Annotated in this window: 49 protein-coding genes and 2 pseudogenes (1 of these 51 cut by a window edge); 24 read left to right on the top strand and 27 right to left on the bottom strand. The window is 72.1% G+C overall.

Going from position 1 to position 57,421, the window contains the following annotated elements:
* Positions 1 to 1,803, top strand: partial view of an aconitate hydratase AcnA gene (gene acnA / locus MUY22_RS29270; protein WP_247049840.1) — the 3' portion only. The gene continues 756 nt to the left of window position 1, outside the view; only the last 1,803 of its 2,559 coding nucleotides appear in the window; its start codon lies beyond the left edge, outside the window; it ends in the stop codon at positions 1,801 to 1,803.
* Positions 1,804 to 1,867: 64 nt separating this feature from the next.
* Entirely contained in the window at positions 1,868 to 4,084 is a 2,217-nt protein-coding gene (locus MUY22_RS29265; protein WP_247049838.1) for an aminotransferase class III-fold pyridoxal phosphate-dependent enzyme, read from the top strand.
* On the opposite strand, the gene MUY22_RS29260 is transcribed toward MUY22_RS29265, so the two are convergent.
* The gene (locus MUY22_RS29260; protein WP_247049835.1) at positions 4,065 to 5,057 is read right to left on the bottom strand and encodes an SDR family NAD(P)-dependent oxidoreductase; all 993 of its coding nucleotides are present in this window, start codon (positions 5,055 to 5,057) and stop codon (positions 4,065 to 4,067) included. The genes MUY22_RS29265 and MUY22_RS29260 overlap by 20 nt on opposite strands.
* 5 nt (positions 5,058 to 5,062) lie before the next feature.
* On the bottom strand, positions 5,063 to 6,085 hold the full coding sequence (locus tag MUY22_RS29255; protein ID WP_247049834.1) for an NAD-dependent epimerase/dehydratase family protein: 1,023 nt from the start codon (positions 6,083 to 6,085) through the stop codon (positions 5,063 to 5,065).
* An 86-nt stretch (positions 6,086 to 6,171) separates the two neighbouring features.
* Here MUY22_RS29255 and MUY22_RS29250 point away from each other — a divergent pair, with 86 nt between their 5' ends.
* Positions 6,172 to 6,726: a TetR/AcrR family transcriptional regulator gene (locus tag MUY22_RS29250; protein ID WP_247049833.1), complete on the top strand. Its 555-nt coding sequence runs from the start codon at positions 6,172 to 6,174 to the stop codon at positions 6,724 to 6,726.
* A gap of 18 nt (positions 6,727 to 6,744) precedes the next feature.
* Here MUY22_RS29250 and MUY22_RS29245 read toward each other — a convergent pair whose 3' ends face one another.
* Positions 6,745 to 7,395, bottom strand: coding sequence for a hypothetical protein (locus MUY22_RS29245; RefSeq protein ID WP_247049831.1), 651 nt, complete (start codon positions 7,393 to 7,395; stop codon positions 6,745 to 6,747).
* Positions 7,392 to 8,624, bottom strand: coding sequence for a 2-isopropylmalate synthase (locus MUY22_RS29240; protein ID WP_247049829.1), 1,233 nt, complete (start codon positions 8,622 to 8,624; stop codon positions 7,392 to 7,394). The genes MUY22_RS29245 and MUY22_RS29240 overlap by 4 nt, the downstream gene beginning before the upstream one ends.
* Positions 8,625 to 8,941: 317 nt before the next feature.
* On the opposite strand from MUY22_RS29240, the gene MUY22_RS29235 reads away from it, so the two are divergent.
* From MUY22_RS29235 to MUY22_RS29210, 6 genes are all read left to right on the top strand, one after another.
* Positions 8,942 to 9,688: a GAF and ANTAR domain-containing protein gene (locus MUY22_RS29235; RefSeq protein WP_247049827.1), complete on the top strand. Its 747-nt coding sequence runs from the start codon at positions 8,942 to 8,944 to the stop codon at positions 9,686 to 9,688.
* Positions 9,685 to 9,879 (top strand): hypothetical protein, encoded by a 195-nt coding sequence (locus MUY22_RS29230; RefSeq protein WP_247049825.1) that lies wholly within the window; start codon positions 9,685 to 9,687, stop codon positions 9,877 to 9,879. Before MUY22_RS29235 ends, MUY22_RS29230 begins: the two co-directional genes overlap by 4 nt.
* Before the next feature lie 68 nt (positions 9,880 to 9,947).
* Positions 9,948 to 10,604, top strand: coding sequence for a hypothetical protein (locus MUY22_RS29225; protein ID WP_247049823.1), 657 nt, complete (start codon positions 9,948 to 9,950; stop codon positions 10,602 to 10,604).
* Between the two features lie 106 nt (positions 10,605 to 10,710).
* Complete coding sequence (locus MUY22_RS29220; RefSeq protein WP_247049821.1) at positions 10,711 to 11,283, top strand: TetR/AcrR family transcriptional regulator; 573 nt, start codon at positions 10,711 to 10,713, stop codon at positions 11,281 to 11,283.
* A 77-nt stretch (positions 11,284 to 11,360) separates the two neighbouring features.
* Positions 11,361 to 12,137, top strand: coding sequence for an SDR family NAD(P)-dependent oxidoreductase (locus tag MUY22_RS29215; RefSeq protein WP_247049819.1), 777 nt, complete (start codon positions 11,361 to 11,363; stop codon positions 12,135 to 12,137).
* A 65-nt stretch (positions 12,138 to 12,202) separates the two neighbouring features.
* Positions 12,203 to 12,724, top strand: a complete 522-nt coding sequence (locus MUY22_RS29210) for a hypothetical protein (protein WP_247049817.1) — start codon at positions 12,203 to 12,205, stop codon at positions 12,722 to 12,724.
* 138 nt (positions 12,725 to 12,862) lie between these two features.
* On the opposite strand, the gene MUY22_RS29205 is transcribed toward MUY22_RS29210, so the two are convergent.
* Positions 12,863 to 15,751 carry an AfsR/SARP family transcriptional regulator gene (locus tag MUY22_RS29205; protein ID WP_247049815.1) on the bottom strand — a complete coding sequence of 963 codons (2,889 nt, stop codon included), beginning with the start codon at positions 15,749 to 15,751 and terminating at the stop codon, positions 12,863 to 12,865.
* 419 nt (positions 15,752 to 16,170) lie between these two features.
* On the opposite strand from MUY22_RS29205, the gene MUY22_RS29200 reads away from it, so the two are divergent.
* From MUY22_RS29200 to MUY22_RS29190, 3 genes are all read left to right on the top strand, one after another.
* Positions 16,171 to 16,641 (top strand): peptidase inhibitor family I36 protein, encoded by a 471-nt coding sequence (locus MUY22_RS29200; RefSeq protein ID WP_247049814.1) that lies wholly within the window; start codon positions 16,171 to 16,173, stop codon positions 16,639 to 16,641.
* A gap of 233 nt (positions 16,642 to 16,874) precedes the next feature.
* The gene (locus MUY22_RS49780; protein WP_371827497.1) at positions 16,875 to 17,363 is read left to right on the top strand and encodes a tyrosine-type recombinase/integrase; all 489 of its coding nucleotides are present in this window, start codon (positions 16,875 to 16,877) and stop codon (positions 17,361 to 17,363) included.
* A gap of 81 nt (positions 17,364 to 17,444) precedes the next feature.
* Complete coding sequence (locus MUY22_RS29190; RefSeq protein WP_247049810.1) at positions 17,445 to 17,708, top strand: hypothetical protein; 264 nt, start codon at positions 17,445 to 17,447, stop codon at positions 17,706 to 17,708.
* 814 nt (positions 17,709 to 18,522) lie between these two features.
* On the opposite strand, the gene MUY22_RS29185 is transcribed toward MUY22_RS29190, so the two are convergent.
* The 8 genes and pseudogenes from MUY22_RS29185 to MUY22_RS29150 all read right to left on the bottom strand — a co-directional run bounded on the left by MUY22_RS29185 (position 18,523) and on the right by MUY22_RS29150 (position 24,099).
* A complete protein-coding gene (locus tag MUY22_RS29185) occupies positions 18,523 to 18,936 on the bottom strand; it encodes a hypothetical protein (RefSeq protein WP_247049808.1) in 414 nt (137 codons plus the stop codon).
* Positions 18,933 to 19,208: pseudogene (locus MUY22_RS29180) on the bottom strand (ATP-binding cassette domain-containing protein); the annotation flags it as partial. The gene MUY22_RS29185 and the pseudogene MUY22_RS29180, both read right to left, overlap by 4 nt.
* A 74-nt stretch (positions 19,209 to 19,282) precedes the next feature.
* Positions 19,283 to 19,556, bottom strand: a pseudogene (locus MUY22_RS29175) (PadR family transcriptional regulator); the annotation flags it as partial.
* The gene (locus MUY22_RS29170) at positions 19,555 to 19,791 is read right to left on the bottom strand and encodes a hypothetical protein (protein WP_247049806.1); all 237 of its coding nucleotides are present in this window, start codon (positions 19,789 to 19,791) and stop codon (positions 19,555 to 19,557) included. The gene MUY22_RS29170 and the pseudogene MUY22_RS29175, both read right to left, overlap by 2 nt.
* 171 nt (positions 19,792 to 19,962) lie before the next feature.
* Positions 19,963 to 20,739 carry an MHYT domain-containing protein gene (locus MUY22_RS29165; RefSeq protein WP_247049805.1) on the bottom strand — a complete coding sequence of 259 codons (777 nt, stop codon included), beginning with the start codon at positions 20,737 to 20,739 and terminating at the stop codon, positions 19,963 to 19,965.
* A 32-nt stretch (positions 20,740 to 20,771) separates the two neighbouring features.
* Complete coding sequence (locus MUY22_RS29160; RefSeq protein ID WP_247049803.1) at positions 20,772 to 21,161, bottom strand: DUF742 domain-containing protein; 390 nt, start codon at positions 21,159 to 21,161, stop codon at positions 20,772 to 20,774.
* Positions 21,158 to 21,664 carry a roadblock/LC7 domain-containing protein gene (locus MUY22_RS29155; protein WP_247064187.1) on the bottom strand — a complete coding sequence of 169 codons (507 nt, stop codon included), beginning with the start codon at positions 21,662 to 21,664 and terminating at the stop codon, positions 21,158 to 21,160. The genes MUY22_RS29160 and MUY22_RS29155 overlap by 4 nt, the downstream gene beginning before the upstream one ends.
* Before the next feature lie 5 nt (positions 21,665 to 21,669).
* Positions 21,670 to 24,099: an ATP-binding protein gene (locus MUY22_RS29150; protein WP_247049801.1), complete on the bottom strand. Its 2,430-nt coding sequence runs from the start codon at positions 24,097 to 24,099 to the stop codon at positions 21,670 to 21,672.
* Positions 24,100 to 24,708: 609 nt separating this feature from the next.
* On the opposite strand from MUY22_RS29150, the gene MUY22_RS29145 reads away from it, so the two are divergent.
* Positions 24,709 to 25,584, top strand: a complete 876-nt coding sequence (locus MUY22_RS29145; RefSeq protein WP_247049799.1) for an SAM-dependent methyltransferase — start codon at positions 24,709 to 24,711, stop codon at positions 25,582 to 25,584.
* A 168-nt stretch (positions 25,585 to 25,752) separates the two neighbouring features.
* Positions 25,753 to 27,432 (top strand): SIR2 family protein, encoded by a 1,680-nt coding sequence (locus tag MUY22_RS29140; protein ID WP_247049797.1) that lies wholly within the window; start codon positions 25,753 to 25,755, stop codon positions 27,430 to 27,432.
* A gap of 3 nt (positions 27,433 to 27,435) precedes the next feature.
* Here MUY22_RS29140 and MUY22_RS29135 read toward each other — a convergent pair whose 3' ends face one another.
* The 6 genes from MUY22_RS29135 to MUY22_RS29110 all read right to left on the bottom strand — a co-directional run bounded on the left by MUY22_RS29135 (position 27,436) and on the right by MUY22_RS29110 (position 34,652).
* On the bottom strand, positions 27,436 to 27,600 hold the full coding sequence (locus tag MUY22_RS29135; protein ID WP_247049795.1) for a hypothetical protein: 165 nt from the start codon (positions 27,598 to 27,600) through the stop codon (positions 27,436 to 27,438).
* A 236-nt stretch (positions 27,601 to 27,836) separates the two neighbouring features.
* Positions 27,837 to 28,661 carry a DUF3592 domain-containing protein gene (locus MUY22_RS29130; RefSeq protein ID WP_247049793.1) on the bottom strand — a complete coding sequence of 275 codons (825 nt, stop codon included), beginning with the start codon at positions 28,659 to 28,661 and terminating at the stop codon, positions 27,837 to 27,839.
* 9 nt (positions 28,662 to 28,670) lie between these two features.
* Positions 28,671 to 29,198: a hypothetical protein gene (locus MUY22_RS29125; protein WP_247049791.1), complete on the bottom strand. Its 528-nt coding sequence runs from the start codon at positions 29,196 to 29,198 to the stop codon at positions 28,671 to 28,673.
* 54 nt (positions 29,199 to 29,252) lie between these two features.
* A complete protein-coding gene (locus tag MUY22_RS29120) occupies positions 29,253 to 32,327 on the bottom strand; it encodes a hypothetical protein (RefSeq protein ID WP_247049789.1) in 3,075 nt (1,024 codons plus the stop codon).
* A 1-nt stretch (position 32,328) separates the two neighbouring features.
* Positions 32,329 to 33,345, bottom strand: coding sequence for a hypothetical protein (locus MUY22_RS29115; RefSeq protein WP_247049787.1), 1,017 nt, complete (start codon positions 33,343 to 33,345; stop codon positions 32,329 to 32,331).
* Complete coding sequence (locus MUY22_RS29110) at positions 33,342 to 34,652, bottom strand: hypothetical protein (RefSeq protein ID WP_247049786.1); 1,311 nt, start codon at positions 34,650 to 34,652, stop codon at positions 33,342 to 33,344. The genes MUY22_RS29115 and MUY22_RS29110 overlap by 4 nt, the downstream gene beginning before the upstream one ends.
* Positions 34,653 to 34,710: 58 nt before the next feature.
* On the opposite strand from MUY22_RS29110, the gene MUY22_RS29105 reads away from it, so the two are divergent.
* From MUY22_RS29105 to MUY22_RS29090, 4 genes are all read left to right on the top strand, one after another.
* A complete protein-coding gene (locus MUY22_RS29105) occupies positions 34,711 to 35,964 on the top strand; it encodes a low temperature requirement protein A (protein WP_247049784.1) in 1,254 nt (417 codons plus the stop codon).
* A gap of 1,241 nt (positions 35,965 to 37,205) precedes the next feature.
* On the top strand, positions 37,206 to 38,789 hold the full coding sequence (locus MUY22_RS29100; RefSeq protein ID WP_247049782.1) for an AMP-binding protein: 1,584 nt from the start codon (positions 37,206 to 37,208) through the stop codon (positions 38,787 to 38,789).
* Between the two features lie 459 nt (positions 38,790 to 39,248).
* Positions 39,249 to 40,346 (top strand): DnaJ domain-containing protein, encoded by a 1,098-nt coding sequence (locus MUY22_RS29095; protein WP_247049780.1) that lies wholly within the window; start codon positions 39,249 to 39,251, stop codon positions 40,344 to 40,346.
* Entirely contained in the window at positions 40,343 to 40,948 is a 606-nt protein-coding gene (locus MUY22_RS29090) for a LysE family transporter (RefSeq protein WP_247049777.1), read from the top strand. Before MUY22_RS29095 ends, MUY22_RS29090 begins: the two co-directional genes overlap by 4 nt.
* Positions 40,949 to 41,004: 56 nt before the next feature.
* On the opposite strand, the gene MUY22_RS29085 is transcribed toward MUY22_RS29090, so the two are convergent.
* Positions 41,005 to 43,464, bottom strand: coding sequence for a M14 family zinc carboxypeptidase (locus MUY22_RS29085; RefSeq protein WP_247064184.1), 2,460 nt, complete (start codon positions 43,462 to 43,464; stop codon positions 41,005 to 41,007).
* 210 nt (positions 43,465 to 43,674) lie between these two features.
* On the opposite strand from MUY22_RS29085, the gene MUY22_RS29080 reads away from it, so the two are divergent.
* Positions 43,675 to 44,322, top strand: coding sequence for a DUF998 domain-containing protein (locus MUY22_RS29080; protein ID WP_247049775.1), 648 nt, complete (start codon positions 43,675 to 43,677; stop codon positions 44,320 to 44,322).
* Between the two features lie 139 nt (positions 44,323 to 44,461).
* On the opposite strand, the gene MUY22_RS29075 is transcribed toward MUY22_RS29080, so the two are convergent.
* From MUY22_RS29075 to MUY22_RS29060, 4 genes are all read right to left on the bottom strand, one after another.
* Positions 44,462 to 45,115 carry a GTP pyrophosphokinase family protein gene (locus MUY22_RS29075; protein WP_247064183.1) on the bottom strand — a complete coding sequence of 218 codons (654 nt, stop codon included), beginning with the start codon at positions 45,113 to 45,115 and terminating at the stop codon, positions 44,462 to 44,464.
* A gap of 418 nt (positions 45,116 to 45,533) precedes the next feature.
* Complete coding sequence (locus MUY22_RS29070) at positions 45,534 to 46,406, bottom strand: LLM class F420-dependent oxidoreductase (RefSeq protein WP_247049773.1); 873 nt, start codon at positions 46,404 to 46,406, stop codon at positions 45,534 to 45,536.
* Between the two features lie 77 nt (positions 46,407 to 46,483).
* The gene (locus MUY22_RS29065; RefSeq protein WP_247049771.1) at positions 46,484 to 47,617 is read right to left on the bottom strand and encodes an adenosylhomocysteinase; all 1,134 of its coding nucleotides are present in this window, start codon (positions 47,615 to 47,617) and stop codon (positions 46,484 to 46,486) included.
* Between the two features lie 148 nt (positions 47,618 to 47,765).
* Complete coding sequence (locus MUY22_RS29060) at positions 47,766 to 49,082, bottom strand: alpha/beta hydrolase (protein ID WP_247049769.1); 1,317 nt, start codon at positions 49,080 to 49,082, stop codon at positions 47,766 to 47,768.
* Between the two features lie 155 nt (positions 49,083 to 49,237).
* Here MUY22_RS29060 and MUY22_RS29055 point away from each other — a divergent pair, with 155 nt between their 5' ends.
* Positions 49,238 to 49,459, top strand: a complete 222-nt coding sequence (locus tag MUY22_RS29055; protein ID WP_247049767.1) for a hypothetical protein — start codon at positions 49,238 to 49,240, stop codon at positions 49,457 to 49,459.
* Here the strand turns inward: MUY22_RS29055 and MUY22_RS29050 are convergent.
* Positions 49,450 to 50,457 carry a hypothetical protein gene (locus MUY22_RS29050; protein ID WP_247049765.1) on the bottom strand — a complete coding sequence of 336 codons (1,008 nt, stop codon included), beginning with the start codon at positions 50,455 to 50,457 and terminating at the stop codon, positions 49,450 to 49,452. The genes MUY22_RS29055 and MUY22_RS29050 overlap by 10 nt on opposite strands.
* Before the next feature lie 71 nt (positions 50,458 to 50,528).
* On the opposite strand from MUY22_RS29050, the gene MUY22_RS29045 reads away from it, so the two are divergent.
* Positions 50,529 to 51,125: a TetR/AcrR family transcriptional regulator gene (locus tag MUY22_RS29045; RefSeq protein WP_247049763.1), complete on the top strand. Its 597-nt coding sequence runs from the start codon at positions 50,529 to 50,531 to the stop codon at positions 51,123 to 51,125.
* Here MUY22_RS29045 and MUY22_RS29040 read toward each other — a convergent pair.
* Complete coding sequence (locus MUY22_RS29040; protein ID WP_247049761.1) at positions 51,086 to 51,880, bottom strand: helix-turn-helix transcriptional regulator; 795 nt, start codon at positions 51,878 to 51,880, stop codon at positions 51,086 to 51,088. The two genes, MUY22_RS29045 and MUY22_RS29040, sit on opposite strands and share 40 nt — an antisense overlap.
* An 82-nt stretch (positions 51,881 to 51,962) precedes the next feature.
* Here MUY22_RS29040 and MUY22_RS29035 point away from each other — a divergent pair, with 82 nt between their 5' ends.
* The gene (locus MUY22_RS29035) at positions 51,963 to 53,036 is read left to right on the top strand and encodes a zinc-binding alcohol dehydrogenase family protein (RefSeq protein WP_247049759.1); all 1,074 of its coding nucleotides are present in this window, start codon (positions 51,963 to 51,965) and stop codon (positions 53,034 to 53,036) included.
* On the opposite strand, the gene MUY22_RS29030 is transcribed toward MUY22_RS29035, so the two are convergent.
* Entirely contained in the window at positions 53,023 to 55,440 is a 2,418-nt protein-coding gene (locus tag MUY22_RS29030; protein ID WP_247049757.1) for a CocE/NonD family hydrolase, read from the bottom strand. The genes MUY22_RS29035 and MUY22_RS29030 overlap by 14 nt on opposite strands.
* Positions 55,441 to 55,516: 76 nt before the next feature.
* On the opposite strand from MUY22_RS29030, the gene MUY22_RS29025 reads away from it, so the two are divergent.
* Positions 55,517 to 56,140, top strand: a complete 624-nt coding sequence (locus tag MUY22_RS29025) for a TetR family transcriptional regulator (protein ID WP_247049755.1) — start codon at positions 55,517 to 55,519, stop codon at positions 56,138 to 56,140.
* Positions 56,137 to 57,123, top strand: a complete 987-nt coding sequence (locus MUY22_RS29020) for a hypothetical protein (RefSeq protein ID WP_247049753.1) — start codon at positions 56,137 to 56,139, stop codon at positions 57,121 to 57,123. The genes MUY22_RS29025 and MUY22_RS29020 overlap by 4 nt, the downstream gene beginning before the upstream one ends.
* The last annotated feature ends 298 nt before the right edge of the window (positions 57,124 to 57,421 follow it).

Below are 57,421 nucleotides of genomic sequence, written 5' to 3'. Positions count from 1 at the left end.
GTGCTCACCATCACCGAACGGTTGCGGGCGCACGGCGTCGTCGGCAAATTCGTCGAGTTCACCGGCCCGGCCGTGGCCCGGATCCCGCTGGCCCACCGCGCCACGATCGCGAACATGTGCCCGGAGTTCGGGGCCACGGCGGCGATGTTCCCGATCGACGCCACGACCCTCGGCTACCTGCGGCTCACCGGTCGGCGCGCCGACCACGTCACCGCCGTCGAGACGTACGCCAAGGAGCAGGGTCTGTGGCACGATCCGTCCGTCGGCCTGCGCTACGACGAGCGCGTGCGGATCGACCTTGCCGAGGTCGTCGCGTCGCTCGCCGGGCCGCGACGGCCGCAGGACCGCGTCGCGCTGGCCGACGTCCCGGCGAACGCCACGGCCGCGATCGGGTCCACTGTGGACCGTGGCGGGATCCCTGACGGCGCTGTCGCGATCGCCGCGATCACGTCGTGCACCAACACGTCCAACCCGCACGTGATGGTCGCCGCCGGGCTGCTCGCCCGCAACGCCCGCGCCCGCGGCCTGACGTCGGCGCCGTGGGTGAAGACGAGTCTCGCGCCGGGCTCGAAGACCGTCACCGGGTACCTGCGGCGCGCCGGGCTGACCGAACCCCTGGACGAGCTGGGCTTCCAGCTCGTCGGCTACGGCTGCATGACGTGCATCGGCAACTCCGGGCCGCTGCTGCCGGACGTCTCGGCGGCGGTCGCCGAGCGCGGGGTGGTCGTCGCGTCCGTGCTGTCGGGCAACCGGAACTTCGACGGCCGGATCAACAACGACGTCTCCCTCAACTACCTCGCGTCGCCGCCGCTGGTCGTCGCGTACGCGCTCGCCGGCTCGGTCACGCACGACCTGACCACCGAACCGCTCGGGACGGATCCCGGCGGCGAGCCCGTGTTCCTCGCCGACCTCTGGCCCGGCGACGCCGAGATCGACGCCGTCGTCAGCGCCCACTTGACCCCGGAGCTGTTCCGCGACGCCTACTCGGACGTCTTCGCCGGCGACGAGCGCTGGGCCGCCGTCCCCGCGGCGGGCGGTGACCGGTTCGCGTGGCCGGCGGACTCGACCTACTTGCGGCGGCCGCCGTTCCTCGACGACGTCCCGGGCCCGCCGGCCGACTTCCTCGGCGCGCGGGCCCTCCTGGTCCTCGGCGACTCGGTGACCACCGACCACATCAGCCCGGCCGGCCGGATCCCGCCGTCGAGCTGCGCCGGCCGCTACCTGAGCGGGCTGGGCGAGGCGGACCTGAACACCTACGCCTCCCGCCGCGGCAACTTCGAGGTGATGGTGCGCGGCGGTTTCGCCAACCCGCGCTTGACGAACCGGCTCGCCCCCGGCGGCACGACCCGCGACGCCGCCGGGAACGTCGTCCCGGTGTACGAGGCCGCGAGGTCCTTCGCCGGCACTCCTCTGCTGGTGCTCGCGGGGCGCGAGTACGGCACGGGTTCATCGCGCGACTGGGCGGCGAAGGCCACCGCACTGCTGAAGGTGCGGGTCGTGCTGGCCGAGTCGTTCGAGCGGATCCACCGGTCGAACCTGGTGCAGCTGGGCGTGCTGCCACTGCAGTTCGCCGAGGGGCAGAGCGCGGATTCGCTGGGCTTGGACGGCACCGAGGAGTTCGACCTGCTGGGCATCCCCGAGGCCGTCGAGGATCCGGCTTGCCTGGTGAGGGTGCGGGTCCGGCCGCGGGACGCTCCGGCGTTCGAAGTCGGCGTCCGCGCGCGCCTGGATACGCCGCGGGAAGCCGAGTACTACGCCCACGGCGGGGTGCTCCCGTACATGCTCGGCCGGTTCGGCGCCTGACGCCGTCGCTCCGGCCGTTCATCATGGAGACTGGGCCCGCGAAACCCGGAAAGGACGTCCCGACATGACCGGCATCTTCACGGAGCCGGCGCCGGCTTTCTCGCCCGAGAGCCTGCGCGCCGCGCTGCGCGACCACTGGCGGCTGCCGGACCCGGTCCTGAAGCCCCTGGACAGCGAACGCGACCTGAACGTCCTGGTCGACGACCGGTTCGTCCTCAAGATCTCCAACCCCGCCGAACACCCCGACGTCGTCGACATGGAGGTCCGCGCGCTGGCGCACGTCCACGGCGCGGACCCGGGGCTGCCCGTGCCCGAGTCCGTCGCCGCGGAGTCGGGTGACGCCGTCGCGCACCTGACCGACGACGCGGGCCGCGGCTGCCTGGCCCGGCTGATCACGCTGCTGCCCGGCGTCCCGCTCGAAGGCAAGCCGGTGGACGACGCCCTCGCCGTGCGGGTCGGCGCGGTCACGGCGCGGGTTTCCGTGGCCCTGCAAGGGTTCTTCCACCCGGCGGCGGGCCGCTCGCTGCTGTGGGACGTCCGGCGGATGCCGGAAGTGGTCGCCGCGTCGGGCCTCGGCCGCTTCGGCGAGCTGGTCACGCGGGTGACCCCGGCGCTGGCCGCGACGGTCGCGCTGCCGTCCGGCGTGCAGCACGCCGACGTCACGCTCACCAACGTGCTGGCCGAGGCGGGCGCGATCACCGGCGTGATCGACTTCGGCGACATGCACCACACGGCCGCCGTCACCGACCTGGCCGCCACGCTGACGTCGGTGCTGCGCCGAGCCGGCGACGTCTGGCGCGGCACCGAAGCCGTGCTGCGCGGCTACCAGCGGCACCGCGCGCTGAGCCCGGCGGAGGTGGCCGTCCTCGGCGAGCTCGTCATCGCCCGGCTGCTCACCACGCTGGCCGTCTCGGCGACCCGGCGTGACGCGCACCGCGACAACGAGCGCTACATCACGCAGTACGACCGGACCAGCGAACGGGTCCTGGACCTGCTGAGCGCCCTCACCCCGGACGAGCTGGGCGACCGGCTCGCGCGGCTGGCCGGGACCCGCGACCTCGCCACGGCCGTCCCGGACCACGAGCTGCCCGCCCGGCGCGCCGCGGCGATGGGCGGCGGGCTGTCGCCGCTGTTCTACCGCCGTCCGCTCGAGCTGGTCCGCGGCGAGGGCACCTGGCTCTACGCCCGCGATGGCCGGCGCTACCTGGACGCGTACAACAACGTGGCCGTCGTCGGGCACGCGCACCCCGCCGTCGCGCGGGCCGTCGGGCGGCAGCTGGGCGAGCTGAACACGCACTCGCGGTACCTGCACGGCGGCATCGTCACGCTCGCCGAGCGGATCCTCGCGACCATGCCGCCGGAGCTGGACACCTGCCTGTTCACGACGTCGGGCACCGAGGCGAACGAGCTGGCGTGGCGGCTGGCGACCGAGTACACCGGCGGCGACGCGGCGATCATCGCCGAGCACGCCTACCACGGGTCGTCGAAGTGGATGGCGGACCTGAGCTCGAACGAGTGGCCGCCGGGCTACCGGCCGTCGCACGTCGGGACGTTCGCCGCGCCACGGGATTCCGCGGCCACACCGGCCTTTTCGGCCGCCGGCCTGCGTCCGGCACTGGTGCTGGCCGACTCGCAGTTCACCTCGGAAGGCATCCTCGACGCGCCGGCCGGGTTCCTCGCCGGGCTGGTCGAGAACGCCCACGCGGCCGGCGCGCTGTACCTGGCGGACGAGGTCCAGTCGGGCTACGGCCGCAGCGGCCCGCAGCTGTGGCGGTTCGCCCTCGCCGGGATCACGCCGGACCTGGTGACGCTGGGCAAGCCGATGGGCGCGGGCTACCCGATCGGCGCCGTCGTCACCCGGCGCGAAATCGCCGACGTCCTGGCGGGCAAGTACGAGTACTTCTCGACGTTCGCCGCGACCCCCGCCGCCGCGTCCGCGGGCCACGCGGTCCTCGACATCCTGGAGCTGACCGGCCTGCCCGCCCGGGCCGTCGCGGTCGGCGAGCACCTCCGCCGCGGCCTGCGGGAGCTGGACTCCCCCTTGCTCGGCGAAGTCCGCGGCACCGGCCTGCTCGCGGGCGTCGACGTCGCGTCCCGCGAGGTCGCCCGGTCGTTGCTCGAAGACCTGGCCGGCCACGGCGTGCTCGCCGGTCTCACCGGACCCCGCGGCGACGTGCTCAAGGTGCGCCCGCCACTCGTCTGGGAAACCGGGCACGCCGACGAGTTCGTCGAGCGGCTCGGCGACGCCGTGCACCGGGCCGTCAGCGCACCGGGAAGCTGACGCCCGTCAGTTCTTCGCTCACCGACCACAACCGCGCGGCCGCGGCCGGGTCGATCGCGTGCGGGGACACGCCCGCCGGCGGGACTTCGCCCGTCCCGTGCCGGCTCGCGTCGTGGTCACGCTCCGGCGCCACCGGCGCGATGTTGTTGTCCAGGCAGTACACCCCGCCGACGTCGGCCAGCTGGGGGCTGACCGCGCACCACACGCTGGTCGACGCGCCCTGCTGGACCGTCTTCTTGCCCGCGTACGGGTCGATCACCGGCTTGCCGTCGTCGTCGACGAGCTTCATCGCCCGCAGCGTCTCCGGAGAGGCCCAGCCGCTCAGGTTCGTGTCCACAATGGATCCCGGGTGGACGGAGAACGCCTGCACGCCACGGCGGTCCAGCTCGAGCGCGAACAGGATGTTCGCCGTCTTCGACTGGCCGTAACCGAGCATCGGGTGGTACTCGCGGTGCTCGAAGGCCAGGTCGTCGAACACGACCGGCGACAGCCGGTGCGCCGCCGCGGACACCGACACCACGCGGGCGCCCCGGGCCAGCGCCGACGATAACCGTGCGGTGAGCCGGAAGTGCCCGAGGTGGTTGGTCGCGAAGTGCGACTCGTGGCCGCGCGCGTCGCGCGTCAGGGGCACGCCCATGACCCCGGCGCTCGTGACCAGGATGTCGACCGCACGGCCCGACGCGAGGAACCGCCGCGCGAACGCGTCCACCGACACCGGGTCGGCGAGGTCGAGCCGGTCGATCTCGACGCCGTCGATGCCGTCGAGCATGCCGGCGGCCTTGGCGGGGTCGCGCACGGGGACGACGACGTGGGCGCCGCGCTCGCGCAGCACCCGGGTCGTCTCCCGGCCGATGCCCGAGTGCCCGCCGGTGACGACGGCGAGCTTGCCGGTGAGGTCGACGCCGGCGGCGACCTGCTCGGCCGTCGACGCGGCGTCGAACGGCGTGTCCTCGACGGGGATCTGGGGGCTCATGGGCGTCACTTCCCGACGACGTCGTGGTCGATGAGGCTGCGGGCGCAGTCGAGGACGGCGACCTCCGCCGGCCGCGGTGTCCAGTCCAGCAACGACTTCGCCTTCGCCGTGCTGTGGCGGCTGCGGCGGCCGAGGGAGGGCATGATCTCCCGCAGCGAGCGGTCGAACAGCGCCGACGCGCGGACGGCGAGGTCCGGCAGCTCGCGCGTCGGGACCTTGCGGCCGTCCTCGCCGAGGCCGTCGCGCAGGATGCGCGCGATGTCGTGCATCCACAGGAACTCGCCGGTCGCGAGGAACCGCTGGCCGGCCGCCGCGGGGGCGGTCATGGCGCGGACGTGGACGTCGGCGAGGTCCCGCACGTCGACGACCTCCAGGCCGATGCGCGGGGTGCCGGGCATCGCGCCGGCCAGCAGCCGGGAGATGATCCGGACCGAGCCCAGCGTGCCGGGCGACAGCACCGGCCCGAACACCGCGCCCGGCAGGACCGTGGCGAGCGCCATCGGCCCGTCGTAGGACTTCATGAACTCCCACGCCGCCAGCTCGGCCGCCGTCTTCGAACGCCGGTAGGCGGGCAGCTTCGGCGCGTCCAGATCTGTCCACAGTGTCTCGTCGGTGACGCCGTCGGCGGTGTAGGACGTCGGGCTGGCCGTGTTCGCCGCCGACGTCATGACCACCCGCTCGACCCCCGCCGCGGCCGCGGCGCGCAGCACCCGCAGCGTGCCGTCGCGGGCCGGGACCAGCAGCGCCTGCGCGTCCGCGCCGTCCGCACCGAGCGGTGAGGCGACGTGCAGCACGTGGTCGCAGCCGTCGAGGGCTTCCTCCCAGCCGTCGTCGCGGGTCAGGTCCGCCACCGCGAACTCCAGGTGGTCCGTCCGGTCCGAGACGGACGCGACCGCCCGCCGCACCCGCTCGCCACGGCTCGCGTCACGCACGGTCGCCCGCACGTCGTAACCGCGGCCGAGCAGCTCGGCGACGCACCAGCCCGCCACGTAGCCGGTCCCGCCGGTCACCAGCACCGAACCCGACATCGCGTCCTCCTCGCTTCGTTAGCCGTTCGGCTAATGAAACCAGCGTAGCACCACCTCCGGTCCGCCGTGGGCGCTACGATGACCAGGTGGCGGCGGTACGGGCGGCGCAGGCCGAGAAGACCAGGCAGGCGGTGCTGGACACGGCGCGGATGCTGTTCCTGGAGCACGGGTTCGACGCCACTTCGCTGCAGCAGATCGCCGACACCATGGGTGTCACGAAGGCGAACGTCTACTACTACTTCCGCACCAAGATCGCGATCCTCGAGGCCCTGCTCGAACCCACGGTCGCCGCACTGGCCGCCGGGCTCGACGCACTCGAGCGGATCGCCGACCGCGACGAGCGCCGCGAATCCTTCGTCACGCACTGGGTCGGCCAGGTCGTCACCGCGTACCGCACGCTGGCGCCGATGAGCCACGCCGACCCGATCGTCCGGCGGCACCCCGGCATCAGCCGCACCCTCGACGAGCTGGCCGACCGCGCCCTGCACCTGCTGTTCGGCCCGGCGCCGACGGCCGACCAGATCGCGGCCTACTCGCTGATCAGCGACCTGGGCGTCGTGACGCGCCGCCTCGACGCCCTGCCCGACGACGAGCTTCGCGCCGTCCTCACCCGGCTGTGCCTGCGGGTCGTGCGGGACTGAGCGGAACACCGAGGGTGCTCAGGTGACGTAACCGGCCCGCACGTGCGCGAGGTAAGCCTCCGGGCCGCCGTGTGCGCGGTCCTGAGCGCCGGGGCGGGTGTGCGTCAGGGTGCGGTTCCGGCCCACGCGCAGCGTGGTGGTCGCCGCGCGCCCGGCCGCCGGCAAGTCATCGGCGCTCTCGAGGACGTGCACCTCCGGCGGGAACATCGCACGCGCCTCGGCGGCAGAGGCCGCCGGCGGGTGCCCGGTGCGGTTGGCGCTGCTGACGTGGAGGTGCCCGATGGCCGTGAGGATCGGGCGCACCGGATCCCCGCACGCGCCGAACACCAGCGCGTGGCCGTCGCGGGTGGCCGGTGACGCCCAGCCCGGCGCCCGGCCGCTCACCACGGGCAGCAGCAGCGTCAGCCGTTCGCGCACCAGGAGCTCGCGGGCGAGCACCCGGGTGGCGTCGTCGAGGTCGAGGGCGGCGGCGAACTCGGACCAGGGCTCGTCGTCGACGAGCCACAACGCGACGGCCTGGTCCGCGGGGCGGCCCTTGGCGGTGTTGACGACGCCGGGCGCGGTCGCGGCGACCACCGAGGTCAGCGGGTACGGGTTGGGGAACACGACCGCCGAGCCCGCCCGCAACGCCTCGGCGGCCGCGGCCGGCTGCGTCAGGGTCGCCGTCACGTCGCCGGCACCGCGGCGGTCGCGCGGAACGCGTCGACGAACCCGACGAGGCTCTCGACCGGGATGACCGCTTCGTTGCGGCGGAACGCCTCGGCCTTCACCCACGCCAGCGCCGCCGCCGTCTCCGCGCGGTCTAGCACCAGGCCCGCCCGTTCGCCGACCGCGCGCAGCACCCGGGCGCTGGCCAGGTGGGTGAGCACCACGGCAGGCTCGATGCCCAGCACCGCCGGGTCGAAGGGCTGGAACGTCGCCGGCCGCACGAACGGCGTGCCGGTGGAGATCGTGCCGACCCCGGTGCCGACGATCGGGGTGGTCACCGTCAGCGGCAGGCCCGTCTCCGCCGCCACCGCGCGGGCGATCGCGGGAATGCGGGTCAGGTCGGGCGCCGTGTGCCAGAGGTCGGCCTCGCCCAGCAGTTCGGTGGTGCGGCAGGCGAGCAGGAACAGGATCTGCTCGGTGGCGACCATGCCGCTGCGTTCCGCGACGCCCAGCCAGGAACTCGACACCACCCGGACGCCGGCCCGGACCGCCGCCAGCGTGTTCGCCAGGCCGAGCCCGAGGTCGTTGTGCAGGTGCGAGGCCAGGACGACGTCGTCGGTCACCCGCTCGATCAGCCCCTGGAACAGCTCGGCGCACCGCTCGGTGAGCAGGTCACCGGTGGTGTCGGCGACGACGATCACGCCGGCGCCGGCCTCGGTCAGCGCGTTCGCCGCGCCGGCCAGCACGTCGAGGTCGGCGCGCGGCGCGTCGGCGAAACACACGTCCGGAATGACGCCCGTATCGCCGTCGCGCACGGCCCGCACCAGCGGGACGGCGTCGGCCAGCGCGTCGACGGCGGGGCGGTGGACCATCGCGTCGGCCATCACGTCGGACGCGGGCACCACGATCATCACCCGCGCGTTCGGCGCACCCCGCACCGCGTCGCACGCTTGCCGCACGTCGTCGAGGGTGGCCCGGCAGACCGCGGCGGGACTCACGAACCCGGCCGCCTCCACCGCGACCCGGCGGGTGGCGGCGAACTCTTCCGCGCACACCGCGGGGAATCCGGCCGCGAACACGACGTGCCGGGGCCCGTCACCACCGAAGACCCGGCCGTGCTCGCGGGCCAGCCGGACGCGGAAGTCCCCGCTCATCAGGGTTTTGCCCTGCGCGCCGTCGCGGGCGGACTCCTCCCACAGCACCAACCGCCCGCCCAGCGCGGATTCCCTGACCAGATCCGGCGTGCCCATGGTTCGTCCTCGTCCTTTCCGGCGGTCCGGATGCGCCACCGGAACGAAGACAAGTGAACGGGGCCGCGGCGGACCGCGTCAAAGTGCCGACGATCACACAGCGTCCCGGCATTTCGCGCTTCGGTGACGGTAAGTGGTCAAAGCAAGAGCAAGAGCCGCGAGAATCCCCTCGGACGGCGGATCGACGGCTCACCACCGCGTGAGGATCACGTGACACCGCCGCCGTTTCCCGGCTCGATGATCAGCCGATCGGACGATTAGTCTTCGGCGTACCCGCACGCCCGAGACCGAGCGCATTGCCCACGAAGGAGCGCCCTATGGACGAGAACCTGCTTGACGAGCGGGACGCCGCACGGCGAGTGGACGACGTCACCACCGCGTTGGACCGGCTGGCCGGCACCTTCAAGGAGGAAGAAGCGCTGTCGGTGGTCCTGCAGCGGGTGTGCCAGCAGGTCGTGCACGCCGTGCCGGACGCGGAACTCGCCAGCATCACCCTGCTGCGCGAGGGCAACCCCTACACCGCGGCGTCGACCGGTGACAGCGCGCACCACATCGACCAGGCCCAGTACGACGCCGGGCAAGGCCCCTGCCTGGAGGCCGCCCGGACCGGCGAGCTCCAGCGGGTCAAGGTGACCGAAGCAGCGCAGCAGTGGCCCGAGTTCGCCGCGGCCGCGGCCGAGTCCGCGGTGCTCGGCTACCTGTCCGCGCCGCTGTTCATCGACCGCGAGTACCACGGTTCGCTCAACCTGTACGACACCGGCGGCAACAGCTTCGGCGCGCTCGACGGAGCCCTGCTGGCGCTCTACACCACCGCCGCCGAAGCGGCGCTGCGCAGCACCCGCCGACACCAGACGGCCCGCGAGACGATGGAACAGCTCCGCACCGCACTGACCTCCCGGGCGGTGATCGACCAGGCGAAGGGCATCTTGATGGCCCTACACCAAATCCCGGCCGACGACGCCTTCGACCTGCTGGTCAAGGCGTCCCAGGAGAAGAACCTGAAGCTGCGCGAAGTCGCCCAGGACTTCCTCACCACCGCCTTGGCCGCCCCGAACCGCCCTTGAGCGCACAGTCGCCCGCTTATCGCCGCGCTCGAACGCCCGGTCACGCCACCGGAAACCACTGGGAGCCGATCACCGTCGAGACCATCTACCCGGCAGTCATCGTCTCCATCGACGAGAACGTCCCCAGCAAGCAGGCCGACGGGCCGCGCGGCTGCACCGTCGCCCTCGCCGCCGACAACCTGACCGCGTAACCGCGCTGTCCCTGCTTCCGTCTGTGCCCCGGCACATTCGGGCTGTCTGCTTGGATATCGCTGTGACCGTGTACGACCTTGCTCGTCACCTGCCCGCCGTCCCCGACCTGCGCGCGCTGTGCCGTGCGCTGGCCGCGTTGGACGTCGTGCTGAGCCCCGGCAGCGAAGACCGGTACCACCTCTACGACACCGCCTGGGCGCCTGGCGAGGAGCTGGCGTCCATGCGGGACGGCGCGGGCAACGAATACTCCGTCGTGTTCACGGCCGCGGGGGCGTACGTGCGCGGTTTCGACCACGAGTCGCCGATGAGTCCCAACGCCACCGACGACGAGGAACCGTGGCCCGGTGTTCTCGACGCCGTGCCCGACGTGTTCCGGAAGTGTGTGGCGGAACCGGCGTTCTCCGACGAGTACGGCACGCCGTACGTCACGGTCTGCCTGTGGCGTGAGCACGGCGACACCGTCTGGCAGCACGGCGTCATCGCGTTCCCCGACATGGGCGACGACGGTGCCGACTGGCTGTTCGCCCTGCTGACCGACGGCACACCCGAGGCGTTCCGGGAGTGGGCGCAGGCCTACTACGAACGGCCGATCGACCTCGACGCGGTGCGCCACTTTTACACCGGGCACCCGCTGACCGCGAACGTCGTGACCGCGCTCAACTCCACCACCACCCTGGCGGCCGTCGCGGATCGCGTAGCCGCAACCGGCTACCCGATCCGCTGACCGGTGATCACCACCGTGCCCGTTCGCACCCGCCCCGACAACCTCCCCACGTCCTGCTGATTGGTCACTCTTGACTGCCTACCAACTAGAAGGTAGAAATAGTCGCGTGACCACGACAGCGGATCGGATCCTGGACAGCGCTCAGACGCTGGTGCAGGTTCGGGGGTACAACGGCTTCTCCTACGCCGACATCAGTGCCGAGCTGTCCATCACGAAGCCGAGCATCCACCACCACTTCCCCACCAAAGCCGCACTGGCCGAGGCGCTGATCGCGCGTTATCGGGAACGGTTCGCCGTAGCGCGGAAGGAAGTCGACGACGACGCGGCGGGCGCACGGCAGCGCCTGGTGGGTTACGCCGGGCTGTACGCCGAGACCTTTGCCCAAGGCGGCCGCATCTGCCTCTGCGGCGTCTTCGCCGTGGATGCGGAGAGCCTGCCCGTTCAGGTCCGGCAGGCGACGGACGCGTTCTTCGCCGATCAGCGGCAATGGGTGGCCGGCGTGCTGGCCGAGGCGGGCATGCCCGCCACCCGGACCGGCGCGGCGGCCGAGGCTTACCTGGCGTCCCTGGAGGGGGCACTGCTCCTGGCCCGCGCCCACGGGCAGCCGGACGGCGCCGCCGGACGGGACCCGGACGTGGTCCGGTCGGTGGCGGCGACCTTGGTCGACGCCCTGCTCTGAAACCGCAGCACCACGACGCCTTTTCGCATGACCACTCAACCTTCCAACTAGTAGGTAGTCAGATGAGGAGAACCACCATGGGACAGGACTTCACCGGTCGCAAGCTCGTCGTAGTCGGCGGCAGCAGCGGCATGGGCCGTCAGATCGCCGAGGACGTCGTCACCCGCGGCGGCAGCGCGGTCGTCATCGGTTCCCGCCCCGAGCGGGTCGAGAAGACCGTGGCCGACCTGGCCACCCACGGACAGGCCTGGGGCATCACCGCCGACCTGCGCGATCCCGCCGAGGTGACGCGGGTGCGCGAGGAACTGGCCGGCCGGCACGCCGACGCGACGTTGCTGGTCAACGCGGCAGGCGTGTTCAGGCCGCTGCCGTTCCTCGAACACACCCCCGCCGACTACGACGCCTACCTGGACCTGAACAAGGCCACCTTCCTGATCACCCAGACCGTGGCGCAGAACATGGTGACCAGCGGCCGCGGCGGCGCCATCGTCAACATCGGCAGCATGTGGGCGAAGCAGGCCATCGCCGCGACCCCGTCATCGGCGTACTCGATGGCCAAGGCCGGCCTGCACGCCCTGACCCAGCACCTCGCCCTGGAGCTGGCCGCCCACAAGATCCGGGTCAACGCCATCTCCCCGGCCGTGGTCGCCACCCCCATCTACGAGGGCTTCATCCCACCGGCCGAGGTCGACACCGTCCTGGCGGGATTCAACGCCTTCCACCCGATCGGCCGGATCGGCACCACCGAGGACGTCTCCGCCGTGGCCACCTTCCTCCTCTCCGACCAGGCCGGCTGGGTCACCGGCGCGATCTGGGACGTCGACGGCGGCGTCACGGCAGGCCGAAACCAGTAACCACCAAGGCGCGGCCAGGCCTGTACGGGTTTGCCGGTCCGGAGCCCGTACAGGCCCTCGCCCCCTTGGGTGCTCAGCACTTCGCCCATCACAAGGCACAACTGCGGACACCACCGGTTCGAGACCACGTCGCGGTCAGCCTGCTGCTGGAAGGCGTTGAAGATCCCGCGATCGCCGAACTCGCCGGCCTGAGCCGGCAGGCGAACGGGTGGGACACCGAACCACTGGTGGCCGCAGCGTGCGAGCGGCACGAGATCGTGGTTCCCAACTGCGACGAGTCAACGATTCTCCTCGCCCGACTGATGGCCGACGACGTCCGTACCCGGCCGACCGTGGTCACCGCACCGATGACCCGCCTCCTTGCCGGGCTCGCGCCCCCGGACTTCGAGTCGGACCTGGCCAGCCGATGCTTCACCGCGGAGGAGTACCTGGATTGCGGCTGCGCCGAGGTCGACCTCGGTTTCGAGGCGGAACTGCAATCGATGCCGACGCTGGGGCTGTCCGCACCTGTCACCCAGGCACTCGCACGACCACTGCGTTCAACGCTTCCCACGACTCAACCCGCATACGGACACCACGAACACTGATCGCGCGAGGTCCGAACACCGACAACGGGGACGCAGCCTGCTGCCGCCGACGCACTGACATGCCGAAGAGCGGACGCCTGGCGAGACTGCGGCACCGTGGCTCGGGTCAGCACTCCACGGCTACTGCGGTCTTGCCGCTCACCCCAGTGCGCGGCCGGCAAGGCCGCGGTAGCCGTGGGATTCGGCGATTCGCAGGGCCGCGCCGAAGTAGTGGTCGGCCTCTGCCCGGGTACCGGCGGCGCGGTGGATGTGGGCCAACTGCAGGAGTGCCTCACACTCCTCGAAGCGGGTACCGAGCCGACGGGTGAGGTGGAGCGCGTGATGGGCGTTGAGCAGCGCGAGCCGGTACTGACTGCCCGCGAGGTGGCCTGCCGCCAAGGCGGCATACCCGGCTGCTTCGGCGGCGGGGTCTGCGGCGGACTCGATCGCGGTTTCAGCGAGGTGCACCGCACCTGCGTGGTTGCCGACGCCGGCATGGACCGTACTGAGCACCGTGAGTGCACCCGCCTCGATGCTGCGGTTGTTGATACACCGGGCCTGTTCGGCAGCTTCTTCGGCGGCGTGACGCGCTGCGACGTAGTCACCGACACGGACGGCGACCCGGGCGACCAGGAGGAGGGCGCAAGGGTCATCGGCCACCTGCTGCTTGTAAATGGCCGCGGCCTTCGCCAGGTCTCCACGGTGTTCGTGCAGGATGCCGAAGCTCAGCTGACGACATGGATTGGGCGCGTCCTCCAGCGCGATCGCCTCCGCGAAAGCTGTGGTCGCACGTTCCAGGTCTCCGGTGGTCAGGTGAAGCGAGGCGAGGTTGCTCAACACAGCGGTCGTGCCGCGGCGGGACCGCAGTGCTCGGTAGAGGTGCAAGGCGGCTTCGAAGTGCCTGATCGCGGGCGGGAAGTCGCAGCGGAGTGCGTGGGATGCCGCGAGGTGGTTGTGCGCCACGGCGCACAGATCGGGCCGGCCGGTAGCGTTCGCCGATTCCAGCCCGATCCGGGCGAGTTCTGGCCCTTCGACAGACCAGGTATTCATGCAGTACCCACGCAGGGCGTCGACGAGCCGGCACACCAACACGGGGTCATTGCGCGTGTGGGCGTGACGGATCGCAGCGACCAGATTGGGGAATTCAGTCCCGAGCCATGCCCGCGCGGCATCCCGGTCAGCGAACGCATCCGGATGCGAACGCGGCCCGGGCAGGCGCAGCATGGGCGAGTACAAGAGATCTGCCGCCGCGTCGGCATAGGCGAGATAGTGCCCGAGAAGCGCTCGCGTCGCTGCCTCGCTGTCGTCTTCGGTCTGGGCGCGTTCGGCAGCGTACTGACGGAGCAAGTCGTGCAGGCGGTAGCGGTTCGGTGCGTGCTCTCGAACCAGGTGCGCGAAAGCCAGGCGCTCCAGCTGGCGGGTGATCACTGCGGTCGGCGCACCGGTCAGCGCACCGGCAGCGTCCGGCGTGATGTCGCCCCCGGGAACCAGGCCGAGCAGGCGAAACGTACGGCGGGTAGCGCCGTCGAGAGCCTGGTACGACAGATCGTAGGCAGCGCGGACCGCACTGGTGTCGCCGTCGACGGTCAGGCTGTTCAGCACACCCTGGTTGCGCATGTCGGAGAGGTGGTCGGTCACCCGGCGCCCGGCTCGGTGCCGAATCTGTGCGCCGGCGATGCGCAGCGCGAGGGGCAGCCGCGCACACGCCTCGGCGAGTTCGGCGGTGGCCGTCGGTTCTTCTGCCGGGCGTTCTGCGCCGATAGCAGCGGTGAGCACAGCGACAGCGTCGGCCGGCGGCAAGACGTCCAAGCTGATGCGGTGGGCACCCTCGATGGCGACCAGTCCGTCCAGGCGGTTACGGCTGGTGACCACGACCGCGCAGCTCGAAGCCGCCGGCAGTAGCGGCCGAACCTCGGCGGCGTCGGTGACGTTGTCCACGAGGCAGAGCACGCTTTTCGCGGCGAGCACCGACCGGTACAGCGTTGTCGCCTCGATGACGTCGCGCGGAATCTGCTGAGCCGGGACACCGAGCGCCCGGAGGAACCGCGCAAGGACCGAGCCGGGACCGCACGTGTCGTGGAGGTCGGCGTAGAGCTGGCCGTCGGGGAACTGCTCGCGGACTCGGTGCGCCCACTGGGTCGCCAACTCGGACTTGCCGGCTCCCGCAGTCCCGGCGATGACCACGATGCGAGGACCATCGCCGGAGAGCAAAAGCCGGTCCAGCGCGAGGAGTTCGGCGTGACGCCCACGGAACCCGGTGGCCGCTCGGGGCAGCTGCGCGGGCGTCACGGGCAATGTGGCGGGAACACCGCGTTGCTGCAGGACCGCCGAGTGGGTGTCGCGCAAGTCGGGTCCTGGCTCGGCGCCCAGCTCATCGGCCAGCCGGTCGCGGATGACGCCGTAAGCGTCCAGCGCGGCCGCCTGCTGCCCGGCGCCGGCCAGCGCAAGCATCAGCAGTGACCACAGCCGTTCGTGGAGCGGGTGATCGGCGATCAGCCGGCGCAGCTCACCGGCAACGTCGGCGCACGCCCCGAGGTTCAACCGAGCCCGGCAGTCGTCCTCGACGACAGCCCACCGGGCCTCGAGCAGGCGCTGGGCCTCACCGTCGATCGCCGGGGTCGGGGGTAGACCGGACAGCGGTTGCCCTCGCCACAGGCTCAACGCCTGCCCAAGCAGCTGTGCGGCCAACGCGTCGTCTCCAGCCACGAACGCACGATGCCCGTGACCGGCGATGCGGTGGAACCGTTCGACGTCGACCTCGTCCGGCCGGGTTTCGATCAGGTACCCGCCCGCCCGGGCCTGAATCCGCTGCCCGCTGTCCAACGCCGCGAGCTGCCGTCGCAGCCGCGAAACGTGCGTCCGCAGGTTCGCCATCGCCGACGCCGGCGCAGCTTCCCCCCAGACGACTTCCACCAACCGCTGCAGCGGCACCACCACGTTGGGCGTCATCAGCAGGGCCGCGAGGACAGCGCGTTGCCGCTGGGAGGGCAGCCGCAGATGCTCGGCGCCCGATCGCACGTCGACCGACCCCAGGAGCAGGAACTCCACGACACCCCTCCGCTCGATCCCGCGTTATCCCTCGATGTTCGCCGGATGTGCTGATCGTGTACAGCCCGGGTGCGATCGTGAAACCGCGGATCGCTCGCAGCCGGCACACACGGGGAGACGAGGGGGCTCGCCGTTCGACCCGCTGTGGGTGACCCGCGAAAGTAGCAATGCCGATCCGGACCATCCGCCCTCTCCAGCGCAACCCGTGTCCGCCTCCGTCTTAGCAGTCCGACCAGGCCGATGCAGAAAACCGGCAAGCGGTTCACACGGATGGCCGTGCACTCTAGTGCTTTGGTCACCCGCGGGGCTGATTTTCGGGACCAGTTGGAAGGCGGAACGCTCGTGGCGTCCAAATGGAATCTTTCACCAGGGAGAAATTAATGAAATTGCTAGCATTTGTCCTTACCATGTGCATCGGAATGGTCGGACCGGTCGGCATAGCCGGCACTAATCCGAATGATCACAGTGCGGCGCCGTCGGCACAGGCGAAAACCGCGGTAACGTCGGTGGTCCGCACGACTGTCGCTGCTTCGGGAATTCCCGCTCCGGCGACCTGGGATGCCGAGACCGGCGCCGCACTCGCCCCGTGGGACTGCAGCCCCGGCAACGTCTGCTTCTGGAACGGCTTCGGCGGTACCGGTGGGCGATGCATGTGGAGCGTCGCCGACCCGGACTGGACATCGGGTGCCATTCGGTGTTCCTGGGCGACCACCGCCGAGGTGAAGTCGGTCTACAACCGCGGCACCTCGTCCGGTTTCGCCGGCGTCAGGTACTACCGGAACACCGGCTACAACAACTCGGTCGGATGCACGAGGCAGGGTCAGAAAGGTGACCTCGCCGGCACTTATCAGGTCCGTTCACACCAGTGGGTGACTGGCAGCTGCGGCTGACCGGAACGGCAGGGCGCGCCCTTCCAGGGAATTCGTCCGTTGCGCGGCACGGTGGCGGACACAACCATCGCCACCGTGCCGTTGTTCTGAGACGGCGCAACATCCAAACGCTGATGGGTGACCGCCACACTCTCAGCGAGGTGGGCCAGCTCGGATGGGCGAGGCGAGCTCTGTCGAACATCCGCTCATGCCGCTGATCAGTCGCCCGCTGGGAGTGGTCATGGTTGCGGTTGATGTCTCCGACACGTGAGGATGCGGCTGGAGTGAGCTGGAGGATTCGTGCACGAGTTGAGCGATCAGGAGCTGGTTGCCGAGCGCAACCGCGGCCTCTTCACCCGGGCTGCCGGCTTCGAAATCGAGTTTTCGCGCGCGGCAGCAGCACAGCGCTACGGTTCACGGACGGCCAGGGTCAGCCGATCGCCGGCTTCCCGTGGTGGGACGACGTCTGCCGCGATCTGCGGGCGTGGACCTTGGCTGATGTCCCCCTGGGCGATGTCAGCCATTCGTACTGCGATCTTGACCAGTGCTGGCACATGCACCCGCACATGCTGCGCCACACCTTCGTCACCACGATGCTGGACGCCGGAGTCGACCTGCGGGACGTGCAGATCGCCGCTCGTCACGCCGACCCGCGCACCACCATGCGTTACGACCGGGCACGCAAGAACCTCGACCGACACCCGAACCACATCCCCGACGCCTACATGGCCTCCGGCACCTGACCACACGAACCTGGCGATGACCGTGTGAGCTAACCGCAGATATTCGTGGGTTGTGATGCGCTGAAGAGGCTAGGTCGACTGGTGTCCGCGGCTGATCCAGCTGCGCATGATTTCGGCGGCCAGCCAATGCCCGCGGATTTCTGCTTCTTCGACAACAGGCATGCCGTTGCAGCGCCGCAACGGGTCGGCTCCGCGGGCAAGCAGGAACGCGGTGGTATCGGCGTGGAGTGGCTCGCCAGTCTGAACATGACCATCGTGTTCGACGTCAATGGCGTGGCGCAAAAGGGTCCAGCCGTCCCCGCAGTCGTCTTCGACATCGTGACCAGCGTCGAGCAGGTCTCGTAGCTGGGGCAGGTCTTCGTGTTCGACGGCGTGGTGAGCTGGCGAATAGGACATTGTGCGGCCTCTGCATAGTCGATCGGGTGCTGGTGCTGCCGGCACGGTATCGGCCGTGGGCAGGAAGCCGCTCGGCTGCGAGGGGGCTCGATCAGTGTCAGTGGCTGTCGGCGATGGTGTTCCGGGGTCGTAGCGGAGTTGCGCGTCATCGGGGCTGGTGCCGAGGTGTGGACTAGCTCGTGCCAGCGCCTGGCCCGGCATTGGTCGTACCGCCATTCAACAAAGTAGCCGATGAGCGGACGCAGATACGGTCGATCGGTGCAGTCAGCCACGACCGCACCGGCTACCTCAGCTGGGCATCACCCGGCGCCGACCAGGTGCCGTCGAGATCAGATCTTCGACACGGAGCCCGCGTGCGGCGAGGCAGTGACGGATCCACTCCTGTTGGTACCGACTCCGGTTGTCCCAGGTGAACTGCAACGCGTCTTGAGGGCGACGTGGACCGGTCGACCGCAACCCGGGCACGAGGTTGTCACATATGTCCGCCAACTCATGGATCTGCTGCTGGTAGTCACAACCGGGGAAGAACTCATCGCACATGCTTTCCCGTCGATGCGACATCGCCCTCATGAGCAGGACCGATTCGTGAACTACCGTGACGATCGCCTCCGCGATCACCGACGCCCGGCCTGACTTGCCCCTCCACATGAAGGGCAGTCTCCCAGAACCGTCCTCGCGAGCTGAGCGCACGCTCGTACCACTGGTCCGGCATTCACATCCGGACATGCCGATGAGCGGGCGTTCGGCGCCAGAGTCGGCCAGTTCAGTCAACGGCCGCTGGTGGCGGTTTCAAGCCGATCGCACCTCGTCGAGTCAGAGCAACTTCACCGGGTTTCGGCAGCACGCCCACCCCGGGGAACGCGGGAGCGCGCGGCCCGGTCGGCTGCACGAGGACGCCCTGCAGGCCCTGGCCGTGGCACTCGTCCACCAGCTTGACGGCGTAGACCGGGTCGACTCCGGGCACGGGCGCGGCGCCCGCGGCCCCCACCCGCGCGGCCGCCCGGTCTTCCCGGGCGCCGAGCAGGTGCGGCACCGACGTCGCGGTCAGCAGGACGGCGACGCCGCGGCCGACCCCGGCCGCCGTGAGCGCCAGCCGGGGCAGGGCCGTGTGGGCCCCGCCGCCACCGAGCGCGAGCCGCATCCCGAGCCACGGGTCGTCGCACCAGCGCCGGATCATCGGGTCGCCTCGAGCTGCCGGGTGCGGCCGTCGCGGACGACGACCTCGCGGTCCGAGTAGGCCGCGACGCGGGGTTCGTGCGTCACCAGGACGATCGCGGCGTTCCGCTCGCGGGCCGCCGACGTCAGCAGCTGCATGACCTGTTCGCCGTTGAGCGAGTCGAGGGCGCCGGTCGGTTCGTCGGCGAAGACGACGCGGGGGCCGGTCAGCAGGGCGCGAGCCACGGCGACGCGCTGCCCCTGCCCGCTGGACACCTCACCCGCGCGCACCCGCAGGCTCGCCGCCGCGCGCGCCTCCGTCGGGCCGTACGTCTTCCGGAGATCGGTGGCTTCGAGCAGGACGCCGGTCACGCGATCTCCTTCGCCGGCTGGTCGAGCCGGGCTGCGGTCAGTTCCAGCCAGCGGAGGTCGGCCTCCAGGTGGAACGGCGCGTGGTCGCAGATCAGCTGGTCGACGAGGTCACCCCGGGTCTTGCGCCGGGTCAGCTCGCGCATCGCGCTTCCGCTCGGGCCCGCCGTCGACCTCGACGTCGTCGGCCTCGACGAGCCCCTGTTCGAGCAGCCGCGCGAGGGTCGGATAGACCTGCCCGTGGTGGACCTGACGGTCGTGCCCGAAACGATCAACGACGGCGTCCGGCGTCCTCCGGCGATCGGAAAGCGGCCACGTCGAACACCGCGGTCGTCGTCACGACGGCCCGGACGCACCCCTGCGGGCCGGGGACGCACGTGGTCCCGATCCGGCGCACCGAGACCGTGCGCCAGGACCACGCGCAAGCCGGCGTCGCGGCCTCGGCCGGCACCGGCGTGTCCAGGGCGAGGACGACCAGGACGGCCGGCAGCAGCGTCCTCCCCCGCACGCGGCGGCGTCGCTCGCGCGTCAGCGGACCGGGGCCCGGCTCGGCGCCCTGCTCATCCCTCGTGCTCGGCCCATCGGAAACCTCCCCGTTCCCGGCTCCGCGGATCGGAGCGCCGGGTCAGGCTGCCGCGAGGACCGTGCGGATTCCTTGCGCTGACCTGCAACGCGCAGGTCAGCGGGCTACCAGGGCTTCCTCCGCCTTGGCGGGCCGCTCGGCGGCGGTCCCGACGGCCGGCGCGATCAGGACGGCGCACAGCGGCACCGCCATCGCGATCGCCGCGAGGACGAACACCGGGAACAGGAACGAGAACACCTCGGTGCCCGCCGGGTCCGGGGCGGACATGTCCATCTGCATCCGCACCGCGGCCATGCCCGTGTAGTGCATGCCGGTCACGGCGACGGCCATCACGAACCCGGCGGCCACGCGCAGCACCAGGCGGTTCAGGACGATCGCGAACCAGAGCGCGGCCGTCGCGGCGACCACGGCGATCACCACCGACAGCACCACCAGCGGCGTGTCGTAGGTGAAGCCGCCCTTCACCCGCAGGGCCGACATGCCCGTGTAGTGCATGACGTTGACCGCGAGCCCGGTGATCAGGCCGCCGAGCAGCAGCCGCCAGCCGATCCGGGCCTGGCTGCCCGCCACCAGCAGCCCGACGAACACCGCCGCGACCGCCAGCAGCGCCGACAGCACGGTGCGGAAGACGTCGTAGCGCACCGGCATGCCCGGCGTGCTGAACCCGAGCATGGCGACGAAGTGCATCAGCCAGATGCCGACACCGCCGATCGACACCGCCGCCAGGACCAGCCACCGCAGGCGGTGACGCGGGTCCGCGGCGTGCCGGGCCTGCACGGCGCAGGCGAGGCCAAGCACGCAGCCGACCACCGAGGTGAGGTAGGCGAGCACGAGCAGCCAGCGCCCCAGCGCGAAGTTCTCCGCGTGGTCCATGGGTCAGTCCTTCCTCCGGGGCACGGCCGGGGTCAAAGATCCTTCAAGCCGTGCAGCACGCGTTCCATCAGGTCGTGGCGCTCGCCCCAGGACGACGTGTCCGAAAGGGTGTCGCGGACGATGACCAGGCCGTCCTCCATCAGGTCCGCGACGAGCACGCGGACCACGCCGAGCGGCAGCACCAGCAGCGCGGCGATCTCCATCAGCGACCGGGGGCGGGCGCACAGCTCCATGACCTGGGCCAGCGCACTCGTCGAGTGGTAGGCCTCGGTCCGGCCGGCGGCCGTCGTCTCCACGAGTGCCTCGACGGCGATCTCGACCACCGGCGCCGTCCGGCCCTCGGTCCAGGAGTAGGGCCGCGCGAGCGACGGGGCGTGGCGCGGCTCCTCTCCGGCCGGGCCGAACGGCGGGTACTCCGTCACAGGCGGTCCTGAGCCACCGGCATCTCACGCGCGGGCACGTCCACCTTCTGCCCGACCCGCTCGACCAGCATCGTCATCTCGTAACCGACGAGCCCGATGTCACAGCTGGTCGTGGCCAGCACGACCAGGTTGGAGCCGTCGCCGACGCTCATCAGCAGCAGGAACCCCTGCTCCATCTCGATGACCGACTGCACCACCCGGCCCGCCGTGAACAGCTCCGCGGTGCCGAGCGACAGGCTGTGCAACCCGGCCGCGATGGCCGCCAGCTGGTCCGCCCGTTCGCGCGGCAGCGTCTCGTCGGCCGCGACGAGCAGTCCGTCGGCGGACACCAGCACGGCGTGCGCCACGCCCGAGACGTCCTGCACGAACCCGTTGACCAGCCAGTTCAGCGTGGCCGTGCGCTCGGGTGGCGGCGGCGAACCGGGGAACACCCCCAGGGTGCCGCTCAACGTGCGGCTCGCGGCCTCGGCGCCGGGGGCGCGCCGCTGGTGAACCTCGGGCAGTTCCGTCATCGCGGATCCACTTCGTCCTTTCCGGATTCTTCGGCGCGTGTCGCGGTCTGCTGTCGCGCCGCGCGCATTCCCTGGTAGTGCCGGGACAGGCTGTTCCGGACGGCGGAGGCGTCCCGGAACCCGCCGCCGGGATCTTCACGCACCCGCGGGACGACCGCGCCGGGCGCGAGCTGCGCGCCGGGCCGCCGGGTCGGCAACCCGGCGTCGGTCAGCTTCGGCGCCGCCGCCGGTTCGAGAGCTTCTTCCGCGGCGTGCCGCGCGTGCTCCGCCGCCGGGGTCGCCCACTCCGCGGCCGGTTTCGGCTTCGGTTTCGGCGTCACGGCCGCCGGGGGCGGCGCGGGCGCCGGGGCGGGAGCAGCGGGGGCCGGCGGCGGTACCGGGGCGGCCGGCAGGCCGGGCAGGGGTTCGATCGGCTCGGTGAACCAGCTCGTGACGACCTGTTCGAAGATCGGCGTCGGCGCCTGCGGCGGCACCAGGACCGGCCGGGAGGACCCGTTGCGGCGCATGACCGGCTCCGCCTGCCTGCCGGCGCCGATCGGCCGGGCCAGGTCGGCGAGGATCAGCGCGCCCGGCACGTGCACGCTGGCGGTGACGCCCCGGTGCCGGCCGCTCGGGCCGGTCGGGCGCAGCCGCACCGTGACGCCGTGCAGCGAGGCGAGCCGGCCGACCACGAACAGGCCCATCCGCCGCGTCGTCTCGGGACCGACGGACCCCGCGGCGGCGAGCCGCTCGTTGACCGACGTGATCTCCTGCGGCGTCATGCCCAGGCCCTGGTCGACGACCTCGATGAGCAGGCCGCCGTCGGCGCCGCGGTCGGCGGTCAGCGCCACCTTGTGCTCCGGCGGCGAGAACCGCGTCGCGTTCTCCAGCAGCTCGGCGAGGATGTGCACCACGTCCGCGGCCGCCTCGGGCTGCACCGAGCTGCGCGGCGCGTTGCCCATCGCCACCCGCCGGTAGTCCTTGACCTCGGACGTCGCGGCCCGCAGCAGGTCGCGCGTGGGCACCGGCTCGCGGCCCTGGCGGACCGGCCGGCCACCGGCGAGCACGTGCAGGTTCTCGCCGTTGCGGCGCAGCCGGGTGGCGATGTGGTCGATCCGGAACAGCTCTTCGAGGCGGGCCGGGTTCTGCTCCCCCGACTCGAGGTCTTCGATGATCGACAGCTGCTGCTCGACCAGCGACTGGCTGCGCCGCGACAGCGTCATGAACATCTCGCTGACCTGCTTGCGCAGCTCGGCCTGCTCGACGGCGAGGCGGACGGCCTGGCGGTGCATGTCGTCGAAGGCGCGGGCCAGCTGCCCGATCTCCTCCTCGGTCTGGACCGGCACGGCCGGCACGGCGCGCCAGTCGACCTCCTTGCCGTCGCGGACCTGCCGGACGGTCTCCGGCAGCTGCTCGTGGGCGGCGTGCAGGGCCGCCGCGCGCAGCCGGCGCACCGGCCCGACGAGTGACCGCACGACCAGCAGGGCGACGGCGAGCGCGGCGAGCAGTGCGCCCAGGACCAGCGCCGTGTCGCGCAGGGAGTCGGCGCGGGCGCGGTCGGCCGCCGACGACACGTTGTCGGCCAGCTGCGTCGCGACGTCGTTCAGCACGCCGGTCACCCCGGGGACTTCCGCGGTGATGGACGGGAGGAAGGACGACAGGGCCGCCGTCCCGGTGCTCTCGGGGTCCTGCAGCGTGCCGAGCCGGTTCGCGGCGGGGCTGGTCGCGGCGGTGAACCGGGTCCGCAGGGCGCCGGTCAGCTGACGGCCGGCCTGCTCGCCGAGCACCGTCTGCTCGGCGGCGGTCAGCACGGCCGCCGGGCGCAGGGTCGCGTCGTCCGGGCTGGCCTGCGCCGCCCGCACGTACGTCTCCTCGGTCGCCAGCTCGGCCCGCAGGTGCACCAGCAGCCGGGCGGTGTCCGCGGCGACGGCGGTGTCGCTGCCGACGTCGGCCGGGACGAGGGCGGGCACGAGGTCGCCGAGCGAGGCGATGATGTCGTTGTACCCCGCGGCCTTGGTGCGCACGTCACCGTTCGCGGCGCCGGCGGCGCGGATCCCGGCGAGCTTGCCGAGCGCGGTGTTCAGCGAGCGGCCGGTGTCCGCGGGCAGCGGCGCGAAACCGGTTTCACGCTGGATGGCGGCCACTTTCGCGTCCACCGCGGTGGTCAGCGTGTTGGGCGCCCCGCCCGGTACCGCGACGGCGGCGACCATCTCCTGGCTCAGCGACGCCGTCAGGTCGATCGTGTCGTGCAGGACCGGCAGCCGGTCGCGCGCCGCGCTGAGCGTGGTGGCCCGGTCGAGCTCACCCTGGATCCGGACCACCGCCAGCGCGACGGCGACCAGGACGGGCAGCAGCAGGACGACGCTGATCTTGGTGCGGACGCTCCAGTGCGCCGGCCACCACGGGGCGTCGGCCGGCCGGCGTGGCGTGGACCCTCGTTCAAGCATGGTGGAACCGCTCGATTCCCAGCCGACGCGCGGCTGACGTCGAACCCGGACAGGACGAGATCACCCCAGGGCCGATCACGCACCGTCTCGAACGATCTTGGACACCGGCACCCGAACCGGTGAAATTGCGGCTTTCCCATTGACGTGGCGTGACCGAGCCGGGTTGCAGAGAACATCAACTCCGACGCCCCTGTCAAGCCCGACACCGACATTTTCGACAGCTCGGCGCGAATTCTTTCCGACACGCCCGCACATATCACGCATCGTGTCCCGCCGACTCCGCCTTGCACACCGTACAAGCAGGTTCGCGCAGCTCCGCGCCTTACTTAGGCTGGCTCACGATGTGCCCGAAGGGATCTTTTCCGGCGTCGGCAGAATTACCCACAACCGTTACACAGTCGCGACATCGGCACAATTTGACAAAGAGCACCGAGCATTGTTCGTTATTAATTTCCGGCACGCACCGCGAGTGCGTCGCACACTCTCGAACATCACAGCCCGTGACGCACACCACACACCCTGATTCCGGGCAAACCACTCACGGCACGCACCCGATCGGTCGCGCAGTGTCATGCTGGAGGGACGCAGCGATCTTCGGGAGGGTCACGGATGAGCGGGACGCACCAGCAGTGGGACATCGTCACCAGCGTCGGCCTGACCGCGCTCGCGGTCGCGTCCGCGCGGGCGATCGCGACGGGTTCGGCCGGCGGCCTCGTCGACGACCCGTTCGCGGCCGAGTTCGTCCGCGCGGCGAACCCGCCCAAGCCCCTGCCGACCGGCCCGGCCGACGTGGACGGCGACGAGATGTGGAGCTCGATGGCCGTCTACATGGGCCTGCGCTCCCGCTTCTTCGACGAAGTGGTCGTCACGTCCGACGCCCCGCAGGTGGTCATCCTCGCCGCCGGCCTCGACGCCCGCGCCTACCGCCTGGACCTCGACGGCCGCGACGTCTTCGAAGTCGACCAGCCGCGGGTCCTGGCGTTCAAGCAGCAGGTCCTCGACGACCTCGGCGCGCTGCCTCACTGCCACCGCCACCCGGTCGCGGCGGACCTGCGCCACGACTGGCCGGCCGCGCTGGAGCAGGCGGGCTTCGACCGCACCCGCCCGACGGTCTGGCTCGCCGAGGGACTCCTGCCGTACCTGCCCGCGCGGGCCGAGGAGGAGCTGTTCGAGGTGGTCCACGCCCGTTCCGCGCCGGGCAGCCGGTTCGGCGTCGAGCAGGTCCCGGGCGGCGACGTCGAGGGCATGAACCGGAGCATGGAGGCGATGCAGGCCGCCGAACGCCTGGGCATCAGCATGGCGGGCCTGCTCAACACCGAGCCGCGCCGCGACCCGGCGGCCTGGCTGGACGGCCAGGGCTGGCGCGTCACCACCGACATCGCCGACGCGCTCGCCACCCGCTTCCGCCGTCCCCTGCCGGCCTACCTCAACGATACGATGGCGAAGGCGGAACTCATCCGCGCCGACCTGCCGTATTCGCAGTAGCCGTTATTGACAAAAGACTGACACATTCCGCGAACTCCGAGTGACGACCACTCGGCCATCAGCGTGATCTCTTCGGGCCGCGTAACAAATTCGGTGCCGCACCCGACCGTGCCGGAGCACGGGTGCCAAGATGACACCACGGTCACCGCGGAACGCACGAGGTCATGCATGCCAGAGAGATTCCGGTCCAAAATCGTCGACGCCAGCGCGTTCGACAAAGGGGACACGTTTTCTTTCGAAACGCAGCCGTACCTCACCGAGCTGTTCGAAGCGGTGCGCGACCGCACCCGCCCGCTGACCATCGTGGTCGGCGCGGGCGTCTCGATGAACTCGAGCCTGCCCTCCTGGCCTTCGCTGATCGCGAAGATGACCGAAGCGATCGACGACGAGGACATCCGCACGATCGCGCTGGCCGACCGGTCCGACCTGATGCGCAAGGCCGAGATCGTGCTGCAGCTCATCAAGGACGCGAACCGCAACATCCAGGACCACGAGGTGATCCGGGACGCGCTCTACCAGCGGGACCTGCGGGTGACCCCCGGGCTGCTGGCGCAGTCGATCGCCCGGCTGGCCTACACCCGGCGCACCGACTGCCGCCTGCTCACCACGAACTTCGACATCATCCTCGAAGAAGCGCTCCTGGCCTATTTCGCCGAAGCCGACGTCAAAGCGTTCTCGATCCGGCCCGGCGGCAAGAAGGACTGGGCGGCGTGGAACAAGAAAGCCGGCCACATCGGCGTGCTGCACCTGCACGGCCTGGTCCGGCAGGCGCGCAACCCCGAAGAACCGATCATCCTCACCGAATCCCAGTTCCTCAAGTACGGCGCGGAAGTCCGGGCGATCCTCACCGATTCGATCAAGGACTCCTGCACGATCTTCATCGGGTTGAGCATGTCCGACCCGAACCTCGTGGGCCCGCTCTACGGAAGCGCGCCCACGAATTCGCTGCGGTTCTCCCTCGTCGTGCCGCCGGCGGTGAAGAACGTCTCCCCGACCCGCGCCGCGGCCTACGCCATCAACTCCGCTCGCTACCTCGAGCAGACGCTGGGCCTCAAACCCATCTTCCTGAAGTCGTACTCGCAGCTCAACCAGGCGATCTCCGACCTCGCCCTCGCCGTCGTGGAGCCCGAGCGGTACCGGCCGGAGGACGAGGTCGAGGACTCCCTGGTCTACAACCGGCGCTTCGCCAAGGCCCTGGACGACTGCTACACGGCCGTCGGCTGCGAGCCGGACGCCGAGATCCCGGCCGGTCAGGCCGCGGAGGACCTGACCACGAAACTGCACGACGCCCTCAGCATCCCCGGCGGCCCGCTGGACGTCCTCGAAAAGCTCTCCCTCGAGTACGACGACCACGTCCTCGGCGGCAACGCGGGCGAGAACTTCGGGCTCTTCCTGTGGCTGCGCAGCCGGCTGCAGGAGAACGGCCGGCGCCGCTACACCATCAACCTCGTCGGCACCTCCGTCTACACGCACCGCGAAGAATGGTCGCTGCGGCACCACGTGACCATCGACCGGGGTTCCGACTTCGCCGCGGCCCAGGCGGTGTTCACCGGAAACCTCCAGGCGGCCAACCTCAGCCCGTCACCGATCGCGCAGATCTGGCGCGGCATTCTCGCGGCACCCATTCTCGTTTCGGGAACCGGGAGCGAGAAAATGATCGGGCCCGACGCCGCGGACATCCTCTCGGTCGGCGCGATCACGTTGAATTCGACCTACGTCATCAAGGCCAACGGCGAAGAAGTGCCGCCCGAGCACCTGTCACTGATCAGCAAACTGGATTCCGAGCGCTACAACCATCTGCTCGTCAGCCTCCAGCGGGCCGCGGAGCACGCCATGGACCTCGGCTGAGCGCTACTTCTTCTTGTGCGGCTTGGCCTTGATCACCGGCACCGGGCCGGGCACGGTCACGTAGACGGAACTCCCGACCTTGCGCCGCGGCGACTGGCCGATGATCGGTTCACCCGGGCTCGACGTCGGCGAGGCTTCCGGCGCGCAGGCCGCTGCATCCGTGCTCATGGCGTCAGCACACCCTTTCGCGCCGCGTACGGGATTCCTCTGCGGGAACGATGACACAACGCCCTGGAGAAAAGCTCGAACCGCTTCCCAGGTTACGCCGACCGGGGGACGAATCCGTCCAGGCGCTCATGCGATCACCCCTCCGCGGCGGTGTCACATTCCGCGCCGATGGTGCTACGGGTCGTAGTAGTGCGCGCAACCGCTCAATGCCGGAGTCGCCGGCCCCGAATCCGGCGTTACAAAAACGGCGGATAGCGGATCGCGTGGTCGTCCGGGTCGGGTTCCACCACTACCGCGCCCGGGTCCTGCGGGTCGTAGCGGACCCGGACCTTGGTGCCGCGGGCCGGGGACTGCATGACCGGGGTGACCATCGTCGTCACCACCGTGCGCTCGCCCGTCTCCGCCGGGAAGCGGACGTGGACCGTGAAGCGCGGGTTGCCCATGATCCAGACGTTGGTGAACTCGACGTGCGTGACCTGCCCGGTCACCAGGCGGCCGCGCTGGGCCAGGGCCTGCGCGCGGTCGTCCGCCTCCGCCGTGGTGAGGAACGCCCGCAGCAGGACCACGACCATCACCAGCGCGACGAGCCCGGCCACGGCCGGCACCAGGTACGGCTCGTAGTAGACGACCCAGTCGACGTCCGACCAGGGCTCGGGCGCGCCGTCGAGGAACGGGAGCCGCTGCCCCACCGCCTCCGGCCGCGTCCACGACGGGATCGCCACGCCGCTGCCCAGCGCGATGCCGAGGGACGCGGCCAGCGAGCTCGCCCGGAAGCCGGCGCCCATCCGGCCCAGCGACACCCCGCCGCTCCACAGCATCGCGAAGCCGAGGGACGACGCCGCCGTGACCGAGAGGCTGAAGAACAGCACCAGGGACACCGCCGGGCCCGCGTCGGCCCCCCACGCGTCGACGCGGTTCAGCGACATCAGCCGGAACGTGTCCAGCAGCCCGAGGGCGCCCGACCAGCCCGCGACCGCCCAGGCGAGCGTCGTGGGCACCCCAAGCAGCCACAGCCGGCGGCCGGTGCGCCGCGGGTTCTCCGGCAGGCCGAGTGCGAACACACCCGCCCCCTAGACGATCGGGCCGAACACGGCGACCTTCGCCGGGTCGGCCGGGTCGACGCGGGCCTCGTGGCGGGTGCCGGGCGCGTACTGCTGGATCGTCGCCTGCGGTGCGATCAGCTGCGCGACCGTCCGGTACGGGACGCCGCCGCTGCGGGTGACCTCCAGCGTGGCGGTGTACTGGGCCTGTCCGGCGATCGTCCGGCCGGTCGGCTCCAGCGCGCGGACGACCAGGGTGGCCGGCTCGCACGTGTCGTAGAGCCGGCGCAGCTCGGTGCCGTAGGCCTGCAGCTCCTGCTGCTGGCGCAGCTGCTCCGCCATCGGCAGCGCCAGGAACGCGGCCATGTCCGGGTCGGCGTTCAGGCTCCGGAACGCCTGCGCGGCCGCCTGCGGCGTCGGCAACTGCGGGGTGATGTCGTAGCCCTGGGCCGCGGCCGCCCGCCGGAACTGCTCGGCGTGCTGCTGGAACTCCTGCGCGCCGCGGGCCGCGCCCTGCTGCGTGGCCTCGTTGACCTTGTCGCGGATCTTCTTGAACATCGGGTCCCTGCCTTTCGCTGTGCGGTGTGTGCACAGCTTCGGCGGGCCGCGCCGCTACCGAACCCAGGTTTGCCCGTCCGCGGCGGCGTCGAGGCAGGTCAGGGCCGCCCAGAAGGCCGGCGAGCGGGCCGGCTCGGGCCGTTCGCGCCACCGCGCGAGCCGGGTCCGCTGCCACTCGCACAGCTCGGTGACCGGGTCGTCGCCGGCGAGCGCGGTGTCGACGGCGACGACCAGCTCGGCCATCGGGTCCGCGCCGGGCACGGCGGCCGACGTCGGCAGCGCCCAGACGGTCGCGGCGACCAGCCCGGCCCCGGCCGCGACGGCGGCGAGCAGCACGCCGAACGGTTCGGCCAGGCCGAAGTCGCTCGCGCTGGCGCAGCCGATCAGCGCCACCCGCGCCGGCATGGTGTCCACTCGCGACAGTGCGAGATCGGCGGCGGTGAACGGCCGGTGCGCCCCGATCGGCGCGGCCGTGCCGGGCAGCTCGGCCGCACACGACAGGTGCAGGGCGGTCTGCGCGCCGTGGTCGTCGCGCACCCGGCTGACGTGCCCGACGAACACCAGCCGCGAGCACGGCCGGGCCAGCAGCTCGGCGAGCAGCCGCCGGTCGGTGTCGGTCCGCCGGACGAGGTCGAGGCCGTTCGCGGCGGCCGGGTGAACCGGACCGGCTCCGAGCCGCGCGTCCAGGTGCCGGATCAGCGGCGAGCCGGCACTTTGCTTGCCGAGCACGGACCCCAGCTCACCGAAGGCGCTCTGGCCGGGAATCCGCGGGTCGAGCAGGTACCCGGGCGGTCCGTCGGCGGCGGGCGGCTTGCGCGGGATCCCGGCGGGCGCGAGCAACGCGACGTCGGCGACGTCGAGGACGCGGTCGTCGCCGACGAAACAGGAGTCGACCTCCTCGATCGTTCCGCGGGCCGGCCGCCGGTCGGGCAGGGCGAGCAGCCCCCACGGGACGTCGGCGAGGCGGGGCGAGGGCTGGACCCGCAGCAGCGGCCGTCGCCCGGACGCCCGCCGGAGCCGTTCGACGAGATCGGCGGGCAGCAGGTTGAGGGCGAGCACCCGGGCCAGCCGCTGTTCCCCGGCGGCGCTGCCGAGAGCGTCGTCGGCCAGCGACCTTCGCACGGCGTCGGCGACGCTCTCCCCTTCGTGCGGCGTCGGCGACGCGGCGGCCAGGAAGCCGCGGACGGTCTCGACGAGCCCGGCGTCGACGGGGTGGGTGTGGACGGTGTCGAGGTCCTCGGTGGTCCGCCAGCTGAGGAAGGTGTGCCCGGCATCGGCGAAGCGCAGGACGAAGGTCTCGCGTCCCGGCTCGGCGGCGGGCCAGGTGGCGACGGTCTCGGTGGTCGGGCGGCGCAGGTGGTACCGCTCGGCGGCGAGGTCGAGCCAGCGGTCCAGTTCCATGGGCTGACGAGGCGACCAGCGCAGGTCGGGCGGCGGGGCGAGCCGGAGAGGCAGGCCGGAGGTGACGGCGCCGAGCGCGGCCAGCGGCAGCCGCTCGTCGGCGACCGCCTCGGGTCGCGACCGCCCACGAGCCTCGGCCAGTGCGTCGGGGAGCGCGGAATCACCAGCCGGCGCCGGATCCAGCGTCGGCAATGTGCCGGTGAGGTCGAGGGAACGGACCTCCGTGTAGGCCCCGACCGCGCACGTGCGCTCGATCAGCTCCGCCGTCAGCCGCGTTTCGCCCAGCTGGGCCAGCAGCGTCATCAGCAGCTCCGTCGCCGGGCCCGCGACGCCGCTCGCCCACGCCGTGCGTGCTTCGGGTGCGGCGAACTCGAAGCGGTACTCCTGCGCCGCCAAGGCCACCGGCAGCAGCAGCTCCAGGGCCGCTCGCGGGTCGTCGCCGCTCGCGTGGCCGATCGTCGCCGTCACGAAGTCCGCGCGCAGGCACTCCAGCCACTCCCCCGAGGCCCGGGCCGACTGCTGGGCGCGGGCCGCGTGTTCCTTCGCCGCCGGCCAGTCGCCCTCGGCGGCCGCGCAGCGGGCCAGCGCCAGGTCCAGCCGGCGCGCGCCCGGGGTGTCGCCGTTGGCCGTCCACAGCTTTCCCGCGTGCTCGAACTGGTCCCTGGCCTGCGCGACGTCACCCGCGAGCAGCAGGAGCGCGCCCAGCGCGTGACTCGCCTCGGCCACGTCACCGGTCAGGCCCGCCGACGCGAGCTCGTCCCGGGCCGCGACGATCGCCGTGATCGCGCCCGGGAAATCCCCGTCGAGGGCCCGGGTCTCCGCCAGCTGGACGTCGAACTTCGCCGCCGTCGGGCTGCCGTGCCGGGCGCTCAGGCGCAGCAGGTCCGCCGACGCGTCCTCCTCCTCACCGCCCGCCTGCCGGACGCGGGCGCGTTCGGCGCGCGCCATCGCCTGCAGCGAAACGACCTGCTCGCGCACCTCGTCGACGTCCGCGATGCGCGCCAGCGCCGCCAGGATCCCCTCGAGCGCGGCCCGCGCGCCGGCCGGGTCGCCCGCCGCCACCTGCACGCGCACGTCGAGGATGCGCAGCTCCAGCTCGTCGGCGCCGTGCGGGTCGAGCTGCTCGCGCGGGAACTGCCCTGGCTCGGCCGCCTTCCGGAACGCCGCCCGGCGGCGCTGGTCCGCGAGCAGCTCGCGTGCCCGCGGCAGATCACCCTCCTCTGTGGACAGTGAGATGAGCACGCGTTCGGCGATCTCGCGCGAACCTTCGATCATCCGCAGCTCGACGTACTGTCCGAAGTGGACGATGGCCTTGGTGATCACGCCGAAGACGGTCAAGACGGCCTCGGCGCACTGCCGCGCGTTGCGCAGGTCGCCGGCGGAGTAGCAGACCGTGGCCAGGTCGCTGACGGCGGCGAGGTCGAGGTCGGTCCGGTCGAGCCGGTGCGCGAGCTGCCGCATCCGGGCGTACTGCCGCTGCGCGCCCGTGACGTCCCGCGCCGCGGCCAGCCGCTTCGCCACACCTTGGACGTCGACGGCTTCGACGAGCAGTGCGTGGTACTCGGCCTCGGTCAGCGAGCACGCGGGAACCTCGCCGTAGCGCGCCGGATCCAGGCCGAAATGTGGTGCGACACAACGGCAGTTGTAACCGTGCGAACTCGACCCGGCCAGTTCGGGCGGCAGCGGCCGGTCCGGCGGGGTGAGCGGGGGCGGGAAGCCGGCGAGCACGTCAGAACTCCTCGGCGGCGTCCCCGGCCGCCGCGCGTTCGGCCAGCGTCCACACCCGCGGCGGTCGCGCCCGCACGAGCGCGACCACGGCCGCCCGGTCCGCCGGCGTGGTGCCCGTGACACCCTCCGCCGCCACGCCCACGACGAGTCCGATGTGGACGTCCGGCGTCGCCGCGAGCCGGGTCGCGGCCGCGTCGAGGGCCACACTCCCGGCGAACTGCCCGGCGCCGAGGGCCAGGGGGACTTCCGCGAACGGCTCCCCGTTGTGGGTCGCGACCGCGGTGAGGACGGCGTCGGCGAACGCGCCGGCGACCTCGACCTCGAGCCGGCCGGCGGCGACGATCCGCCAGGTCACGGTGTCTTCGGCGGCGTCGAGAACGCCCGGGGGCACGCGCGCCCAGTCGACGCTCGCGCGGCCCTCGGCCAGCACGCCGGCACCGTGCGCGCCCGGGCTGGCGCCCGCGGCCAGTGCGTAGGCGCGTTGGCCGCCGGCGATTTCCGGCTCGGCCGCGGCCTCGGCGCGCTCGACGTCGTCCTGCGCGTCGAACCAGGCCGACAGCCGGGTGCAGAGGTCGCGGACTTCGCCGGCCGGCCCGGTCAGGGCGCCGCTCGCGATCGCCGCGTCGAAGAGTTCCGCCGGGGTGGCTTCGAAGCCGTCGAGCAACCCTTCGGCGACGTCCTCGACCGCCGCCGTCGCGACGGCGGCTTCGAGGTCCAGCAGGGCCGGGTCCAGCGACGGGACGCCGAGCCGCGGGCTGGCGGGCCACCAGCGGCGCGCCCAGAGCAGCAGCGCGAGGGTGGCGAGCTCCGGGCGGGCCGGGACGTCGACGTGTCCCTGCTCCAGCGCGCTTCGGCCGGCCTCGGGCCCGACCAGCCGGGTCAGCCACGGTTCCGCCGCACTCGCGTCGGTGAGTTCGATCCGCATGGTCGTGGCCGAGCCGGCGAGGAGATCGGCGAGGGGGAAGCGGACGAGAGCGCCGTCCGCGGCTACGACGGGCGTGTGCACCGGGTGCGTCACGACGCGGCCTCCAGCTCCGGCAAGCGGGCGACGAGCGCGCGGCGCACCTTCGTCCGCAGGTCGAGGGAGGTCGAGCGGACGACGCCGGTGACGAGGTCGCGGACGTCCGCCGCGTCGGCCGGGGTCTCGCCGCGGACGTCGAAGCCGTGCAGCCGGATCCAGAGGCGGCCGAGGAACTGCTTGGCGAACTCGCGCAGCTCGTGGACGAGTCCGGGGTCGGGCCGCGGGGTGAGCGGGGTGCCGCCGGCCAGGGCGCGGCGGGCGTGCAGGACGTACCCCTCGCGCGCGACCTGGGCGTTGAGCCGCCGCGCGAACTCGGGTACGGCCGCGGCCGCGGCGCCGTCGAGCGGCCGCAGCGCGGGCGCGACGACCACGCCGAGCGCGAAGCAGCCGGCGAGGGCGGGCCTTTCGAGCCCGAAGCCGGCGGCGACCCGGCTGAGTTCGTCGTCGACGAGGTCGGCGACGGGCGCCCGGTCGTCGGCGGGGGTTCGCCGGAGGGTGGCGCGGACCCGCCGTTCGACGCTGCGTTCGAGGAGTTCGGCGCCGGTTTCGTCCCGCCGGCTCAGCGGCGGCACGGCGGTGTGGTCCCCGCGTTGCAGCCCGAGATCGGGGGCGGTCGTGCCGGAGATCTCCTGGACGGCCCCGGCGACGGCGGCCGAACCACCGGGCCGGCGAAGGGCCAGGCCGAGCGCGTGCCCGGCACCGGATTCGGCGAGCGCGTGCCACGCGGAGTCGGCGAGGGTCTCGACGAACACCGCGAGCTGAGCGATGTCCTCGGCGGAGAGCAGGTCGTCGGCCGGGGTGGCCGCCTGCCAGCGGCGGTGCAGCTCTTCCGTCAGGTCGGCCGCCACCCGGGGGTCGGCCAGGTAGGCCGCCAGGTCGTCGGCTCCGGTCGCGCGCTCGCCGTGCAGGTCGCGCAGTGCCGCCGCCGCCGTCTCGGCCGCATCCGGGCCGGGGGTGCCGAAGCCCGTTGCCAGCTCGTAGGCCAGCGGGAAGCACACGTCCTGGACGTTGCCCGCCGTGATGCGCAGTGCTCGGCGTTGCTTCTTCAGGTGGGTGAACCACTCCGCCGTCGCGTGCAGGCGGGGCGCGTCGGCGAGCAGCAGCTGCGTCACCTCCGCGGCCGACGCCTCGTCCAGGAGGGGGCGGCCCAGGCGGGGACGGGCCGCGGTGCGGACGACCAGGGGGTCGATGATCTTCTTGACCGTGCGGGTCAGCGGGCCGCCGTCGGGCGCGGACAGGACCGCCACGCCGGGGATCCGCTGCCAGGCCCGCGCCAGCACCGCCGAACGCAGCTGCGGCTTCACGATCACCCTCCCCCTCTCCGATCGCACCCTATCCGAGCCGCAGTGCACAATCTCGGCTGTGACCGAAGAGCAGGACAGCGCCGGGCACGGCAGACGCGTCGGATGGGTCGAGCTGTACTTCGACCTGATCTTCGTGTTCGCCGTCAGCCAGGTGACGCACGCGATCGTCGCCGAGCCGAAGTGGGTGCACGTCGGCGCCTCGCTCGGCCTGTTCGCCACGCTCTGGTGGACGTGGATCGGCTTCGCGCTGCTCTACAACCGCGTCGGCGACGACACCCGCGTCGTCGACCGGCTGTTCGTGCTGGCCGGCACGGTGCCGTGCGCGATCGCGGCCACCCAGGCGCACCACGTCTTCGAGGGGCACCCGGCCGGGTTCGCGGCGGCGCTGGCCGGGGTCCGCCTGATCCTGGCCGCGGCCCACCGGTGGTCCGGCCGGAGCAAGGCCGAGGTCCGCCGGATCGCCTGGGGCTACGCGGCGTCGGCGGTGCTGTTCACGATCTCGGCGTTCACCCCGCGGCCGTGGGTGTTCGTGCTGTGGGCGTTCGCGCTGATCCAGGAGGCGGGCTTCCTGCTGCTGGACGGCGGGACCGACCGGCGACGCGGCGGCCACGACGCGCCCCGGCCGTCGCGGGCCGCGAAGATGCGCTCACTGCTCGCGCCGTCGAGCAACCCGGGGCGGGCGGTCGATTCGGGGCACCTGTCCGAGCGTTTCGGGCTCTTCATGATTCTCCTGCTCGGCGAGCTGGTGATCACGGTGGGTGGCGCGGCACTCGACCGCCCGGCCGACGACCTCGGCTACTGGCTGGCCCTGATCGGCGGCCTGGTCCTCGCCGGCGCGCTGTGGTGGGTGTACTTCACGTCGGCGGCGGAGATCTACGAGCGCATGCTCGACCTCTCCGGCGGCAACCCCGCGCTGGCGTACTTCCTGTACGCGGGCGGGCACCTGATCCCGGCGTTCTCCCTGCTGCTCATCGCGGCCGGGGTGGACCTTTCACTGCACGAGTCCCCACCGGTCTCGGCAGCGTGGTTCATCACGGCCGGCTTGACGGCCTACCTCACCGGGACGCGCGTGTTCTCGATGCAGCCGCGGAAGTGGTACGTGAACCTGCTCCAGATCGCGGCGCTGGCCGTCACGGTGAACCTGGCGCTGCTACGCCACGTGCTGTCGGCGCCGGCGGTGGTGGCGGTGATCGCAGTGTGGGCGGTCATCAGCGCCGCCATCTCGGCGAGGGTTCGGCACGGAGTGCTGGAGAATTTGTCGAACGACCCGGCGGCGTTCTTCCACGCCTCGGAACACGACTCGGGAATCTGACCCCGGGCGGCGCTGGCCGGGCGGCACTCGCCAGGCGGCGCTCGCCGGGCGGCACTCGTTGGGCGGCACTCGTTGGTCGGCGGCGCTGCCCGGGCGGCCGCCGGACGCGGTCGAAGCGGCGACCTCACGCTGTTCGGTCCGGCATTGCGCCCGCGCTCACCCTGGCCGCGGTCACGACACAAGCACGAACCCCGATCACGGCGGCCGGACGACAGCCACGGCCACGGCCACGGTGCAAGCACGAACCCGGCTGTAGCCGCCGCGCAAAGCACGAACCCTCCGCGCGAGCGCGACCGGGGCGCCCGTGCGGACGACAGTCCCGCCATGCGTGGCCGTGGCGTGCGTAACCGGGACGTGCGTGACCGGCTGCAGCCGTACGAGCGACAGCTCGGGCAGGCACGGCCGAAGCCTGTGTGGCCGGCTGCAACGGTACGAGCGACAGCTTGGGCAGACACGGCCGAAGCATGTGTGACCGGCTGCAACGGCGCGAGCAACAGCTCGGGCAGACACGGCCGAAGCATGTGTGGCCAGCTGCAACGGTACGAGCGACAGCCCCGGCGTGCGCGACCGCGGCACCCGTGCGAACGACAACCCCGCCATGCGCGGCCGCGGCGTGCGTAACCGGGACGTGCGTGACCGGCTGCAGCCGTACGAACGACAGCTCGGGCAAGCACGGCCGAGGCGTGCTTGACCGGCTGCAACGGCGCGAGCAACAGCCCCGGCATGCGCGACCGCGGCACCCGTGCGAACGACAACCCCGCCATGCGCGGCCGCGGCGTGCGTAACCGGGACGTGCGTGACCGGCTGCAGCCGTACGAACGACAGCTCGAGCAAGCACGGCCGAAGCATGTGTGGCCGGCTGCAACGGCGCGAGCGACAGCCCCGGCGTGCGCAATCGCGGCGCCCATGCGAGCGACAACCCCGCCATGCGCGGCCGCAGTGCCCGTGCGAGGGGCGGCCTCGGCGTGCGTAGCCGGCTGCAGCGGTGCGGCCTGGTGGCCGCCGCGACCATCACCCCGGAGCCATCGCGCACCGTGGGGCCCGCCTGTCGCGCTTCGGAGCGCCCTCGGCAGCTGGTCGTCGACTCTCGCGAGGCGTCGTCACTGTGCGCTGTCCCAGGTGAACGCAGTGGCATCGCCTTCTTGTCGCCGCCGTCAGCGGTGCGGCATTGCGTCTTCTCGACGGTCGCAACGGGTGCTACTTTTCTCCTGGTGCAGGTCGTTCCGACCCGAGGAGCCGTGATGCCGCTTTCTCCCAGCGCTCACACCGACTCGTTCTGCCGCGATCGGCTGCCACCCGAGGGGCAGTGGCCGCGGCTGGTGTTCGACCTTCCGGAGCTGCGGTATCCCGATCGGCTCAACGCCGCCACCGTGCTGCTCGACCACACCCTCGCGCGTCTCGGGCCCGACCGGCCGTGCCTGCGGTCGCCGCACGAGACGTGGACCTACGGGGACGTGCTCGCGCGCGCCAACCGGATCGCGCACGTGCTCACCGCCGACCTCGGCGTCGTGCCCGGCAACCGCGTGCTGCTGCGCGGGACCAACACCCCGTGGCTCGCGGCGTGCTGGCTGGGCGTGCTCAAGGCCGGGGCGGTCGCCGTCACGACCATGCCGATGCTGCGCCGCGGCGAACTCGACAAGATCGTCGAGCGCGCGGCGCCCAGCGTCGCCCTCTGCGACGAGCACCTGCTCGACGAGCTGCCACCCGGCCTGCCCGTGGTCTCCTACGGCACCGAACTCGCCGGACACTGCGCACGGCACCCGGCGACCTTCGACGACGTGCCGACGGCCGCCGACGACGTCGCGTTGCTCGCCTTCACCTCCGGCACCACCGGATCACCGAAGGCGACCATGCACTTCCACCGCGACCTGCTCGCCATCGCCGACACGTTCTCCCGGCACGTCCTGCGGCCCACTGCGGACGATCTGTTCTGCGGCACCCCTCCCCTCGCGTTCACCTTCGGCCTCGGTGGCCTCCTCGTGTTCCCGTTGCACGCCGGTGCGTCGGTGTTCCTGCTCGAGCGCGCCACCCCGAAGGAGCTGGCCGCGACCGTCGCCGAGCAGGCGGTGACCGTGCTCTTCACCGCGCCGACGGCCTACCGCGCCATCCTCGGTGCCGGCGACGGCCCGCTGCTGGCCGGCGTCCGGCGCGCCGTGTCCGCCGGCGAGGCCCTCCCGGCCGCCGTGGCCGAGCAGTACCGCGACGTCGTCGGGCGGCCGCTCATCGACGGCATCGGCAGCACGGAGATGCTGCACGTGTTCATCTCCGCCGCCGACGACGCGGCCCGCCCAGGCTCGACCGGCACCGTCGTGCCCGGGTTCCGCGCCACCGTGCTCGACGAAACCGGCCACCCGGTGCCCGACGGCACGCCGGGCCTGCTCGCCGTGCGGGGGCCCACCGGCTGCCGCTACCTCGGCGACCCCCGGCAGGCCGACTACGTGCGCGACGGCTGGAACCTCACCGGCGACACCTACGTGCGCGACGCCGAGGGCTACTTCCGGTTCGTCGCCCGCAGCGACGACATGATCGTGTCCTCCGGCTACAACATCGCCGCCCCCGAAGTGGAAGAGGTGCTGCTGACCCACCCGGACGTCGCCGAGTGCGCTGTCGTCGGCACTCCCAACCCGGAGCGTGGGTCGGTCGTGACGGCTTTCGTCGTGCTTCGCCCGGGCGCCGAGCCGGGACCGGACCTCGCGCACGCGCTGCAGGAGCACGCCAAAGCCGTTGCGGCGCCGTACAAGTACCCGCGCCGGGTGCGGTTCGTGGACGCGCTGCCGCGCAACGCCAGTGGCAAGCTGCAGCGTTTCCTGCTGCGCGAGCGATGACGTGAGTTCTGACGCGGGCGGTGAACGGGGTGACGGGCCCGCTGCCGAGGTGGGGTGGCGGTGGGCCCGTCACGTTCGTGGGGTGCCGGGGACATGCCTCCAATCTACCCGATAATCGAACACCTGTTCGCGTCCATTCAGGTGGATTCCGGCTACGCAAAGTCAGCGCACCCCGGTAAATCCGGGCCGTTACACCACTTTCGAGCGACAAACAGTCCTCAGTGGACACTAATGGAGCACCGGAAACGTGACACGCACCCCGGACGGGGGCCACGTCACGCACCCGGCGACCCCCGCCGGGCACCCCGGTGACCGCACCGGCGGCGCGCGGTAAAACTCCGGACACCGCCCTGACCTGGCCTCCGGGACCATCACCCTGCCGTGCCGCGGAGGCGGTGACCGGCCCCGTGACCCGACCCCATAAAGTCTTCGCGCAGCCATCCGGAGGTGAACGCCAGCGTGCCCGAGGTCGACTACTACGAGGTGCTCGGCGTCCGCCGCGACGCCACGGCGTCCGACGTCAAGACGGCCTACCGCAGGCTCGCCAAGACCATGCACCCGGACGCCGGCGGCACGGTCGGCACGTTCCGGCTGCTCCGCGAGGCCTACGACGTCCTGAGCGACCCCGTCAGCCGCGACCGCTACGACGCGGGCGGCGCCACCGTCGTACCGGTGGTCCCGGTGCGGCCGCGGCCCCGGCGGCGCTTCGGGGACGAACCCGGCTTCGTCCCCGACCTGCCCGACCTGGACGCCGAAGACCTGACCTGGTGGCACTTCGCGGGCGAAGACACCCGGATGCGGCACGGCCGCCGCCGCGGCCCCGGGCACACGCCGGTCGTCGTCGCCGTGGGCGGCATGGTGCTGGTGCTGCTGCCGCTGGTCAGCGGGGTCGAGTTCTCGCCGCCGGTGCTGATCGTCTGGCTCATCCTCACCGCCGGCACCGCGCTGCTGGTGCAGCGGCTGGCCCGCGGCTACCTGCGCGCGTCCCGCGCCCGGGACGCCTTCGCCGAGGAGTTCGGCGGCCGCACCGTCTTCGGCGCCCCCGGCACCGAGCGCGACGAGCTGGCCGAACGGCTCACCGCCGAGCTGCTGGAGACCTACCTGACCCGGCTGCCCGGCGCCCGGATCTTCCACGGCCTCGCCTGGCCGGGTTCGGTGTTCGCCGACGTCGACCACGCCGTGCTGTGCGGGAAGCGCCTGGTGCTCATCGAGTCGAAGATCTGGCTGCCCGGGCACTACGAAACCGCCGAGGACGGCCGGCTGCTGCGCAACGGGCGGCCGTTCCGCGGCGGCGGCAGCCGGCTCGCCGAGAGCCTCGCCGCCTACCGCGACCTGCTGCCCGGCGTCGCGCTGCGCGGCGCGATGATCGTGTACCCGAGCCGCAGCGGCGACCTGACCACGGCCGACCCGGACGACGTGGCCGCCCCGCCGATGACGCCGGAGACGTTCCTGCACGAGATCGGCGACTGGCTCGCCGCCGAACCGTCCACTGTGGACCATGACGCGCTGCGAGCCGTGCGCGACCAGGTCGTCGGCGGGGGCGGCCGTGCGGCGTGAGCCCCGCCGCCACCCTCGGCACGGTGCTGCTGGCCTACCTTCCCGCGGCCGTCTCCCCCGGCCCCAACTTCGTCCTCATCGCGCACACCGCGGCGGCCGGCACCCGGCGCACCGCCGTGTCGGTCGCGCTCGGCGTCGTCGCCGCGGGCGGGCTGCTCGCCGCGGTCGCCGTCTTCGGGCTGGGTGCCGTGCTGGCGCGCACGCCGTGGCTGGCCACGGCCCTGCGCGTCGTCTGCGGCGCTTACCTGGCGTGGCTGGGGATCCGGCTGTGGCTGCGCGCCCGCGCGCCCGAATCCGCCCCACCGGCGGCTCGGGGCGGCGCGTTCCGCCAGGGCGTCGTCAGCAACCTGACCAACCCGAAGGCCGCGGCGTTCTTCGGCAGCGTCCTGACGGCGACGCTCCCGCCGAGCGAACCGGCGGAAATCAAGGTCGCGGCGGTCGCACTGATCGTCGTCGCGTCCGCCGTCTGGCACCTGTCGGTGGCGCTGCTGTTCTCGGCCCCGGCCACCCAACGCTGGTACGAACACGCGAAACCGGCCCTGAACCGCGTCGTGGGCACGATCCTGGTCGTCCTCGGCGTCGCCCTGGCCGTAACGCCGTGAAGGCCTCCTTACCGGCTCTTATGGCCGGTAAGGAGGCCTTCACGGACCTTCGGGAACTATCGGACGCCGCCCGACGCGCGCTGCTTCTGCGCGTGCGCGGACCGGGTGCAGACCTCACCGACGTCGACCGTCTGGCCGCGGTCGGCGAAGACGTCCGCTACACCGACGAGCTTGCCCTTCGGCGACGTGCAGGTCAGCTGGTAGGCCTCCTTCGTCCCGTAGGTCGGCGGGACGGGCGAGGAGAACGAGACGTCGCCGGTCCAGTCGTCGACGGCGTTCGGGTCGGCCTGGTCGTAGTTGACCACCACGGCCTTGTAGTCGCCGGCGGGCGGGTCGAACAGCACGGCGTGCTCGGACGTCGTGCCGCCGTTCGCCGACGAGCTGACCAGGTTGCCCGCCGAGTCGTAGATGAACAGGTCCCAGTCGGTCGAAGTACTGGCCCAGTTGATGTTGACGCTGAACTTCCCGTTGTCCACCTTCGGCAGGCCGTCGACGTGGAAGGTGAACGAGTCACCCGTGGCGTCGGCCGGGTAGTTCTGGTTGATCGGCGGCACCCCGGCCGGGTTCGTCACCGCGTAACCCTGCTGCGCCGGGCCCTGCGGGTCCCGCCCGTAGCGGCCGGCGACGTAGGGGCGCGTCGACGGGTTGACCGACCACGCGAACCGCCCGCCGGTGGTGGTGAGCTTCGAGTTCAGGTCGTCGGTGACGTAGATCGGCGGCTTGGTGGTGCCGTCGGCCTGGATCACCGGTGACGTCGGCGTCTGGAACGTCTTGTGCAGCTTGAGCTGGTAACCCTTGGGCGCCGAGCCGATCAGCGTCGAGTGCTGCTGCGGGTCGGCGGTGTTGGCCAGCATGTCGAGCAGTGCGCCGCGGTTGCCGCCCTTGCCCGCCCCGGTCGTCGGGGCCAGCCCGGCGTACTCGGCGACGACGGCGGTCTCGTAGGCCTCGTGGAAGCCGGTGCCGCCGACCTCGATGGTGAAGCCCCAGCCGCCGGTGGCCCAGTACGACCAGTCCTCGGTGGTGCCGGTCGTGTCGTAGAGCGCCCAGCTCGGCTCGCTGGTGTAGCCGTTGCGCGAGGCCAGCTTGTCGCCGAGGGCCTTGTAGGCCGGTTCCTCCAGCGGCGGCCGCACGTCGGCCACACCCGGCGGCCGCAGCACCAGGGCCGCGTTGGTGTGCCAGGTGATCAGGTTGGTGACCTGCCGCGACGAGACGATCGAGCGGACGTTGCGCGACTCCGGCTCGGAGAACGGCGCCGAGCCGCGGAAGGTGTCGCCGCTCCAGGCCACTTCGGCCCCGCTGCCGCCCCAGAAGCCGGCGTAGTTGCGGTTCGGGTCGGTGCCGCGGATCCGGCCGGCGGGGTTGGCCTTGCAGACGCCGGTGGCGTACTGCGGCGGCGAGTCGCTGACGTTGCAGTTCTTGCGCTTCATCTCGTAGTCGAACCGGGAGAAGTCGCCCTTGGGCTCGGCCTCGCGGGAGATGTCGAAGCCGTCCGGGTTCACGATCGGCACGATGATGTTGCGCGTCTTGCCGACCATGCCGCGGATCTGGTTGTCGTGGGTGTAGCCGTTGACCAGCTCGTACGCCCATTCCATGACGTGCTCGCCCGCCGGCCACTCCCGCGCGTGGTGCACGCCCATGGTGAAGTCGACCGGCTTGCCGTCGGTGAGGTTCTTGACGTCGGTGGCGATCTCCAGCCCCATGACGTCGCGGCCTTCCCAGGTCGACTCGGGCATGGTGAACGCCGAGACGAGGTTCGGGTTGGCGCGGGCCAGCTCCTTCATCTCGTACTCGTAGTCGTAGAGGTGGCGGTAGCTGGTCCGGCCCGAGGGCAGCACCGACTTGGGGGTCTTGGCCGCGTACTCGCGGTCGGTCTTCGCGTCGGCGACGGACTTGGCCGACAGGTCGGCCTGGACCACCGTCGACTTGAAGCCGCTGTTCTTGAGCGTCTGACGGTCGGCGTCGTCGGCCAGCACGACCTCGACGCCGGTCGCGTCACCCTTCTCGGTGACGTCGAGGCCGAGGCCGGTGAGCTTGGACTTGTCGGCGCGGGTGGGGGTCTGGACGCGGACCAGCTGCGCCTTCTGCGCGGTGGTCGGCGTGCCCTGCGGGGTCAGCGCCAGGAAGTCGACGCCGAGCTGGACCTGGCCGGCCGAACCGCCGTAGCGGCAGCCTTGGACGACGAGCTGCTGGCCCTTCTTCACGAAGCTTTCGGCCAGTTCGTGGGAGCGCAACGCCGTCGAAGCGGCGACGACCGCCCCGGTCGTCTTGTCGAACACGGCGACGTCCCAGTCGCCCTCGGCGCCCGGCGTCGCCTTCAGGCGGGCCTGGACCAGACCGTCCACAGTGGACGTGAGTTCCCGGCGATCGGTGCCCGAAGTGCCCTTGGGCTGCAGCTTCGCGAAGCACGAGCGGGGTACTGACTTGTCGGCGCGCAGGATGTTCTGCGCTGCCCCGGCGGTGCCGGTCGGCAGCACGGCGAACGTGCCGGCCAGCGCGATGGCCGAAGCCAGCAGCACCAGCCGTCTTGGTGAATTCCCCACGGATAGAGACCTCCTTGACCGAGGCCGGCACAGCAAGGACGTACCGGTAGCGAGTGACCGTAATGGACGAAAACCGGCCGGGGTAACCGCCGTAAGTCGTACTGCCTTCACCCGTTCTTCACACGGACGGCCGCGCAAAAGGACATTTCACCGGGAGTTCAACCACCGGTCGGCTACTGTCGGTTCATGGTCACGGTCCCTGCGCGACGGACGTCCGTCGCGGTTTCGCTGGCGGGTATCGCCGCGCTCGTGGTGGGTGCCGCGCTGGTGCTGTTGCTGCAGGTCATCCCGCCGACCGACGAGATCAGCGCGACCCGCCGCACGATCAGCGAGTACGGCCTGTCCGACCACAAGTGGCTGTTCGACATCGCGGTGGTCCTGGTGGCGTTCGGGTCGGCCGCCGGGCTCGCGGTGCTGGTCAACCAGCGCCGGCTGCCGGTGGCCGCGACGATCCTGGGTGCACTGTGGACGATCGGCCTGCTGGTGATCGTGGCGTTCCCGAAGCCGGACTGGGCGACGGTCTCCCGCTCGGACTTCGGCGGCACGCTGCACCGCGTCGCGAGCGTGGTGGCGTTCGTCGCGCTGCCGCTGGCGGTGCTGATCGCCTCACGCACGGCGTTCCCGGCGTCGCCGGGCCGTCGCCGGCTCGCGCGGGTGCTGGCGATCGCGTCACTGGGCTGGTTCGCGGTGATCCTGGGTGCGGTCGTGGTGGCCGCGGCCGATGGCGGGCGCTGGTGGACGTTGATCCCGCTGGGGCTGGTGGAACGCGGGATGGCGCTGACGGAGCTGATCGCGCTGGGTGCGCTGCTGGCGCCGGTGATCGCCCGGGAGTGACCACCGGCTGGTCGGCGCGAAGGTGGATCACGCTTGCTGCGAGTCCGCGCCCGACGAAGCCTCGGTGCCGGGGCGGTGTCCGGCGTGGCGATCTTCGGCACCGGGCGGGCCGCGGGCTCCGCCGGGCAAGGAGTAACGCCTAGCGGATCCGTTCGTGCAACGCGGCCATCCGGGCGTCCAGGTCCGCCGCCGTGGCGGCGGCTGCGGACAGTTCGCCCGCGAAGTCCGCCGGGACGCTGTCGCGGTACTTGTACGACAGCTTGTGCTCGACCGCCGCCCAGAAGTCCATCGCGATGGTGCGGAGCTGAACCTCCACCTTGACCTTCTCCACCCGGTCGGACAGGAACACCGGGATGCGCACGATCAGGTGCAGGCTGCGGTAGCCGTTGGCCTTGGGCCGGGCGATGTAGTCCTTGGTGCGCAGCAGTTCGACGTCGTCCTGGGCGGTGAGCATGCGGGCCACCGCGAAGACGTCGTCGACGAACGGGCAGACCACGCGGATGCCGGCGATGTCGTCGAGCGCGCGGGCGGCGGAGACCCAGTCGCTGCCGAGGCCGCGGCGGTGCACCTTCTCCTTGATCGCCTCCGGCCGCTTCACCCGGCTCGTGATGTGCTCGATCGGGTCGTGCCGGTGGACGAAGTCGAACTCCTCGCTGAGGATCCGCAGTTTCGTCATCAGCTCTTCGATGGCGAACTTGTACATCAGCAGGAAACGCGGGAGCTGCCCGGCGACGGCGAGCTCTTCGGCCGCCTCGCTCAGAGAAGCGTGCTCGGCCGCCGGATCGGTGGTCACTGAACCCTCGTCGTAGGAGTCGTCGGTCATTTCCGCGCGTCACGTTACTGCGCTTCACCCGATCAACGGGCGGCGACGGGCCGGAGTTCCCGCCGGTCACCGGATCGTGGAGTCCCGCCGGGCCCGCGTGGTCCCGGCACCGTCAGGACGACTCGTTGCCCCGCCGCCGGCTGCCCGCCGGCACCTGCCGGCGCCCGCGCTGTTCACCGACGACGAGCTGCGCGCGATCCGCGTGCCGACCCGGCTGACCTTGGCCGAACGCAGCGTGATCCGCCCCGCGCGACGTCGAGCAGCGGGTCACGGTGCTCAACCCGCTGCTCGACGTCGAAGTCGTGCCGCGCACGACCCATGCCCTCTCACTCCGGCGACCCGGGCTGGTGACCGCGCGGATCCTCGAAGCGGACCGGCGACTGGCGGGTTAGAACTCCGCCAGCTGCGACACGGCGGGGGCCATGCCGTCGATCCAGGCGGCCGGCGCACCCGTGGTCGGGGTGATGATGGCCGTCCGGATGCCGAGCTTCGCGTAGTCGGCCATGCTGCGGACGAACTCGTCGCGGGTGTCCGGCGTCGGGCGCGGGTTGTTGGCGAGGATCGTCGTGCGGATCTCGTCGTAGTCGCGGCCGACGGCGTCGCAGTGCCCGCGCAGCACGTCCAGCTTGTGCGCGACGTCCTCGGGCGAGGACGCGAACAGGTTGCAGGCGTCGCCGTACTGCGCGACCAGCCGCAGGGTCTTGCGCTCCCCGCTGCCGCCGATGAGCACCTTCGGGCGGTTGATCGGCTGCGGCGAGCAGAGCGTCTCGGCCAGCTGGTAGTGCTTGCCCTCGAACGGCCCGTTGTTCTCCGGGTCCCACATCTGCGCGGTGATGCGCAGGGTCTCCTCCAGCCGCTCGAAGCGCTCGGCGACCGGCGGGTACGGCACGCCCATGCCGTGGTGCTCGCGCTCGAACCACGCGGCCCCGATCCCGAGCGCGGCCCGGCCACCCGAGAGGACGTCGAGGGTCGTGACGATCTTCGCGAGCAGGCCGGGGTGGCGGTAGGTCACGCCGGTGACGAGCAGGCCGAGCTCGATCCGGGACGTGTGGGCGGCGAGGAAGCCGAGGGTCGTGTAGCCCTCGAGCATGTTGGACTCGGCGGGGAGGCCGGTCGGCTCGATCTGGAAGTAGTGGTCCATGAAGGACAACCAGGTCGCACCGGCCTCCTCCGCCGCGGTGCCCACGCGGGCGAGCTCGCCCGCGATGGCGGTCGTCCCGCCTTCGATGTCGAAGATGGGAAGGTGAAAACCGAGCTCCATGAAACTTTCTCCTGACGTGCGGTCGGCGTACCCGTCACGTTAGGACCTGGAGCGCGCTCCAGGGCAAGTCCCGGGTTTCAGCGGAGCCGCTCGACCAGGTCCGTGGCGATCCGCCGTTCGACGGCCGCCGGGACCGGCTGGACCGCCGGGGCCAGCCCGCCCGCGCAGACCGCCGCGAGGCTGCGGACCTGCAGCGTGAGGCCGAGATCCATGGCCTGGATGGAGTTCCCGCCGGCGGCGGTCAGGTTGAGCATCCGGCCGTGGTCGAGGACGACGATCTCGCGGCCGCCGGTCAGCACGTGCCCGATGCGGCGGCCGGGGTCGCCGTACTCGATCGTGCGCACGGTCGCCGTCCGCAGCGCCTCGGCGTCGATCTCCCAGGCGAAGTGGCCGACGCCGGCGAGCACCGCGCCGTCGGGCAGCGCGGCCAGCTCGGCCGCGCCGACGACGCCGGGGGCACCGGTCGCGGTGAAGACGGCCTGGACGTCTTCGAGCACCTCCTCGGCGACGCCGACGCGGTGACCGTCCAAAATGGCCTGAAGCGCGCGCATCGGGTCGGTGTCGCACACGGCGACGCGCGCGCCGAGCCGCGCGAGGGTGCCGGCGACGCCCTTGCCGCACGGCCCGTAGCCGAGCACCGCGGCGCGCATCCCCGGCACCATCAGGTTGGTGGCGTTGAGAAAGCCCTGCACGACGCTCTGGCCGACGCCGAACTCGTTCTCCACCAGGAGCTTCAGCCGCGAGTCGTTGATCACGACGACCGGATGCGTGACGCCACCGGACCTTTCCCGCAGCCGGAGGCCGCCGGTCGTGGTCTCCTCGGTGCCGCCGAGGTAGCCCGAAGGCGTCCCGGTTTCGAGCAGCGACAGCGTGAGGTCGGCGCCGTTGTCGAGCGTGAGGTCCGGTTCGGTTTCGAGGACCTTCGCGACGTTGCGGGCGTGGTCGGCGTCGTCGTCGGCGCGGCGGGTGTGCACGGTGACGCCGAGCGCGCGCAGGTCGTCGGCGACGTCGTCGTGGGTCGTGCCGGGTGAGCCGGTGAGGGTGACATCGACCCCGGCGCGGGCCAGGAGCGTGACGAGCGCGCCGGTCTTGGGCTCGACGTGCAGGCACATCGTGAGCCGCCGGCCGGCGAGCAGCGCCTGGTGTTCGTCGACGGCGGCGGCGGTCAGCGGCATGTGCTTGAGCGCCCAGCCGATGGCAGGCAGAGTCATGACTTTCCTTACGGTTGACGGAGAAACCGCGTGACGCGGTGAACGGGGCCCGGAGCGGGGCCGGTCAACCGTAGAAGTCGCAGCGGTAGGAGTGGTCACCGAAGATCGGTGCCACGAGTCCGCGTCCGCTGCTCACGTCCTCAAGCTATCAGCGCAGGGCGGTGACCAGGAAGTCCGTCACTTCGGCCGGACCGCCGTCGCCCGTGGTCACCGGGTCGCCCGCCGCGCGCAGGCGGTTCGCGTACTCCGCCGACTTCCGGCCGCCGCCGGCGAGCAGGAACGGCGGGGCGCCCGGGCCCGCGTAGGTCAGCGGGCTCGCCTCGCGCAGGGTTGCCGGCGCACGGCCCAGGGCGAGCAGGATCGAGGCGCGGGTGACCGCGTCGAGGCCGGTGAAGTCCGTGAAGTCCGCCGGGGCGGCCAGGGCCACCACCGCGTGGACCGTGCTCGGGACCCCGGCGTACTGGCCGGCGTCGAAGCCCGGCGCGGTGCCGAGGAGGGCCGCCAGCGTGCCGCCCGTGCCGGTGCCCCAGGCCGCGATGCGGGCCGGGTCGAGGTGCAGCGCCGTCGCGTTGGCCGCGAGGAAGCGGACCGCGCACTTGGTGTCGGCGAGCGGGGCGGGCCACGGCGCCGCGGGGGCGAGGCGGTAGTCGATCGAGGCGACCGCCACGCCGCGGGCCGTCAGCGCGTCGCGGACGGCGGTGAACCGCGGGCCGTCGAGCAGCGCGCCGGGACCGGCGGGCTTGCGGTTGCCGAGGAACAGGCCGCCGCCGTGCAGGTAGAGCACGACCGGCGCGGGTGTCGCGGACGTCCGGGGCTGGTAGACGTCCATGGCCAGGGGGATCCCCGCCGGGCGGCAGTACTCGACCGTGCTGGACGTGCTGTCGAGCAGCGTCGAGGCGTTGGTGCCGGTGACGCCGTCGCCCGCGGCGACCGCGCCGGCCGTGCCGGTCGCCAGGACCAGCAGGAGCACGGGGAACAGCACGATCCACGCCGACACGCGCCGCAGCGTCGACGGCCGCGGGTGCGCCCGCCGCCGGGCGACGACCAGGAGCCCGAACAGGGCGACGAACTGCAGCCCGGCGATGACGTAGTCGGTGAAGCCGACCACGGTGTCCGCCGGCTGCCACGGGTCGAACCGCGCCAGCAGCCCGAGCGGCCGGCTGACCACCCACAGCGCGAGCGCCACGGCGGCGGTCAGGGCCGCGAAGTGGGCGGTCTTGCGCGTGGGCCAGCCGAGCACGGCGGCCACGGCGACGATTTCGACCGCCGCGAAGACGCCGAACAACATCGCGTAGAGCTGCCAGAGCCGCCAGAGCGCGGGCACCGCGGCGGCCGTCGTCACCGCCCCGCTCAGAGCGGCCAGCGACGCCGTGACCAGCAGCGCACCGCGTCGCAGGGGTGGCGTGGCGTCGTACCGGGAGGTCGCCGGCAGGGGACGTGCCCACTGTCGGTCGACGGCTGTCATGCCCCCAGTGTCACCCCGGACGCCGTGCGGCGGCCACCGCGCCGGGCCGGACACGCTCGGCTCGTGCCCCGTTTCACCGGCCACGACGGCCGTGAACTCGCGGCCGCGAGGACGAAGTTGCTGTCCCCGGCGCCGTGGTCCGGCAGGATCGGAACATGCCCCCGGAACCTGATCCCACCGCCGCCATCGCCGCCTTGCGCGCGGAGCGCGACGCCGCGCGTCAGGAGCTTGCCGACCTGCGTGCGTGGTTGACCGTGAAGCTCGGACTGCTGCACCGCGCCCCCGGCCCGCAGGGCATCACCGTTCTCAGCGTGGCTACCGATCGGGAGATCATCACCAAGATCGAGGAGCTGATGAAGGGCGAGGCTCAGGCGTAGCAGGCGGCGAGCGCGCCGAACGCGGCTTTCGGTTCCCAGGGCAGGCCCGGGTACGTCTCCCCCGAGCCTTCCTCCAGGACCTTCACCACGCCCCAGCTCGCCATGTCGAGATCCTCGCGGGGCGACGCGCGGTGCACCAGGCCGTAGCAGACGAAGGTGCACGCGAACGCCGCGTCGACGCCCTCCTCCGTGAACACCTTCAGCAGCTCGCGGAGGTAGCCCGCCTGCTCCTCTTCGTCGCGGACGTAGTCGCCGTTCAGCCGGACCGGGACGTCTCCGTCGTACTCGAGGATCTCGCCGCTGCGGGCGCCGAGGTCGGCCGCGCCGCGGTAGGTCGTGCAGCCGAACTCCGTGATCGCCACCGGCTTGCCCGCCGCGACCAGCGTGCGGATGCCCTCCTGGTAGATGTGCTCGACCTCCTTCGAGCGGTGCGCGTCGACCGAGACGATGTCGAACGGCGTCCAGTCGACGCGCTCCAGCGGGACCGACGCGTAGGTGATCCGGCCGCCGAACCGGGCGCGGACCGCTTCGACCGCGCGGGCCAGGAAGTCGTTGACGCGGGCGGGGAGTTCGGCCAGCGCTCGCAGTGATTCCGGGGACCGCTCGAACAACCCGGCCGTGCGCTCCGGGAGGGTTTCGCCCGGCAGGAAGCCGTGGTTGAACAGGCTCAGCTCGGCGCCGGTGACGAACACGACCTCGGCTCCCGCGACCCGGAGGCGTTCGGCTCGCTCGGCGCCGTCGGCGAGCTGCTCGAGGATCTCCGCCGGCCGCCGGTCCCAGGGGAACGGCGAGAACCACACCTCCAGCCCGAGTGCGGCCGCTTCCCGCGCGGCGGACTCGATCCGGTCCAGGTCGGTGCCGAACAGCCGGACGGCCGTGCAGTGCAGGTCGTCGCGGATGATCGTCAGCTCACGCCGGACCAGCTCGGGTGCGAAGGGACGGCGGATGGTGCCGCCGACCGCCATTCCGGTGTCGTAACCGATGCCCTTGGCTCGCATAAGAGATGCCCTCCGGAAGAAATAGCGTACGGTACGTACCGTACCCTATTGGCAAGGTACGGTGAGTACCGATGACCGAAGCGAAGACCCGGCGGCGCGGCGCCGAACTGGAAGACGCGATCCTGCGCGCCGCCGCGGACGAACTGGCCGAGGCCGGCTACCCGGGCCTGACCATGGAACGCGTCGCGCAGCGGGCCGGCACCAACAAGAACACGATCTACCGCCGATGGCCGAACCGCGCCGCGCTCGGCGTCGCCGCCTACCGGCACCTGGCCGAGGACAAGCTGCGCCCGCCCGACACCGGCGACCTGCGCGAAGACGCGCTCGCGTTGCTGCGCGCCGTCAACTGCGGCGCCTCCTCCCCCGCCGCCCAGATCCTGCGCGGCCTGCTGGCCGGCGTCAGCGACGACCCGGACCTGCTGGCCCGGCTGCACGAGCAGGCCGGCGACGGCGGCACCACCGCGTGGCTGACGCTCCTCGAGCGCGCCGTGGCCCGCGACGAGGCCCCGCCGGAGTCGCTGCACCCGCGTGTCGCGACCGTCGCGCTTACCTTGCTGCGCAACGAGTACCTCACCCGCGGACTGACCACAGTGGACGACGGCGTCCTCGTGGAGATCGTCGACGAGGTCTACCTGCCGCTGATCCGCGGCCGCCGGGCCGGCGCGTAGAGTGTCAACCGCAGTGCCGGGTCCTCGTTCGCCTGGAACGTCGCGTACTCGTACTCCACCGGCTCCGGGCGGTACAGCGTCTTCCGGCCGGGTCCACTGTGGACGACGTCGTGGCGCTCCCACCAGCCCGCGAACTCGGCGCAGCCCGCGCGCAGGCGGCCGGCCAGCGCGGTGAACGCCGGGTCCGGCGCCCACAGGTCGTGCGCGGCGTGGAACTGCGCCACCGTGTGCTCGGCCTGCGCCGCCCAGCCGGGCCCGAACAGCCGCCGCCCCCGCTCGTCGAGCAGCAGGAACACCAGCACGTTCCGGTCCGCCTCGGGCAGCTTGCCGAAGTCGGTGAACAGCGAGACGGCCGCGCGGTTCCAGGCCAGCACGTCCCAGCGGCGGCCGGTGACGTACGCGGGCTGGGTCAGGTTCTCGATCAGCCCCCGCGTCGCGTCGGGGACCGACTCGCGGACGAACGCCGTCCGCGCCGGGTTGCGGGCCAGTTCACGCAGGTGGGCGCGCTCCGCGTCGTCCAGCCGCAGGGCGCCGGCCAGCGCCTCGATCGTCTCCGTGGACGGGCTGACCGTGCGGCCCTGCTCCAGCCGGATGTACCAGTCGACGCCGATGCCGGCCAGCTCGGCGACCTCCTCGCGACGCAGCCCGGGCGTCCGGCGGCGACGCCGGTCCGGCAGCCCGAGCGCGACCGGGTTCAGCCGTTCCCGCCGCGACCGCAGGAACTCCCCCAGCCCGGCGCGGGCCACCTCTGCCATCGACGACCTCCGGGTGGCACGCAACAGTCCCAGGATGATACCAGGCCTGGATATGCCGTCCGGGAACGCGGAAGCTGGCCTCATGAAAGCTGCTGTCCTCGAAGAATTCGGCACGATGCCGTCCGTGCGCGAGTGGCCCGACCCGGTACTGGGCACCGGCGAGGTGCTCGTCGACGTCGTCGCGGCGCCGGTGCTGCCCTACGCCGGGGAGGTGTTCCGCGGCGAGCGGAACTACCTGCTCACGCTGCCGGTCGTGCCCGGCGCCGGCGCGGTCGGGCGGGTGCGCGCGACCGGCCCGGACGCGACCCGGCTCGAGCCCGGCGACTGGGTGCTGTGCGACCCGACCATCCGCTCCCGCGACGACGCCCGCACGCCGGACATCACGCTGCAGGGCCTGAGCGCGCGCGGTGAAGGCGGCCTGTTCCTGCAACGCCACTTCGGCCACGGCGCCTACGCCGAGCAGGTGCTGGTCCCGACGGAGAACGCCGTCCCGCTCGGCGCGATCGACCCCGCCGACGCCGGCCGGTGGGCCGCGCTCTCCCTCTGTCTCGTGCCGTACGGCGGGCTGCTCGCGGCTCAGCTCCAGCCGGGCGAAACTGTGCTGGTCAGCGGCGCGACCGGCAACTTCGGCAGCGCGGGCGTGGCGGTCGCCCTCGCGATGGGCGCGGCCTGCGTGGTCGCCCCGGGCCGCAATGTCGACGCGCTGGCCGACCTGGAACGCCGGTTCGGCGCGCGCGTCCGGACCGTCCGGCTCACCGGGGACGACGACACCGCCCGGATGCGCAGCACGGCGCCCGGCCCGATCGACGTGGTCCTCGACCTGCTGCCGCCGTCGGCGGGGGCGGCCGTCACGCGGACCGCGGCCATGACGGTGCGCGAGTACGGCCGGGTCGTGCTGATGGGCGGCGTCGGCATGCTCGGCGGCGACGACCTCGCGCTGCCCTACCCGTGGCTGATGCGCAACAACATCACCGTGCGCGGGCAGTGGCTGGCCCCGCGCGAGGCGAACACCGGCCTGATCGCGCTGGCCCGCGCGGGCCTGCTCGACCTGGGCGGGTTCGCCGTCACGGAGTTCGGCCTCGACGAGATCGCCGACGCCGTCGGCCACGCGGCGAAGGAGCAGGCGCGGTTCGCCCTCACCGTCATCCGGCCCTGAGCGCCGACGCCTGACCAGGCTGCTCGGCGGCCGCGCCCAGGATCCAGTTCCGGAACTCGACCGCGAAGTGCTGCAGGTGGTGCTCGATCACCTGCGGGCCACAGGTGGCCGGCAGCGTCACCGAGAGGCGGGCGGTGAACCCGTCCTCCTCCTCGGCGAACGCGTTGGCGATGGAGCCGACGACGGTGCCGTCCTCCAGCACGAGGCGCGACCGCCGGCGACCGCCGGGTGGCGGCTCCGCTCCCGGCGTCGCGGAGTCGTCCCACTCGCGCATGAAGAACGAGCAGACGTGCTCGCCGAGCGTCTCGACGATGTTCACCCGGCCGCCGGCCGCGTGGATCGAGTAGTGCTCCGGGTGGCCTGCGAGCAGGACGTCCTCCCGGCCGAAGGCCCGCGAAAGCCATTCGGTGAACTGCGCCGCGGTGATGCCGTGGGCGCGCAACGTCGTCGTGCCGGTCGTCTCCTGTCCGGCGGAGAGCGCGACCTGTTCGCGCAGGAAAGCGCTCCCGGCCTCGATCTCGTCCCGCAGGAGGTCGAACAGGCGCTCGCGGCCGAGCTTTCCCTTCAGGAGCGCCAAAGCCCGCCGTGCGGCCACCACCTCGAACCGCTCGACGCGCCCGTCGTGGTCGTCGCCGGCCAAGCGCACCCACGGCGCCGGTTCGGCCGGCGCCTGCCGGACGGGAAGCTGCAGGTAGGAGGCGTGCTCGCCGCCGGTGTGGACGACGTGCTGCCCGCGGTTGGCGCCGGTGTACTCCCGGATGCCGGGCATCACGGTGCCCAGCAGGTTCCGCGAACTGACGACGAACCGCAGCTGCTCACCGGCGTGGAACGCGAGCCCGACCGGGAGCAGCTCGATCTCGACGTCGACGACCTCGCCGGCCGAGAGGCGCTCCACGCGGTCGAAGCTGTGGGCCGGCACGTCGGGAGTCGAAAGGGCCTCGTCGAGGTGGCGCGCCGAAACGCGCAGGCGTCCGTCGGAACCCTTGTACCGCAGGATCGTCGCGCCGTGCTCGGTCACGTCGTGGACGATCGCGCCCCGGTTGGGGACGGTGAACGCCTGGAGCGGCGTGCCGTGGGCGTCGAGCTTCTGCACGAGCACGAAGACGTCCATGTCGTCGGCACCGCGCGCTTCGAGCCACAGGTGCGCTTTCGGGTAACCGGCCAGCACGGTGTCGCGGTCGAACCGCACGACGAAGGACACCGCGTCCGGGTTCGCGTCGACCGCGTAGGTCACGGCGGTCTCGTCGGCGGGGGCCGTGGTCGTCAGCGCGCGCGAGCGGCCGTCGAGGTAGTACTTCGTCGACGTGACGTCCGCCGGGGGAAACTCCTCCGCGGCGACGCCGACCCGGTCACCGCCCTGGAGGTCGAGGATCGCGTAGCGCACCCGGGGCGTCCGCTCCCAGCCGTTGTCCTCGCCCTTGAGGTAGTGGTCGAAGAAGCGGCGCAGGTCCTCGACGTTGACTTCGTCGTAGTAGTCGGGCCATTCCTGACTGTTGTGGACACGCAGCCACTTCTCGGGCGACGCGATCCGCCGCCAGGCGCGGAACGTCCCGGCCGTGTGCAGCGTGTTGGAGTAGCTGGCCACGACGTAGGCCGGCACGGTGATCCGGCCGAAGTCGGGGATCTTGTTCTCCCACAGGTCGTTCACCAGCGGATAGCGCTCGACCTCGGTGAGGATGTCCTCCTTGCCGTTCTGGCCGAAGAAGCTGCCCTCCTGGAGCTGCCGGGCGAACCCGGTGTCGGGCATCCCGCCGCGCATCACCAGGTCGCGGTAGACGTCGCTGACGCCTTCCCACGGGTTGATCGCCGCCAGGTGCGGGGGCTGCTCGGCGGCGGTGAACCACTGGGAGACCGCAAGGTAGGAGGTGCCGCTCATGCCGACCTTGCCGGAGCACCAGGCCTGCTGCGCCAGCCACTCGATCACGTCGTGACAGTCGCGGCCTTCCTGGCGGTCCCACAGCACGCTGTCGCCCTCGGAGTCGACCACGCCGCGGACGTCCGGGTTGCAGATCGCGTACCCCCGGGCGCACCAGTACGCGGGGTCCGGGCCTTCGAACTTCTCCAGCCCGGACACGATCCCGTTGTCGAGACCGACCATCCCGAAGACGCCCATCGCGCTGGCGGAGGTCCCCTGTCCCTTGCCGTAGGGACTCCACGCCACGATCACCGGCACCCGCTCCGCACCGGCCGGGCGGAAGAGGTCGACGTGGATCGTCACCCCGTCCCGCAGGCGGACCGCCACGTCCTTCTCGAACACGACGTCGACGGGCAGGGCCCGGAACTGCGGCGCGACCCGGAACCCGGCCTCCAGCGTCCGGGTGCCGGGGTCGAACGCGGTCAGCACGCCGGTCCGGGCGGCCGGCAGCGGCCGGGACGGCACGAACACCCTCTGGTCATCACTCATGAAGCCGACCGTACGTCTGTTCTGCTCAGAACTCAACACTCGTTGAGATCGGTGGGCCGACCGCTACATTCGGGTCATGACCACGCAGGAAGACCCCGCGGCGGGGACGCGCCGCGGCCGCCGGCCCGGCAGCGGCAGCACGCGGCAGGTGGTGCTCGACGCGGCCCGGGCGCGGTTCGCCCGTGACGGCTTCGCCACGACCACGATCCGGCGCATCGCCGCCGACGCCGGGGTGGACGCGTCGCAGGTGATGCAGTTCTTCGGCTCGAAGGACGAGCTGTTCGCGGCCGTGATGGCCGTCCCGCGGTCCGCGCTCGACCGGTTCGACACCGCCTTCGAGGGCCCCGACGAACACCTCGGCGAACGGGTGGTCCGCGCGTACCTCGGCGCCTGGGAGGGCGCGGCCGGCGAGTCGGAACCCCTGATGGCGATGCTGCGCGGCGCGATCACCAACGACCACGCGAGCGCGCAGCTGCGCGACTTCATCCAGTCCCGGCTGGTGCACGGCACCCGGGGGCGGGGCGGGGACGACGCGATGCTGCGCGCCGGTCTCGCGGCGGCGATGCTGGTCGGCATCGTCACCAGCAGGCAGATCATCGGCGTGCCGGTGCTCGTCGCCGCCGACACCGAGCAGCTCGTCGCGACCGTCGCCCCCGCGATCCACCAGATCCTCGTGGGCGCCCGCCCGGAGCGAGCGTGACGAGCACCCGGCTCGCCCGCCACGAGCGGATCGCGGCGGAACTGTCCACTTCGGACGTCCTGACGACGGCGACCCCGCTGGGCAGCGGGATCGGCGGCACGACCTGGCTCGTGCGGGTGGCGGGTGAGCCCGTCTTCGTGAAGCGGATCGCGCTCACCGACGTCGAGCTGAGTCACGAGGGGTCGACCGCCGACCACTACGGCCTGCCGGCTTGGTACCACTACGGCGTCGGCTCCGCGGGCGGCGGCGCGTGGCGGGAGCTGGCGGCCCACCGCGACGCGAGCGAGTGGGTCCGCACCGGCGCGTGCGAGAACTTCCCGCTGCTGCACCACTGGTGCGTCCGCCTCGGCCTGCCGCGCGCGCCGCTGCCCCCGGCCGAGCTGGAGCGGGACGTCGCGTTCTGGCACGCCGACCCGGGCGTGCGACGGCGGCTCGAAGCCCTCGACGCGTCGAGCACGGACCTCGTGCTGTTCTTGGAACACCTGCCGCGAACGCTCGCCGAGTGGCCGGACGCGCCGGTCCGGTTCGTCGACGAAGAACTCCGGCGCGTCACGGACTTCCTCGCCGGGCAGGACGTCCAGCACTTCGACGCGCACTTCGCCAACATCGTCACCGACGGCGGACGGCTCTGCCTCACCGACTTCGGCCTCACGCTGTCGTCGCGGTTCGAGCTGTCGGACGCCGAGACGGAGTTCCTCGCCGAGCACGCCACGCACGACCGGGCCTACGTCCTGACCCACCTGGTCAACCGGATCGTCCGGCCGTTGCGGGCGTGGCCGCACCCGCGCGTCCGCAACGACTTCGTGCGCGACTGCGCCGCGGGGCGGGACGTCCCGGAGCTGCCGCCGGACGCGGCCGCGCTCCTGCGCCGGTACGCCCCGCTCGCCACCGTCGTCAACGACTTCTACTTCGCGCTGCACGGCGACAGCCGGAAGACGCCGTATCCGGCGGACGAGATCGCCCGGCTGCTCGGCGCGCTCTGACGCCCTTTCGCGGACTACTCGCGTTTGACCGCACCGAGCGCGTGGGGAACATGTCGAGGACCGCCGGGCCGCGCTCGTCGCGGAACTCGCGTCGTGGAAACACCTCCAGGAACACGCGGGGCCCTACCTCGACGGCCTGGAGCCGCTGGGGTTCGACCACGTGCTCATCCGCCTCGAAGCCGAGGTGACAACGTCCTGGCCCGCCAGGGCATGAAGACCTGGCTCCGGATGTGCGCCGCCGTCCCGGCCGTGAAGCGGAGCAGCTTCACCGACGAGTGGACCGACGACCTCCCCGCGG

The sequence above is a fragment of the Amycolatopsis sp. WQ 127309 genome (assembly GCF_023023025.1).
Taxonomy (GTDB): domain Bacteria; phylum Actinomycetota; class Actinomycetes; order Mycobacteriales; family Pseudonocardiaceae; genus Amycolatopsis.
Note: the sequence above shows the minus strand (reverse complement) of the source record. Positions and strands in the feature narration are given on the sequence as shown.

Excerpts from the sequence above, each read along its gene's own strand:
- MUY22_RS29265 (WP_247049838.1), top strand. The coding sequence starts at position 1,868 with ATGACCGGCATCTTCACGGAGCCGGCGCCGGCTTTCTCGCCCGAGAGC.
- MUY22_RS29260 (WP_247049835.1), bottom strand. The coding sequence starts at position 5,057 with ATGAGCCCCCAGATCCCCGTCGAGGACACGCCGTTCGACGCCGCGTCG.
- MUY22_RS29255 (WP_247049834.1), bottom strand. The coding sequence starts at position 6,085 with ATGTCGGGTTCGGTGCTGGTGACCGGCGGGACCGGCTACGTGGCGGGC.
- MUY22_RS29240 (WP_247049829.1), bottom strand. The coding sequence starts at position 8,624 with ATGGGCACGCCGGATCTGGTCAGGGAATCCGCGCTGGGCGGGCGGTTG.
- MUY22_RS29235 (WP_247049827.1), top strand. The coding sequence starts at position 8,942 with ATGGACGAGAACCTGCTTGACGAGCGGGACGCCGCACGGCGAGTGGAC.
- MUY22_RS29215 (WP_247049819.1), top strand. The coding sequence starts at position 11,361 with ATGGGACAGGACTTCACCGGTCGCAAGCTCGTCGTAGTCGGCGGCAGC.
- MUY22_RS29200 (WP_247049814.1), top strand. The coding sequence starts at position 16,171 with ATGGTCGGACCGGTCGGCATAGCCGGCACTAATCCGAATGATCACAGT.
- MUY22_RS49780 (WP_371827497.1), top strand. The coding sequence starts at position 16,875 with ATGTCTCCGACACGTGAGGATGCGGCTGGAGTGAGCTGGAGGATTCGT.
- MUY22_RS29185 (WP_247049808.1), bottom strand. The coding sequence starts at position 18,936 with ATGATCCGGCGCTGGTGCGACGACCCGTGGCTCGGGATGCGGCTCGCG.
- MUY22_RS29165 (WP_247049805.1), bottom strand. The coding sequence starts at position 20,739 with ATGGACCACGCGGAGAACTTCGCGCTGGGGCGCTGGCTGCTCGTGCTC.
- MUY22_RS29150 (WP_247049801.1), bottom strand. The coding sequence starts at position 24,099 with ATGCTTGAACGAGGGTCCACGCCACGCCGGCCGGCCGACGCCCCGTGG.
- MUY22_RS29145 (WP_247049799.1), top strand. The coding sequence starts at position 24,709 with ATGAGCGGGACGCACCAGCAGTGGGACATCGTCACCAGCGTCGGCCTG.
- MUY22_RS29140 (WP_247049797.1), top strand. The coding sequence starts at position 25,753 with ATGCCAGAGAGATTCCGGTCCAAAATCGTCGACGCCAGCGCGTTCGAC.
- MUY22_RS29135 (WP_247049795.1), bottom strand. The coding sequence starts at position 27,600 with ATGAGCACGGATGCAGCGGCCTGCGCGCCGGAAGCCTCGCCGACGTCG.
- MUY22_RS29125 (WP_247049791.1), bottom strand. The coding sequence starts at position 29,198 with ATGTTCAAGAAGATCCGCGACAAGGTCAACGAGGCCACGCAGCAGGGC.
- MUY22_RS29100 (WP_247049782.1), top strand. The coding sequence starts at position 37,206 with ATGCCGCTTTCTCCCAGCGCTCACACCGACTCGTTCTGCCGCGATCGG.
- MUY22_RS29080 (WP_247049775.1), top strand. The coding sequence starts at position 43,675 with ATGGTCACGGTCCCTGCGCGACGGACGTCCGTCGCGGTTTCGCTGGCG.
- MUY22_RS29070 (WP_247049773.1), bottom strand. The coding sequence starts at position 46,406 with ATGGAGCTCGGTTTTCACCTTCCCATCTTCGACATCGAAGGCGGGACG.
- MUY22_RS29065 (WP_247049771.1), bottom strand. The coding sequence starts at position 47,617 with ATGACTCTGCCTGCCATCGGCTGGGCGCTCAAGCACATGCCGCTGACC.
- MUY22_RS29060 (WP_247049769.1), bottom strand. The coding sequence starts at position 49,082 with ATGACAGCCGTCGACCGACAGTGGGCACGTCCCCTGCCGGCGACCTCC.
- MUY22_RS29055 (WP_247049767.1), top strand. The coding sequence starts at position 49,238 with ATGCCCCCGGAACCTGATCCCACCGCCGCCATCGCCGCCTTGCGCGCG.
- MUY22_RS29050 (WP_247049765.1), bottom strand. The coding sequence starts at position 50,457 with ATGCGAGCCAAGGGCATCGGTTACGACACCGGAATGGCGGTCGGCGGC.
- MUY22_RS29045 (WP_247049763.1), top strand. The coding sequence starts at position 50,529 with ATGACCGAAGCGAAGACCCGGCGGCGCGGCGCCGAACTGGAAGACGCG.
- MUY22_RS29040 (WP_247049761.1), bottom strand. The coding sequence starts at position 51,880 with ATGGCAGAGGTGGCCCGCGCCGGGCTGGGGGAGTTCCTGCGGTCGCGG.
- MUY22_RS29035 (WP_247049759.1), top strand. The coding sequence starts at position 51,963 with ATGAAAGCTGCTGTCCTCGAAGAATTCGGCACGATGCCGTCCGTGCGC.
- MUY22_RS29030 (WP_247049757.1), bottom strand. The coding sequence starts at position 55,440 with ATGAGTGATGACCAGAGGGTGTTCGTGCCGTCCCGGCCGCTGCCGGCC.
- MUY22_RS29025 (WP_247049755.1), top strand. The coding sequence starts at position 55,517 with ATGACCACGCAGGAAGACCCCGCGGCGGGGACGCGCCGCGGCCGCCGG.